This window comes from Streptomyces bugieae, from assembly GCF_036352915.1.
GTDB lineage: Bacteria > Actinomycetota > Actinomycetes > Streptomycetales > Streptomycetaceae > Streptomyces > Streptomyces endophytica.
Genome location: NZ_JAZBJP010000017.1, coordinates 115,344 through 157,506 on the forward strand (window position 1 = coordinate 115,344; position 42,163 = coordinate 157,506).

The 42,163-nt window shown below is 69.0% G+C and carries 37 protein-coding genes and 1 pseudogene; 24 read left to right on the forward strand and 14 right to left on the reverse strand.

Features of this window, described 5'->3' with window-relative positions; all coding sequences use genetic code 11:
• Nucleotides 1-455 precede the first annotated feature (455 nt).
• Together V2J85_RS24285 and V2J85_RS24290 are read right to left on the reverse strand one after the other, a co-directional pair.
• Nucleotides 456-1,484, reverse strand: coding sequence for a cytochrome c oxidase assembly protein (locus tag V2J85_RS24285; RefSeq protein ID WP_261953796.1), 1,029 nt, complete (start codon nucleotides 1,482-1,484; stop codon nucleotides 456-458).
• Between the two features lie 838 nt (nucleotides 1,485-2,322).
• The gene (locus V2J85_RS24290) at nucleotides 2,323-2,967 is read right to left on the reverse strand and encodes a DUF4232 domain-containing protein (RefSeq protein WP_261953795.1); all 645 of its coding nucleotides are present in this window, start codon (nucleotides 2,965-2,967) and stop codon (nucleotides 2,323-2,325) included.
• 288 nt (nucleotides 2,968-3,255) lie between these two features.
• Here V2J85_RS24290 and V2J85_RS24295 point away from each other — a divergent pair, with 288 nt between their 5' ends.
• Together V2J85_RS24295 and V2J85_RS24300 are read left to right on the forward strand one after the other, a co-directional pair.
• Nucleotides 3,256-3,381, forward strand: coding sequence for a hypothetical protein (locus V2J85_RS24295; RefSeq protein WP_261953794.1), 126 nt, complete (start codon nucleotides 3,256-3,258; stop codon nucleotides 3,379-3,381).
• Between the two features lie 284 nt (nucleotides 3,382-3,665).
• Nucleotides 3,666-4,298: a L,D-transpeptidase gene (locus V2J85_RS24300; protein ID WP_261953793.1), complete on the forward strand. Its 633-nt coding sequence runs from the start codon at nucleotides 3,666-3,668 to the stop codon at nucleotides 4,296-4,298.
• Here the strand turns inward: V2J85_RS24300 and V2J85_RS24305 are convergent.
• Nucleotides 4,259-4,702, reverse strand: coding sequence for a MarR family winged helix-turn-helix transcriptional regulator (locus V2J85_RS24305; protein ID WP_261953792.1), 444 nt, complete (start codon nucleotides 4,700-4,702; stop codon nucleotides 4,259-4,261). The genes V2J85_RS24300 and V2J85_RS24305 overlap by 40 nt on opposite strands.
• Nucleotides 4,703-4,801: 99 nt before the next feature.
• Between V2J85_RS24305 and V2J85_RS24310 the strand changes: the two genes are divergently transcribed.
• The 19 genes from V2J85_RS24310 (at nucleotide 4,802) to V2J85_RS24400 (ending at nucleotide 26,697) form a co-directional block, all read left to right on the forward strand.
• Nucleotides 4,802-5,215, forward strand: a complete 414-nt coding sequence (locus tag V2J85_RS24310) for a hypothetical protein (RefSeq protein ID WP_315975416.1) — start codon at nucleotides 4,802-4,804, stop codon at nucleotides 5,213-5,215.
• Between the two features lie 10 nt (nucleotides 5,216-5,225).
• Nucleotides 5,226-5,378: a hypothetical protein gene (locus V2J85_RS24315; protein WP_261953791.1), complete on the forward strand. Its 153-nt coding sequence runs from the start codon at nucleotides 5,226-5,228 to the stop codon at nucleotides 5,376-5,378.
• Between the two features lie 578 nt (nucleotides 5,379-5,956).
• On the forward strand, nucleotides 5,957-6,703 hold the full coding sequence (locus tag V2J85_RS24320; protein WP_330822732.1) for a response regulator transcription factor: 747 nt from the start codon (nucleotides 5,957-5,959) through the stop codon (nucleotides 6,701-6,703).
• Nucleotides 6,704-6,859: 156 nt separating this feature from the next.
• Nucleotides 6,860-8,119: a hydroxymethylcytosylglucuronate/cytosylglucuronate synthase gene (locus tag V2J85_RS24325; RefSeq protein ID WP_330822712.1), complete on the forward strand. Its 1,260-nt coding sequence runs from the start codon at nucleotides 6,860-6,862 to the stop codon at nucleotides 8,117-8,119.
• Nucleotides 8,120-8,164: 45 nt separating this feature from the next.
• Nucleotides 8,165-9,181, forward strand: a complete 1,017-nt coding sequence (blsE, locus tag V2J85_RS24330) for a cytosylglucuronate decarboxylase (RefSeq protein ID WP_261953788.1) — start codon at nucleotides 8,165-8,167, stop codon at nucleotides 9,179-9,181.
• Entirely contained in the window at nucleotides 9,169-10,083 is a 915-nt protein-coding gene (blsF, locus tag V2J85_RS24335) for a CGA synthase-related protein (protein WP_330822713.1), read from the forward strand. Before blsE ends, blsF begins: the two co-directional genes overlap by 13 nt.
• Before the next feature lie 60 nt (nucleotides 10,084-10,143).
• Entirely contained in the window at nucleotides 10,144-11,328 is a 1,185-nt protein-coding gene (gene blsG / locus V2J85_RS24340; RefSeq protein WP_330822714.1) for an arginine 2,3-aminomutase, read from the forward strand.
• Entirely contained in the window at nucleotides 11,325-12,503 is a 1,179-nt protein-coding gene (locus V2J85_RS24345) for a DegT/DnrJ/EryC1/StrS family aminotransferase (protein WP_330822715.1), read from the forward strand. The genes blsG and V2J85_RS24345 overlap by 4 nt, the downstream gene beginning before the upstream one ends.
• Nucleotides 12,500-13,732, forward strand: a complete 1,233-nt coding sequence (locus V2J85_RS24350) for an ATP-grasp domain-containing protein (RefSeq protein ID WP_330822716.1) — start codon at nucleotides 12,500-12,502, stop codon at nucleotides 13,730-13,732. Before V2J85_RS24345 ends, V2J85_RS24350 begins: the two co-directional genes overlap by 4 nt.
• 169 nt (nucleotides 13,733-13,901) lie before the next feature.
• On the forward strand, nucleotides 13,902-15,071 hold the full coding sequence (locus V2J85_RS24355; protein ID WP_261953783.1) for an MFS transporter: 1,170 nt from the start codon (nucleotides 13,902-13,904) through the stop codon (nucleotides 15,069-15,071).
• Between the two features lie 78 nt (nucleotides 15,072-15,149).
• On the forward strand, nucleotides 15,150-17,021 hold the full coding sequence (locus tag V2J85_RS24360) for a hypothetical protein (RefSeq protein WP_261953782.1): 1,872 nt from the start codon (nucleotides 15,150-15,152) through the stop codon (nucleotides 17,019-17,021).
• Nucleotides 17,022-17,057: 36 nt separating this feature from the next.
• Nucleotides 17,058-17,723, forward strand: a complete 666-nt coding sequence (locus V2J85_RS24365; protein WP_261953781.1) for a class I SAM-dependent methyltransferase — start codon at nucleotides 17,058-17,060, stop codon at nucleotides 17,721-17,723.
• 88 nt (nucleotides 17,724-17,811) lie between these two features.
• Nucleotides 17,812-18,336 (forward strand): nucleoside 2-deoxyribosyltransferase domain-containing protein, encoded by a 525-nt coding sequence (locus V2J85_RS24370; RefSeq protein WP_261953780.1) that lies wholly within the window; start codon nucleotides 17,812-17,814, stop codon nucleotides 18,334-18,336.
• 273 nt (nucleotides 18,337-18,609) lie between these two features.
• A complete protein-coding gene (locus V2J85_RS24375) occupies nucleotides 18,610-20,514 on the forward strand; it encodes a glycoside hydrolase family 5 protein (protein WP_330822717.1) in 1,905 nt (634 codons plus the stop codon).
• Nucleotides 20,515-21,104: 590 nt separating this feature from the next.
• Complete coding sequence (locus V2J85_RS24380; RefSeq protein WP_330822718.1) at nucleotides 21,105-22,802, forward strand: glycoside hydrolase family 27 protein; 1,698 nt, start codon at nucleotides 21,105-21,107, stop codon at nucleotides 22,800-22,802.
• Nucleotides 22,803-23,120: 318 nt separating this feature from the next.
• A complete protein-coding gene (locus tag V2J85_RS24385) occupies nucleotides 23,121-24,851 on the forward strand; it encodes a serine/threonine-protein kinase (RefSeq protein ID WP_330822719.1) in 1,731 nt (576 codons plus the stop codon).
• Nucleotides 24,852-24,975: 124 nt separating this feature from the next.
• Complete coding sequence (locus tag V2J85_RS24390; RefSeq protein ID WP_330822720.1) at nucleotides 24,976-25,467, forward strand: MarR family transcriptional regulator; 492 nt, start codon at nucleotides 24,976-24,978, stop codon at nucleotides 25,465-25,467.
• Nucleotides 25,468-25,636: 169 nt separating this feature from the next.
• Nucleotides 25,637-25,984 carry a PadR family transcriptional regulator gene (locus tag V2J85_RS24395; protein WP_261953775.1) on the forward strand — a complete coding sequence of 116 codons (348 nt, stop codon included), beginning with the start codon at nucleotides 25,637-25,639 and terminating at the stop codon, nucleotides 25,982-25,984.
• Nucleotides 25,981-26,697, forward strand: coding sequence for a hypothetical protein (locus V2J85_RS24400; protein WP_330822721.1), 717 nt, complete (start codon nucleotides 25,981-25,983; stop codon nucleotides 26,695-26,697). The genes V2J85_RS24395 and V2J85_RS24400 overlap by 4 nt, the downstream gene beginning before the upstream one ends.
• Nucleotides 26,698-27,199: 502 nt before the next feature.
• On the opposite strand, the gene V2J85_RS24405 is transcribed toward V2J85_RS24400, so the two are convergent.
• The 6 genes from V2J85_RS24405 to V2J85_RS24430 form a co-directional block, all read right to left on the reverse strand.
• Entirely contained in the window at nucleotides 27,200-27,871 is a 672-nt protein-coding gene (locus tag V2J85_RS24405; RefSeq protein WP_261953772.1) for a response regulator transcription factor, read from the reverse strand.
• The gene (locus tag V2J85_RS24410; protein WP_330822722.1) at nucleotides 27,868-29,079 is read right to left on the reverse strand and encodes a sensor histidine kinase; all 1,212 of its coding nucleotides are present in this window, start codon (nucleotides 29,077-29,079) and stop codon (nucleotides 27,868-27,870) included. The genes V2J85_RS24405 and V2J85_RS24410 overlap by 4 nt, the downstream gene beginning before the upstream one ends.
• Nucleotides 29,080-29,200: 121 nt before the next feature.
• A complete protein-coding gene (locus V2J85_RS24415) occupies nucleotides 29,201-30,373 on the reverse strand; it encodes an NAD(P)/FAD-dependent oxidoreductase (protein ID WP_330822733.1) in 1,173 nt (390 codons plus the stop codon).
• Nucleotides 30,374-30,381: 8 nt separating this feature from the next.
• A complete protein-coding gene (locus V2J85_RS24420) occupies nucleotides 30,382-30,576 on the reverse strand; it encodes a ferredoxin (RefSeq protein ID WP_261953770.1) in 195 nt (64 codons plus the stop codon).
• Nucleotides 30,577-30,619: 43 nt separating this feature from the next.
• On the reverse strand, nucleotides 30,620-31,822 hold the full coding sequence (locus V2J85_RS24425) for a cytochrome P450 (RefSeq protein ID WP_330822723.1): 1,203 nt from the start codon (nucleotides 31,820-31,822) through the stop codon (nucleotides 30,620-30,622).
• Nucleotides 31,819-32,502: a DUF3159 domain-containing protein gene (locus V2J85_RS24430; protein WP_330822724.1), complete on the reverse strand. Its 684-nt coding sequence runs from the start codon at nucleotides 32,500-32,502 to the stop codon at nucleotides 31,819-31,821. The genes V2J85_RS24425 and V2J85_RS24430 overlap by 4 nt, the downstream gene beginning before the upstream one ends.
• A 592-nt stretch (nucleotides 32,503-33,094) precedes the next feature.
• On the opposite strand from V2J85_RS24430, the gene V2J85_RS24435 reads away from it, so the two are divergent.
• Complete coding sequence (locus V2J85_RS24435) at nucleotides 33,095-34,591, forward strand: IMP dehydrogenase (protein ID WP_330822725.1); 1,497 nt, start codon at nucleotides 33,095-33,097, stop codon at nucleotides 34,589-34,591.
• A gap of 25 nt (nucleotides 34,592-34,616) precedes the next feature.
• On the opposite strand, the gene V2J85_RS24440 is transcribed toward V2J85_RS24435, so the two are convergent.
• Nucleotides 34,617-35,459 (reverse strand): phytanoyl-CoA dioxygenase family protein, encoded by an 843-nt coding sequence (locus V2J85_RS24440; protein WP_330822726.1) that lies wholly within the window; start codon nucleotides 35,457-35,459, stop codon nucleotides 34,617-34,619.
• A gap of 346 nt (nucleotides 35,460-35,805) precedes the next feature.
• Between V2J85_RS24440 and V2J85_RS24445 the strand changes: the two genes are divergently transcribed.
• Complete coding sequence (locus tag V2J85_RS24445) at nucleotides 35,806-36,585, forward strand: SDR family NAD(P)-dependent oxidoreductase (RefSeq protein ID WP_261953765.1); 780 nt, start codon at nucleotides 35,806-35,808, stop codon at nucleotides 36,583-36,585.
• Nucleotides 36,586-36,747: 162 nt separating this feature from the next.
• On the opposite strand, the gene V2J85_RS24450 is transcribed toward V2J85_RS24445, so the two are convergent.
• Nucleotides 36,748-37,983, reverse strand: a complete 1,236-nt coding sequence (locus V2J85_RS24450; RefSeq protein ID WP_330822727.1) for an MFS transporter — start codon at nucleotides 37,981-37,983, stop codon at nucleotides 36,748-36,750.
• A 486-nt stretch (nucleotides 37,984-38,469) separates the two neighbouring features.
• Between V2J85_RS24450 and V2J85_RS24455 the strand changes: the two genes are divergently transcribed.
• Nucleotides 38,470-39,471 carry a DUF1259 domain-containing protein gene (locus V2J85_RS24455; RefSeq protein WP_261953763.1) on the forward strand — a complete coding sequence of 334 codons (1,002 nt, stop codon included), beginning with the start codon at nucleotides 38,470-38,472 and terminating at the stop codon, nucleotides 39,469-39,471.
• A gap of 265 nt (nucleotides 39,472-39,736) precedes the next feature.
• Here the strand turns inward: V2J85_RS24455 and V2J85_RS24460 are convergent, their stop codons facing one another.
• The 3 genes and pseudogenes from V2J85_RS24460 to V2J85_RS24470 form a co-directional block, all read right to left on the reverse strand.
• On the reverse strand, nucleotides 39,737-41,125 hold the full coding sequence (locus V2J85_RS24460) for a PA14 domain-containing protein (RefSeq protein ID WP_261953762.1): 1,389 nt from the start codon (nucleotides 41,123-41,125) through the stop codon (nucleotides 39,737-39,739).
• A 384-nt stretch (nucleotides 41,126-41,509) separates the two neighbouring features.
• Nucleotides 41,510-41,980 (reverse strand): annotated as a pseudogene (locus tag V2J85_RS24465) (alpha/beta hydrolase); the annotation flags it as partial.
• Nucleotides 41,976-42,163: integrase core domain-containing protein (locus V2J85_RS24470; protein ID WP_330822728.1), on the reverse strand; the 188-nt coding region annotated here is incomplete at its 5' end. The gene V2J85_RS24470 and the pseudogene V2J85_RS24465, both read right to left, overlap by 5 nt.

The window sequence follows — 42,163 nt, forward strand, 5'->3', positions numbered from 1 at the left end:
TGCGCCCGAGGGTCTGTACGTGACCGTGCACATCGCCGACTGGCAGCCCGGCCGCGCGGTATTCGACCAGTGCTATACGGCGCGATTCAAGTGCCGGTTTCCGTCACGGTGACATCCGGCTGCCCGGCCGCCCCCGCCCCGCCCCGTCCCACCCTGCTGTACAGCGCGCTCGCGGGGTTCGACTGCGGCACGTACTCCGAGCGGCCTGCAGCGAGCGGCTGACCGCTCTCGCCTCCTGGACGACGCAGACGGACGGCTCCGCTCGCAATCAGCGACGGATCTCGGCTGTCTGCTGCGAACCGCTGTGGAGGTCGAAGATCGCGTCGGCCAAATCGGGAAGGTCGGTCAGGTCGCTGTCCGCAAGAGCGCCCGGCCCGGGTCTCGCAGAGGCCAAAGCCGGCGGAAGGCCATAGGGGCGACGAGGCTGCTCCCGCAACGCTGGAGGCCGGCGCAGGTCAGGTATCCCGGTGCTGGCGTCGGATCCTGGCAGCGACCTCGTTCTCTTCGGTTTCCCACCAGGGACGTACCCGTTCGGAAGACGGTGCCTGGCCACGGTCCGAAACCGAGGCGGTGGGCTTGGCTGTGGCGAGGGCGAGTTCCGCGTCGAGGTGCTGGTCCAGGGCCACGGTCTGGACCCGCTCCGTGCGCGCCCACTGGAACAGGAGCGCGAGCAGGAACGGAAGGGCGACGAGTTCGGCGATGCTGAGCATGGCGCCGCCGCCGATCTGCTGGTCGTGCTGTACGTCCGGGGACCAGGTCGGCGCGTGGTGCAGATACCAGGCGCCCGCGATCAGCGTGCCGTGCGTCATGACGACGATGCCGGGGACCGCGTCGACGATGCCGTCCAGGAACACCAGCCCCGCCCGCACCGGATGCTTGCACCAGGTGGGCAGCGCTTCCTCGTGGGTCAGCACGGGGATGACGAACAGGGAGCCGGCCGCGAGCAGGTGCAGATACATCAGCTCGTGCAGCCAGCCCACGCGCAGAGCGGTCTCGAAGTACGGCGTGAAGTACACCGTCAGCTCAGTGGCCAGCACCAGGGCCGTACTGACCAGGGGGAACGTCAGCACCCGCACCAGACGGCTCGCCATGGCCCGGCGGACCCGCCCGGCGGCGCCCTCCGGCAGTGCCTCGACCGCGAGCCGCAGCGGGTCGCCGAGGGCCAGCCCCAGGGGTGCGACGAGATCGAGGAGGACGTTCTGCACGGCGGCCGGCCAGAACAGCACGTGGTCGTAGACGGCGAGGGCAGACATCGTGGCCACCACCAGTGCCCCGAGGCCGAGCAGCGCGAAGGCGGCCACACGGGCGGGCGGCCAGGTCTCACCGCGCTGCCGGAGCCGCACAATGCCGTAGCCGTAGAGCGCGCCCAGGGCGACGACCAGCAGCAGCGCGGGGACGTCCAGCTGCCACGTGGACAGTAGGCGTCCTGTGGTCAGCTCCGGGAGCTGACCGCCCGACATGTGGGTCACCACGTGACCGTCCATGCAGATCGTCCTCCTTCGGCTCCGTGCGGAAGAGCCGACTCGGGTCCACAGCAGGACGCTAGTCCTCGGCGGCAGCAAGCCGGGCTTCGGGGGGCCGCAAGCCGGGGTGAAATGCCGGGAGCAGGCAGGACCGAACCAGCCGAGGATCGTCTGGACGGGCAGATGAACCGACCCGACAGCGGACTGGACTCGATGTGCCGGACGCTTCAGCCGCGCACGGCCAGGCCGTCATCAAGACGCCGTCGACGAGGAGGGCATCGCGGGGTGCGGAGCCCAGGCCCTTGCCGAGCCGGTCGGTGAGGCGGGCGAGACGAATCTCTGACTCAGGTCACCAGATCGGTATCGCCCGGCTCAAGTCACGTGCAGCGCACGACGCGTTGTGCACGACGCAGTCGATGCCAATCCTGCCCGAGCCCTGCGGCCCAAGGAGCCCATGCGATGGTTGTCACCGGACGGCGCGCCGGCAGTCACCAGCAGCATCCAACGCAGGATCGTTGCCACCGGCTCCGGCACTCCGCCAATCGCCTCAGCCGCCCAGCAGCCCCCGCGGACAAAGCTGTGTCTGAGCCGTGCGCCGGGCCATGACGGACGCTTCGACCAGTCACAGACCGGCGACGTCCCTGGCCCCCTTCAGCACCGAGTCGAGCGCGTCCACCACGGCGTTGCGCCGCCTCGCGCCCGCCGCCCGATCCGCCTGCTCCCACTCAGCGTCGGGAGGCTCGGCGTCCCCTCCCACATCCAGCCGGACACTATCGCTGGCACATCGAAGCCGTGCCGACGGAGTTCGGGACGCGGGACAGGGCCGGACCGAACTGACGCGTCACTGTCCGACGGGCCGTCAGAAGTCGTACGGCTTCTTGGTGCTCCAGTTCAGCGCGTCGGCCTCGTTCCAGCTGAACTGCGGCTTCTCGCCCTTGATGGCGACGGAGTAGAAGGGGCCGACGTGACCGTCCGCGCCTCGCAGCGCGATGGCGAAGGACTGCGCCGTGTGGTTCTTCGAGCCGTAGTCGAAGAGGTTCACCGCGCTGTATGCCTTGCCGCCGGGCTGGAGCGTGATGTGCGTGTTGCCGCCGGGGTTGTCCTTCTTCGAGTGCGGCAGTGCGGTGCCACGGCCGTCGAGCTTCACGGCCGGGTACGAGGTGACCCAGCATGGCTTGGTGCCCTTGTTCGACGCGGTGACCAGCAGGTGGTCACCCTGCTGCCCGGCGAACCGGTGCACCGCGGTGAGCAGCATCTCGTCGCCGCGGCACTGCTGGGCTCCGGTCGATGTGCCCTTGCTCGCCACCTCGCCCGGAGCGGTCTTCGAGCGCGCGCCCTCGTTGCCGCCCCCGTTGGACGCGGACCGGCTCTGCGCGGTACCGGCGGCGTTGTCGCCGTCCGCCGCCTTCGAGCTGCCGTCGGCGCCGCCGCAGGCGGTCAGGCCCAGCGCCAGCGCGGCGGTGACGCCGGCCAGGGTGGCGGTACGAATCCGGGAAGTACGCATGATCGGGTTCCCCCTGTTTCGTGCGGGAGTTTTTGGCCGTTCCCGCGGTGTGGACACCACTTTTCCCGGGGCCACTGACGTTCCGGTAACGTCTCACTCACGTCCGGCAATCACGCCGCGCGAACGGGTGGCCCGGAGTCGCGGGCGCCTGGAGTTCCTCACCGTGGATCTGGCGCCGCACGCGGTCCCGAACAGCCTACGAAGCACTCCCACACCGATCAGCCGCCGTGCTCGTCACACCGCTGCTGTACCGACGCTGATCGGCAAGGCGCAGAGGGAGGTCGCGGCGTGGTGCAGGGGGCGGCGGAACTGCTGTTCTCCTCCGTCAGCCTCTACAACCACCCAACGCTCTTCGCTGCGGTGGTCGGCGCCATGCGCGTGCTGGCCAACCACCAACGAGCGGGCCTCTTCTGACTGGCCGCCTGCCCCCCCTGGCGGCGCTGCCGCTCGCCATTGGGGGCGCGGATCCGCCGGTCATCCGGTTCTCCTGCCCCACCACCGAAGAATTTGCGATCCGAAGCAACCCGGCGCCGAGCCCGTGCGTATAGGAGGCTAACCGCACCTCACACGTGGGGAGACTTATGCACTTGGACCGTTCGGCCGGTCGGACCGCCGGCCCTCTCGGCGCCGCCGGCACGGCCTGTACCGCTCGGCTTTCGGCCGTGGGCTGCTCGACGGACGCGGGTGCCGGCGTTCGGGTGGCCGCCAGTACACCGGAGGCCCGGGCCTCCGCCTCGACGGCCGCGACGGCCGCGCCCCACCCGCCCCCGGCGCCCGTCCAGCAGGTGACGGTCGACCTGGACGACCACACACTGACCATCGAGGGCAGGAGCTTCCCCATCAGCGCGCCGCAGAAAGACTGCCCGATCGGCGAGACGACGGTCACGGTCACCGCCAAGTACCCCACGCTTACCTTGCGCCCCCTCGCGATCACCAAGTACGCGGACATCAGGCAGTGGGCGGTCACCTTCACCGACCACCGTCACGACCAGCGGCTGCTGATGTGGGCGCTGGACCCCGCCGCCGGTCTCGCCAGCATCGGCCACGACGCCCCCGCCGGCTCCATCGCCCTCGCGCCCGCAGACGGGAAGCAGGTGTACGACCTCATCAGGCCCGGGGCTCGCGTGGAGATCAAGGGCCGGCAGGCCGCGAGTACGGCCTCCCACTCCGCATGCTTCGACCGACAGCCGATCAACCGCGACCACTTATACCGAAACCGCTCGCAGGCCGACCGGAAAGAAGGATCGCTCACGCGCGAGACGGCCGCGCTGAGGGGCAGCTCCGTCCGCTGTCAGGCGAACGGGCCGTCGAACGTGAAACGGCGCAGGTAGCGGGCGAATGCCTCGACCTCGCCCGGTGGCCACGAGGACAGACTCGCCATGATGTGGTTGGCCAGCCGTGCCCGCAGCTCGGCGACGGTGAGCTGGCCCTGCTCGGTGAGGACGAGCAGATACGCGCGCCGGTCTGCGGGGTCCGGTTCGCGCCGGATGAGGCCGGCATCCTCCAGCCGGGAAGCCCGGCGCGTGACGCCGGAGCGGTCGAGTCCCACCTCCGGCGCGAGGTCGGCCGCACTGCAGGGGCCGGTTCGGGCGAGCCCGCTGAGGACGGGATAGGTCAGCTCGTCCAACGCCGGGCCCATGCCTTCGGTCAACTTCCTGTGCAGCTTCGTGCGGGTGGTGCGCCGCAACAGGATGCCCAGCGCGTCCGCGATCCCGTGCCCTGCTTCGTTGTCCACCCCCACAGGATAGCGTGCGCCGCGCACGCATTTGGTGCTACAGTCCAGGAGATACGTGTTCGCTGCACGTATCCAGGGTGCTGTTGGAGAGGAAATACCATGACCCCCACTGGTATCGAGGCCGCCCTGACCGACCTGGTCTTCAACGGGGATCTCACCCCGCAGGAGGCAGCCGACGGCAGCAGGTACGCCGACCGGCACACCGCCCGCCTCGCGAACCTGCACACCGCCCACCTCGCGAAGAAGGACGGCGCGAGCGTGCACACGGAGTGGTACGTATGCGCCGACCTGGCAGCTGACGGCCGGTTCAGCCGCATCGGGGAAACCGCCCTGATGCTCCAGGGCTCCAGCTCGGACCGCAATATCGGCAGCGCCCACCAGCCAGGTGTGATGCATCGGGACGTTGGCTCCACGACGTCCTCCACGGTCAGCTGCTGCGGGAAGGTGCCGAGCGGTTCCGGCGGCTGGACGAACAGTTCACGAACCTACGAACAAGCTGCAACTCGACGCTGAGGAGCACCCCATGACCGGGCACCTGACCGATCACCGCGACAGGCAGCGTGTGGGCGCGACCTTCCCACCGCGCTCAGCAAAGGTGACTGGGACGCAATCCGCTCCCGCCCGCATGACGACCCATCTGTCCGATGTCGACGGCATGCACGCCTTCTTCGTCTGATCGGGCTTCGCCGATCGGGTTCCGTCCCTCCACCCGCCCTGGACACCGTTTCATCAGCCGACGACCTTCGACCAGCCCTTGAGATGTGCTCGGTGAGGCGCTCAGAGCCCTGATGCCGGCATGGCGGGCGAGGCGGCCACGCTCACCTTCGTCGAGAGCTCACCGAGCCCAACCACCTTGGCTCGCCCGCTTCAACGGCCGGCGGTGCACCTCCGAACCGAGACCGACGCCCCGGGCTTCCTCCACGGCCGAGGCCGGGCACAGGTACGGGAGCGCGCCACGCAATCAGTTTCCCGACCCACCCAGCACCACGTCCCCCATATCCCCCACCCCCCATCCCCCGCATCTCCCGCGGACCAGCACCCCGTCGCCGTCGTGGGCACCGCCTGCACACGGCACCGGCGATCGTCGTGGAATTACCGATGTTCTGACCCTGGTCAGCGACGCGCGCATCCTGCGCCGGCGTCGCTACCCGCGCGTCAACCACAACAGCATCACCCATGGAGAGAAACAGGCCGATGAGCCACACGGCTCACGAACCCCCCAATGACGAGCCCACGCAGAAGGAACAGAACTCCATGCACCTGACTTCCCATGAGAAGTGCTCTCCGGTCAGTGGCGATCGGCAAGCGGTCTTAATCGTCCTCGCCCCGGCGGCAACATGCGAAGTGGTGTTGGAGAGTCTGCAGCTGGCGGGGTATCAGGCCATCCGGGCCAGCACCAGAGCCGGGGCGCTGGCGCTGCTGGCCGCCCAGCCGTTCGACCTGGTGATCCTCGACACCCTGATGCCCGACGCGCACGGCCTGGCGGGATATCGGTGCCTGGCCGATGGCAGCGCCCCGGTGCTGTTCCTGACCGAGCCCACGTCATTGGACAGCCTGCGCCCACGGCTCAGTCTCGGCACCGCCGACTACGTCCTCAAACCGCTGCGCGTGCCGGAAATCGTGGCGAGAACACGGGTGTTGCTGCACGACCGGGATGCCGGACGGCCGGAACACGCGCCGCACCATTCCGACCTCATCATGGGCGACCTCGTCCTGAACGACGCAACGTGCCAGGTGTGGCGCGGACCGCGAGAGCTCGGCCTGTCACCCTCGGAGTACCGGCTGCTGCGCTGCCTCTTGGTCCACCCGGGGCAGGTCCTGTCCAAGGAGCAGATCAGTCGGCATGTGTGGGGTGAGGAACGGGCCCGCACCGACAACACCATCGAGTCGCTCATCTCCCGCCTCCGGCGCAAGGTCGACCGGGAGGCTCCCCCCTTGATCCACACCCGTAAGGGATTCGGCTACTGGCTCGGCCCCGTGGATGGGGTCGGGAGCCAGTAGAGCGCGACAGCCGCCCCACCGTGTGACCTGCATCACATCAGGCCGGTATCAGGTGCCTGCCAGGCAGTTGCCAGGTTCGCGTGATGAGTTGTGCTCGTCAAGATCTTCAGTCCCGTCCCGGATCTCCGCCGCGACGGACCCCACCTGAGGAGACCCATGACCGATGTATTCACAGCGGAGAATTCTCCCGGCGGACCATCGAATTCAGGACTGACGATCGCCGTCGCCGGGGCCGAATTCGGGTGGGGAAGCACCGGAAAACTGTGTGCGGTGATGGCCGAGCTCCGTCGATCCGCGCCCGTGCCCCTGCGTTTCATCGGGCTTGCTTCCCGGCTCAGCCGTACCTTGCTCGCCGCACACGGGGTCGACCAGTGGTACGACGTGGCAACCGACGACCGCGAGGCCGTCGCGGAGGTCGCGCGCCACGAGAATGTTGCCGCCGGTCTCGTGGTCCTGGAGGGTCCGGCGGCCTCGTCGCTGGAAGCGGTCGGCGTCCCGACGGTGTTCGTGGACAGCCTGCCGTTCCTGTGGACTCGAAGCGATCTCCCCTCGCTTCCGCTCGATGCCTCCGTCTACTGCGCTCAGCGCTGCATCGAACTGGAGCCGCACAGCCGGGACCTCCTCGCCGCCGTCAGCAATCTGCAATGGGTGGAAGCCGTCGTCCTGGAGAACACCGGAACGCAGGGCGCGGAAACCAGCAATTCGTCGCCCACCGCAGCCCCTTTTCAGCGGGCACTGGTCAGCTTCGGCGGACTGCGGTCTCCGACGCTCACGGACTGGACCAGCTATCCACGCGTCGTCCTTCCCGCGACGCTGAACGCTCTGGAAAGGGCAGGATTCAGCGCGGTCCATGTGGCCGGCAATCTTCCGCGGGAATTTCCCTGGGAGTCGGTGCGTGCATCGCATCCGATGGACGGGGCGTCCATGAAGGTCACCTACGGGCCACTGCCCCACGCGGAATTCCTCCGCCATGTGTCGGAAGCGGACGTGCTGCTCGCCTCGCCCGGTCTCACCACACTCCTGGAGGCGGGCGCACGGTCCACACCGGTGGTGTGTCTGCCGCCCCAGAACCTGAGCCAGATCTTCAACGGCCGCTTCCACAGCAGAGCCGTCGGGGCCGACACCAGGGTCCGCTGGCCGGACGACGTCTTCTCCGAGGAGACGGTGCTGCGGGACCGCACCTCCTCCGAGGACGCGGTGCTGCGCCTGATCTACGGCGGTATCTCCGCCGCGGCCAAGAGCCCGGACCGAGCGGAGACCGCGGTAGGGGCCGGGGTGCTGGCGGCCCTGGAGCGGGCACAGGCCGGCGCCGACTGGTCGGGCCTGGCCCGCGGCGTCGGCGGAGGCGGAGCCCGCCAGGTCGCCGGCCATGTGCTGGCGCTCGCGCTGCCGACATCTGGTGCGGTCTCCGGCTGATCATCACCCGCAGTGCCCAACTACTCGTCACAGAAAGGCTTGCGCATGGCTGGACCGACAGGTGCGGGGCCCCGCACGAGCGCACGTCAGAAGTATCTGTTCATCCGCATCCTCGAAGCCTGCAACGCCGACTGCTTCATGTGTGAGTTCGCGCTGTCCCGCGACACCTACCGGTTCCCGCTGGACGACTTCGACGAGTTGCTGCCGCGGGCAGCCGAGGCAGGAGTGGGCTACGTCCGGTTCACCGGCGGCGAACCGCTGATGCACCCGGACGTCGCCGAGTTGGTGCGCCGGGGCGCCGGCGCCGGGATGCGGATGTCACTCATCACCAACGGGATGATGCTGCCCCGGCGCATCGAGGAGCTCGCCGACGCGGGGCTCGCCCAGGTCATCGTGAGTCTCGACGGCGGCTCGGCGAAGACACACGATGTCTACCGCCGCTCCCCCGGCATGTTCGACAACGGGCTGACCGGCCTGCGCAGAGCGGCCGAACTCGGGGTGCTCCCGCGGGTGAACACCGTGGTGGGACCGCACAACTACACCGAGATGCCGCAGCTCCAGAAGACCCTCACGGAAGCGGGCGTGCGCCAGTGGGAGCTGTCCGCCATCAAGCTGGACCGCAGCATCCGCTACCCGGACCCGGAGCATGTACGGTCCGTCTGCGATCCGGTCTACGAGGCCGACCCGCACACCCACCTGGTCCCGCTCGGCAAGCGCTTCTACGGCGACACGCCCGAGGAGCAGGACCGCTACTTCACCGACTCGACCACACCCCGGGCGAGCGAGCCGCTGTGCCATGTCGTGGACGACGTGATCTACCTGGACGGCAAGTACGAGCGGGCCTATGCGTGCAGTTGCCTGCCGCACCGCGAAAGTTCGGACCCCAACGGCGCGTCCTGGCGTCAGGACGGGGTGATCCGGCTCGACACACCGGCCTTCCGGTCCCAGGTGGACTTCTTCCGTGAGCAGGGACCACGGATCTGCAACGGCTGTTCCACCACAGCCGCCGGGTACAGCGACGATGTGGCCCGGCTGGGGAGCGTACCGCCATGGCAGTACTGAACCGGTGTACCGAGGACCCGGGCACCCCGGCCCGGGGGCATGTCCTGCTGGTGGACGAGCCGCGACTGCTCGACGCATCGACCGCACGGCGCCGCATCGCCGGCCATCTGACGGAACTGGACGTGTCGTACCCGACGGCCCCGTCCACTCCTGACGTGGCGCTCGTCTGTGACGCGCCGGAGGCCGCGGCGCGGCTCTCCGAACAAGGCGTACCGGTGGTGTATCTGCACTGTCGCCACCGGGCGACGGAGATTCCGGCCGTGTCCGCCGTCACCCGCCTTGTGCAACGACCCGATTGGCTCTCGGAGGCGCCGCCGGCGGGTCAGGGCCCCCTGGCTCCCGTGCAGTTGTTGGCACCCCGTCGGCTGACGCGCAACCGCTCGCGTTCCGGGTGCCTGATGCTCGTCTCGGCGTATGGGGTCGACGACGCGGAACGTGCCGATTTCACCGACACCTTCCTGCGGCCGGCCGCAGCGGAGGCGGTGCGCCGCGCCGGCCATTGCGACGTGGTGTGCGACACCGGGTTCACGGCCGTACGGAAGACACTCGGCCCGGTCGCCGGCGTTCGCGTGCACCGGGCCGCAGACGTGGATTTCGACGCACTGCACGCCGCCGCGGAGACGTTCCTCGCCTCCCCGACACTGACCGCCGTATCGCTGGCATGGGCCCGCAACGCCCCCCTGACCCTGTTGCCGCCGCTCGGCCCGGACCAGCGCGATCTGGCCGACCGGCTGCGACGGCTGGTGCCGATCGAGGTGGCGGAGGACGCCCGGCGACCCGCCGTGTGGACTCCGCACCCGGGCCCCTGGTCGTCCCTGGGGGGCGATGACGACGCGCGGCGCGAAGCACAGCGCATTGCCCGTCGCATCCGCCAACTCGCCCTCGTACCCACGGTGTTCTGACGTAACAAGCGCTTCCCCTATCGACACGACCCCGGTTTTCCGCCAGATGGGAGATGTCTGATGCCCGCCATACCCTCAGAGCCCCAACCCGCCCCCCTTCCCCTCACCACTGCCGCCGACTTCCCCGAGGACCAGTGGAACGACTGGCGGTGGCATATGCGCAAGCGCATCAACACCGTCGAGAAGGCACAGCAGTGGATCCGCACGACTCCCGCCGAGGAGAAGGCGATCGCCGAATCGGCCGGCAAGTACCGCTGGTCATTGACGCCTTACTACGCCTCGCTGATGGATCCCGACGATCCGGAGTGCCCGGTCCGGCAGCAGGCGGTGCCGTCGCTCGGTGAGCTGATGGAGTTCCACGGTACGGACGTCGATCCGGTGGGCGACATGTTCTTCCGGAAGACCAACCGCGTGGTGCACAAGTACCCGGACCGGGTGATCATGCTCATCACCGAGGCATGCCCGGTCTACTGCCGGCACTGCACGCGCAAGTTCCACACCACCGACGTGGACGGAACCTACTTCGAGAAGAACGAGGGCGAGGACTTCACCGAAGATCTCCAGTACATCGCCGACCACCCCGAGATCCGCGATGTACTGCTGACCGGCGGCGACCCGCTCTCCTACCGGGACGGCAAGCTGGAAGAGATCATCTCCGGCCTGCGCGCGATACCGAGCGTGGAGATCATCCGCATCGGCAGCCGGTTCCCGGTGCTGCTGCCGCAGCGCATCACCACGGAGCTGTGCGAGATGCTCGCCCGCTACCACCCGGTGTGGCTGAACACCCATTTCAACCACCCCAAGGAAATCACCCCGGAGTCCGAGCGGGCCGTCGACCTGCTGCTGCGCCACGGGATCCCGGTGGGCAACCAGACAGTGCTGCTGCGCGGCGTCAACGACGAGGTGCACACCATGCGCAAGCTCATGACGGAGCTTCTGCGCATTCGCGTACGCCCGTACTACCTCTACCACTGCGACAACGTGACCGGCGTCGCGCACTTCATGACCTCCGTCGAGAAGGGCTGGGAGATCATGGACGGCCTGCAGGGGTACATCACCGGCTTCGGCGTACCGCAGTACGTGCTCACCACCCGGCTCGGCAAGATCCCCATGGCCAGGCCCGCCTACGAGCAGGTTCCCGAAGGCCTGCTGCTGCGTAACTACAAGGGCCAGGAAATGGTCGTGGACCAGGACGTGTATCCGGTCACGGAGCCGTCGGCGGACAACGGGGACGGCGGCCGATGACCCTCCAGAAACGACTGGGCCAGCGTTTTCTGCCCTACGGCGCCAACTACCTCAACTGGTCCGACATGCACGAGTTGCGGCAGGTCATCGAGCAGAGCGTGCTGTTCCGCTATCAGACCGAGTCGGAGAGCATGGCGAGCCGGCTGGAGCGCACGGTGGGTGAGCGGCTGGGCGCCGAGCACGTGCTCGCGGTCCACAACTGCACCGAGGCGCTGCGCCTCGCCCTGGTCTCCACCCGGCCGACAGTGGGTGACGTCGTGTACATCCCCGCGGTCACCTTCGTCGCGGTGGCCGGGGCCGTGCTGTCCACGGGACTGGTCCCGGTGCCGGTCGACGTCGACGAGACGCTGGCCCTGGACACCTCGCTGCTGCCCTCCGACGCGCGCCGGGTGATCGTCGCCCACATGGAGGGCGCCGTCGCACCTCTGCCGACCACGGTGCCCTTCGTCATCGAGGACGCCGCCCAGGCGCTGGGGGCGTCCTTCCCGGACGGCGGCCGCGTCGGCACCCGCGGGTACGCGGGCGCCTTCAGCTTCCACCACAACAAGGTCCTCACCTCCGGCGAGGGCGGGCTGCTGGTCACCAACGACCGGGCGGCGTGGGAGGAGATGCGCTGCTACCACGATCACGGCTCGGCCCGTAAGCCCGGCCGCTACCCCACCTGGAACGAGGACGCCTACTACGGCGAGAACCTGGTCACCAGCGAAGAGGTCGCCGCCATCCAGCTCCAGCAGTTCCGCCACCTCGACGAGGTCCTCGCGGGCCTGGAGCGGCACTACCGGATCGCGTCGCAGGAGGTGCCCGACCGGCCCGGCATCGAGCTGGTTCCGCGGTCGCCCGGCGATGTCAAGATCAGTCTGCGGCTGCGCCTCGCGAGCCGGGAACTACGCGACACCGCGGTCGACCGGCTCACCGAGCAGGGCATCGCCAACTGGACGCTCGGCAAGTACTTCCTGCCCGAGCACCCGGTCCTCGTGGGGCGGCGCTCGCTGTACGCGGACGGCTTCCCCTGGAACCTCGCCGACAGCGTGCCCCGCGCCCTCACCCGCGATGGCTTCGCCCGCACCCGCTCCCTCCTGGACCGCACCCTGTGCGTTCCGCTGTCTCCGGAGCTGAGCGAGCAGGAGCAGGCCACGGCGGCCAAGCTGCTGCGCCGGACCCTGGAGACGATGTGAGCGGCTTGCTGCTGGTGGACGACAGGCCCAACTCGTTCACCAGGTACGCGGTGCGGCACCGGGCCGAGGAGTTGGTCCTGCTGCGTTTCGAGGAGGCGCGCGACGACCTGCCGGCAGGGCATCTGCGTGACACGGCTCAGCTGCCCGCGTTCTGGGTCCGCAGCGATGTGCCGCTCACCGAGGAGGCGCGCCGCTACCGCGACTGGATCGCGCGACAGCCGGTGCGGCCGGTGCACTTCTGCAACCCCTCCGAGCCCCGTCAGCACATCGCCCAGCGCTTCGCGGGCCTGGTGGGACTGCCGCATCTGACGACCGAGCAGGTGCGGTGGGTGCGGGACAAAGCGGCGATGAAGGACAAGTTCCGCGCACTGGGCCTGCGTACGGCCGCGTACCGGAGGGTCTCCGTCGCCGAGGACGTCACGGACTTCGCCGCGGAACACGGCTGGCCGGTCGTCCTCAAGCCGGTCGACTCCTTCGCCTGCCTCGACACCTATCTGCTGCGCGGACCCGCGGATCTGCGGCAGGTGGACCTCGCCGCGCGCCACTTCATGGTGGAGGAGCATCTGGGCGGCACGGAGTGGGAGGCATGCGCCCTGATCCACCGGGGCGAGGTGCTGGACGTCTGGCCGAGCGCCATGCCCTGCCGGCCGCTGGACATCGTCGAGGGCGCGATGAACGCCAACATCAGCGTCGGCTCGGGGCCGGGACCGCGCTGTGACGTGGCCGGCCTGGTGCGGCAGGTGGTGACCGGGATGGACATCGACCACGGCTATCTGCACATGGAGTTCTTCGAGACCGACGACGCCGTCTACGCGGGCGAGGTCGGTGTCCGGCTGGCGGGCTGCGAGATCACCGCGAACCATGGACACGCCTACGGCTTCGACGTCTTCGGCGCCACGCTCGATGTCTACACCGGCCGCCGGCCCCGGCTGGACTACGGCGTCCGGCGGTGCGTGGGCGATCTGCTGCTGCCGCTGCCGGACTCCGGCCGGGTGCTCGCGATCACCTCGCCCGAGGAACTGCTGCGCATGCCGGGGGTCATCGAAGCCGTCGTACGGATGGCGCCCGGAGACCGGGTCACGGCCCGACGCGCCTCGCACAACGCGTCCGGATTCGTGCACGTCGAAGGCGCCACGGTGGCGGAGGTCGAGGAACGTATGCGGAACGTACTGGAGCACTTCCGCATCGACATCGCAGCGGTGCCCGAGCCCTCGACGGCCTCTCCGTGACCCTGTCCACGGCACGGCAGCACACCCGAGTCGCAGGGCAAGCACAGGAAAGAACGGAGAGCCAGGTTCGATGGTCGCTACGGTCAGGCAGTTCCTTCGCCTTCTCCAACAGCCGTACGTGGCCGGGGCCGCCGGCTGGAGCGTGGTATGCCGGTTACCCGTCTACCTCATGTCGCTGGCCCTGGTGCTGGTGGTGCGGGAGCAGGGCGGCAGCTACCCCCAGGCGGGGCTGGTCTCGGCGCTCTACGCCGTGGGCATGGCGGTGGGCGGTCCGTTCGTCGCCCGCCGGATGGACCGCACCAACCCGCGCGACGCACTGCTGCTCACGGGTCTGGTGTATCCGTCGGCGCTCACCGCGCTGGTGTGGTGGACGGAACCGGCCACACCCGGGCAGCTCGTTCTGGCACTGATGGCGGGTGTCGCCCTGCCTCCGGGCAATGCGTGCATGCGCTCCCTGTGGGCCCGGATCCCGCTGGCGGAGGAGGAGCGGGAGACGGCCTACCTGTGGGAGGCACTGCTCGCCGAACTGCTCATCACGGGCGCACCGTTGATATTCGCCGTGCTGATGGTCACCGGATCGGCGAGTACGGCGCTCACCGCGGTGGCGGTCGTGGGCGGCGTCGGAGCCGTGGGCCTGGGGACGGCACGGCTGCTGCGGCCCCGGACAGCCGACGACAGCGCAACCTCGCCGGGCACGGCGGAGGACGGTACCCCGCCGGAGAACACCGGGAACCAGGGCGCACGCGGTGTCCTGGGGCCGATCCGCAACAGCGGCATGCCGGCCCTCCTCCTGGTGATGGCCGCCGCCTCCGTCCCGATCGGGCTGATGACACTGGCCATTCCGGCCTTCGTCGACGAGCAGGGCTCTCCCGGACACACCGGGGTGGTGTACGCCTGCTGGGGCGTCGGCAGCGCCGTAGGTGCCCTCCTGCTGGGGCGATCCCAGTCGGAGCGGCCGGTGCACCGTCGCTTCCCCTGGCTTCTGCTCGCCTACGCGGGCGGGACCGCGCTGCCGCTGCTGGCCGTCTCCGAGGTCACACTCGCCGTGACCCTGGCCGTGGGAAGCGTCCCGATCGCACTCGTGTCGGCCAGTGAGATGTCCTTGGTGAGCAGGCTGGCCGACAGCGACAAGGCGGCGGAGGCGTTCACCTGGGCATCCTTGGCCACGGTCATCGGTGACGCCCTGGGTCAGCAGATCGGCGGCCTGTTGGTCGAACCGCTGGCGGCGCGCGGGGTGTTCGCGGTCGCGGTTGGCGTGTCGCTCGCCGCCTCGGCCGGGGCGTTCGCCTTCCGCGGGCTGTTCGCCGGTGCGCCCAGGCAGGCAACTGCTCCGGCCTGACCCGCTCTCCGCGTATCCCACGGCCCGCGCAACGACCGCTCCGGGCACAGCACTGAAGAAGGAACACGAGGTCATCTCATGCAGTCCACCCACTCGCAAGGGCACGCCGGGCCCCCTCGACGGCCCCAGGCTCCGTTCCGCCCGGTCGCCCACGAGGAGCTCCCCGCGGCGGTCAAGGATTTCCTGGGCAGCCCCCTGGAGGGCGGCATTCCGGTGGTCGTGGAGGGCCGCCCCGACCTGGCCGACAGCGTCGAGCTGGCCGCCACGCTGTATTCCGGCACGACACTGCCCACACCGTTGGATCACGGCGTGCTGCTCGACGATCCCGACGAACTGCCCGCCGGACTGGCAGAGTTGGCCCGGCCACTGGCCAGGACCTGGCTGACCGCGGACTCCCTCGACCGGCTGCGCCAGGAGGGGCACGGGACCCTGCTCGTGCTGAGCACCTACGACCGCCTCCGCCTCGATCCGGTCAGAGAGCTGCTGAACAGCACCTATCGGACCCAGGGATTCCGGGTGACGTTCCTCAGCGGTCGCGACTCCCGCTCACTCCTGTGGAACGTGGCCAAGCAGTACGCCCGGCCGTACGAATCCCTGGACGAGCTCGGACTGTTCACCGACACCGACCGGCCGACGCCCCACGACACCGTCCGGGTCTATGACGACCGTGACTTCGAACGCATCGACATCCAGGCCGAGATCCTTGGCAAACGCTGGCGGAAGGTCGTCTTCCAGGGGCACGGCAAGGACGACAGCATCAACCTGGGCGAGTTCACCATCTGCGGACTCAACCCGGTGGTCCCGCGCCACGAGGAACTCCTCGGCCCGCGCTGCGCCTATGGCTTTGCCTGCTACAAGCCCGAGGACAAACTCGTCCCGCTGAACCGGGTCGCGGCGGCCGAAGTGGTCCTCAGCGCCTGCAACAGCGGACCGCTCGCCGACCTCGTCCTCTACGACCCCCGCTACCAGATCCTCCTCAATGCGCTCGACGGCCCGGCCCGTACCGTCGTGTCGGCCGTCTCCGTGCACGACTCGGACCGGCCGGAGAACGCCGCCTGGATGCGCGCGGCGACCGCCGACGCGGATTCGGTGGACGTGCTCAACGCGAGCCTGGCGGGATCGCACCCCTACCCCGCCTTCATGCGGTTCGGACTGCCTGCCGGTCCCGCCGACGCGGTACCCGAACCGTCCGACCACAGCCCCGACGACCTTCTCCTGACCGTCGGCACCCGCCTCACCGCGCTCCTCACCGGTGAACTGCTGCCCCACAACAACCCCTTGCGGCCCCGGCTGGCCAAACTCGCCCGCAAGGTGGACCAGTGGGTGGCACGGCCCACGCACCTGGCCGAGCAGTCCCCCGAGGAGCTCCACACCTCGCTCACGGCGGACCTTCAGTCACTCGACCACGTGCTGGCCCAGGAGATCGGCAAGAACCCCGAAACCGAGGTGATGAACTACCCCGCCCACTTCGGCGACCGCAGCCGGCTGGACCCGCACGTCGAGGAAGTGATCTGCCACTGCGGCCGCCCGGCCCAGCGATTCATCCGCCGAGGGCTGCTGCCCCACGTCCTGGACACCGTCTGCGTGGTGTGTCTGCGCTGTGGTGACGTCACCTTCCAGGTACCGGACGCGCCGCAGCTGCTGGCGTACGCACCGGACGAGGTGCCGGTGGGCGGGGTCCTGGAGATCCGGGCACGCCTGACCGCCGCCCGGCCGGGGCCGGTGCGTCTGGGGCTGTTCGTGCCCGCCTATATGCGCGAGGACACCCTCGTGGAGCCGTCCACCACCAAGGTCAGGGGTTCCGGCAGGCACGCCCAGGACGTGTCCTTCCGCGTGCACGTCGCCGACAACACCCCTCCGCAGGCTTACTACTTCACCGTTTTCGCGGTCCAGGACCTCGCGGTGTCCACCGCCAGACGGCACTTCGGAGTAGTACCCCGTCGGGGCTGACCCCCCTCCGCCCCACTCCCCCCAGGAAGGATGACCATGACCAGTTCCCTGCACCCCGGCAAGGACAACGACGAGCGAACGGCCGCAGAAGGAGCGAAGACCCCCGAGATCGAGCTGATCGAGACCGACGGCGAGGTCACGCTGAGCATCGGCGGCGAACAGGCCATGCAGGCATGGGAGCGCGACCTGATGTGGGCCAGCGCCGATCTGCTGTGCCAACACGGTAAGGACTTCTACGAGGTCGGCCTGGGACTCGGCCTCTCCGCGCTGCGGATCGCCGCCAACCCGGCGACCCGCAGCCACACCGTCCTCGAAGTCTTCGACGAGGTCGAGGAGTTGTTCCGGGCCAGGCACCCCGAGCTGCCGCCCACGCTCTCCATCGAGCGAGGGGACTTCTTCCAGCGGATCCGGGAACTTCCCTCCGAGAGCATCGACGGCATGTTCTTCGATCCGGCCCTGGACATGGATGTCTGGAAGGACGCCGATCTGTGGTCCGCGTCCATGACCGAGGTGGTACGGGTACTGCGGCCCGGGGGCGTGTTCATCCCCTTCTTCAGCACCAGGCCGGAGCTGCGCTGGCAGTACGTCGACCACTTCCGCAGGATCCACGTCGAGCGGCACACCTACCAGGCGTACGACACCACCGAGTACGCCTACGGCACGACCGGCAACGCCTACATCCAGTGCTTCTTCAAGGACTGAGGGCCCGGCGCCGGAACGCCGCACCACTCCCCGACCGCAGTTCACCGCTCCTGTCCCTCTCGTCCCGCTCCCTCCAGGAGGTCATGCCATGACTACAACTGCTCCTCGCGGCGGCACCCCCGACTCCGCCTGCTACGACGTGTCGAGTGTGTTCCTCGGCGGGCCCTTCATGGGGCTCGTCGACTCCGAGTCCGGCCGGATGTCGGACCGCGACTGTCTGCCGTTCGCGGTGCTGATCGAGCACTTCGAGCGACAGGGCCTGCACGTCTACAACGCCCACCGCCGGGAAGCCTGGGGCGCGGAGGTGATGCCGCCGGACGAGTGCACGGCGCTCGACCAGAAGGAGATCGAGAAGGCGGATGTGTTCGTCGCGATTCCCGGCATCCCACCGTCACCCGGCACCCACATCGAAATGGGCTGGGCCAGCGCGTTCGGCAAACCGATAGTCCTGCTGCTGGAAGAGGGCAAGGACGAGGAGTACGGGTTCCTCGTGCGGGGCCTGCGCGCGGTCGCGACCGTCGAATACGTCCGCTGCACGGACATCGCCGCCGCGCTGCCGGAGGTCGACGCGGCCATCCGCCGAGCGGTGGAACGGCTGCGAACAGCCGCCTGATGTGCTTCTGACGGGCACGGCCGGTTGCGGGAACGATCCGCAGCCGGCCGTCCTCGACCGTGCCCGTGTCCGAGCCGGTGTCGGAGACGGGGAAGCACTGTTGAATCACTCTGTGTGGCGGCTGATCCACGGCCCTCAAGGGCTGGCGGACTTCACGCGGTACGGAAACCATGGGCGGATGCCCCATGTCCAAGACCGATCCGTGCTCCTCAGTCCCGCGGCGTTCGGCGAGTCCGTGCCCGCGCTCCGGCCCACGAACCTCGGAGGGACCCTATGAGAAGACCCCTGCTGCCGGCGATGCTCGTCGGGGCGCTGTTACTCGGAGCGCTCGGCGCGCCCGGAGCAGCCGCGTCGACGGCCCCGCACCCCGCACCCCCGGCGGTCGGCGAGCCGAAAGCCCTCATCGATTCGTGGCGTCCGCCGCTCAGCACCCGGGGCCGCTACATCGTGGACGCTGACGGCAATCGCTTCAAGCTCAAGTCGGCCAACTGGCAGGGTGCCCAGGGCTCCTGGAACGGATCCGGAGACATCACCGACCCGGCGAACCACCACGACGGCGAGAAGTCCGACCAGATGCCGCTCGGCCTGGACCGCGCTCCGATACCGAAGATCCTCGCCGGATTCCACGAACTCGGCATCAACAGCATCCGGCTGCCGTTCTCGAACGAGATGCTGCACGACAAGCGCCCGGTCCCGGACTCATCGGTCGCCGCCAACCCGCAACTGCGCGGCAAGACCCCGCTCCAGGTCCTCGACGCGGTGGTCGCCGCCACCACCTCGGAAGGCTTCGCGGTGGTGCTCAACAACCACACCAACACGTCGCGTTTCTGCTGCGGTCTGGACGGCAACGAACGGTGGAACACCAGTCAGTCCACCACTCAGTGGGAGGACGACTGGATCTCGCTCGCCCGCCGCTACAAGGACAACAAGCGCGTCGTCGGAGCCGACCTCTACAACGAGGTCCGCCGGACCGTCACGGACGACGCCAACTGGAACTGGGGCGACAGCCACGACTGGTGGGCCGCCTCCCAGCACCTCGGCGACCGTCTGCTCACGGAGGCCAATCCCGATCTGCTGGTGGTCGTCGAGGGCATCAACTGGCAAGGGATCCCGGCGGACGGGCTGTTCCACTGGCGGCCGACGCTCGAACCGGTACGCACTCTGTCGCACACTCTCGTCGCCTCGAACAAGCTGGTGTACTCGGCGCATTTCTACGGCTACACCGGACCGAACCACACGGGCGCGACCGGAATGGGCGAGACCCACGATCCGCGCTACCAGGAACTCTCCCGCGAGGATCTGTTCGCGACCCTGCGGCGCCAGGCGTTCTACGTCACCGAGGCCGGACGCCACTACACCGCGCCTCTGTGGATCAGCGAGTTCGGCATCGGCAGGGATGAGACGAAGCCGCAGGCGCGAGCCTGGTTCGGCAATTTCGTGGACTATCTGATCGACCAGGACACCGACTTCGCCTTCTGGCCCCTGGTCGGATGGGCCGGCCACGGCACCTGGTCAATGATCGACTTCGACACCGCCGGACGGCGTTCCGGCATCCTGGACGGCGGTGACTGGCGCGCGGCCGACTGGAAGCATCTGGTGGCCGCGCCGCAGAAGACGGGGCAGATCGCCGTCTCCGACGCCTGGGACATGCTGAACCTCGACCACACCGACGCGGTCCAGTCGGCGCGGGTACGGACGCGAGGGGACTGGGACCCGGGAGCACGCAAGGGGGTCTGCCCCGACGGGCAGCGCCTCATCGGCCTGGCACACCGCGACGGGCGTGGCCTGTGCACCGACGCCGGAGCCGCCGGGCTCGCCGGGACCGACCCGGTGCTGAGCGTCGTGCACGACGAACGCCATGTCCAGCAGGGCGACTGGGCGGGTGGCTACACCAAGTACCAGTGCGGGCTCGGCCAGTTCATGATCGGCTACAGCGTGCGCGGCCAGGCGGTCTCGGGCGTACTGTGCGCCGAGTCGAGCAGGGCACTCAGCACGGACGGCCGTACGGTCTGGTTCGACCGAGGCGACGACCGCCCGGCCGGGGGCCCGGGCGGGGAGTTCGCGCAGGGCACCTATAAGGGCCAGTGCCGAACCGACGAGTTCGCGGCTGGAATCGCCTTCACCCACGCGTGGGCCAAGGGCGGGACCCCGGACGCCCTGCTGTGCCGCAAGCTCTGACCGACGCCGCCCGAGGGCGATCCGGTCACCTCGGACCCGCTTCACCCGGAGGACGGAGCACCGCATGGGCTCCGGTCACCGGCGTGGGGCGGGTCGAGGACCTCGTGGGCTCCATGGGCTCCGGGCGTCTCGTGGTGGCGTTCGGTGCTCTCGCCTTCGGCACGGTGCGGCTGAACCCGGCGCCGCAGCACAGAGGTTGAGAATTGTTTCAACGTGTGCGACCTGGCCGAATCAGCGTTTCGATTACCCGCGGGCATTGACTGTTTATGTTGTTTTTGGTTCGCTTACCCGCGCACCGCATCAGATATCGGATCCGCCGTCACCGCCTAGTCCACCGACGAACGCACCTGGGCCGAAGTGGACACGGCCACCCCGCCGAAGGTGACGGACACTCAGGACATGAGCGTGTTCATCAGCCCTCACAGCACGGGAACCCGTGGTGAAGCCAACCGCATCGGCTTCGCACAGAGCTGAGGTCGGCTGCGGAGCGGATCTCTTGGCCGTGCTGCTCCCGCCGCTCGCACGCACCCGGGTCCCCCGGCTCACCGGACGGAATCCACCCGGATCCTCGACTCCCCGCTGGAGCCCCCATGCGTGTGCTCTCCCGCCTGCTGTTCGCCGTATCCCTCATACTCCCTCTGCTCGGCGTCCCCCTGCTCACCGCGGGCCCCGCCCAGGCCCTGGACGATCAGCTGGCCCTGACCCCACCGATGGGCTGGAACAGCTGGAACACCTTCGGCTGCAACGCAACCGAGCAAATCGTCATGGACACTGCCGACTTCATGGCATCCAGCGGCATGCGCGACGCCGGCTACCAGTACCTCACCATCGATGACTGCTGGATGGAACGGTCCCGCGACTCCGGAGGCCGTCTCGTCCCTGATGCGCAGAAGTACCCCCACGGCCTGGCGGAACTCGCCACCTATGTTCATGGCAAGGGCCTCAAGTTCGGCGTCTACGAGAGCCCGACTTACCACACGTGCCAGGGCTTCCCCGGAAGTCTTGGCCATGAGCAGCAGGACGCGGACACCTTCGCCTCGTGGGGCGTGGACTTCCTCAAGTACGACAACTGCACGGCCAGCGATCCTTCCCAGCGGCCCGGCGACGAAAGGCTGCCGCTGGAGACCCGGGACTCCCTCATGCGCGACGCCCTCAAGCGAACCGGCCGGCCGATCGTCTTCAGCCTCTCGCTCCAGCCCGCGGCCCAGGGCGAGTCTCCCTGGGAGTGGGGCAAGAGCGTGGCCGACATGTGGCGCATCGACGGGGATCGGGACGCCTCCTTCGACGGCCTCAAACGACTCATCCACACCGACTTGGACAAGGCGAAGTGGGCCGGTCCCGGCGGATGGAACGACATCGACATGCTGGGGACCGGCAACTACGCCTTTGCGGCGGGTTCCAACGACCCCAACAAGCGCCTGACGTATGACCAGGAGAAGTCCGAGCTGTCGGTCGCCGCAGTGCTCGCGGCCCCACTGATCTCGGGTGCCGACCTGCGTACGCCCGCGGCCGCCGGCAGTTCCGGCTTCCCCATCAGCGACCAGGACCTGAGCGTCTACCTCAACAAGGACGTCATCGCCGTCAATCAGGACAGCCGTGGCGAGCAGGGCACGGCGGTCACCACCGCGAACGGCCTGAACGTGCTCCGTCGCTCCCTGGTCAACGGCGACGTCGCCGTGGCCCTGTTCAACGAGACGTCCTCCCAGGCCGTCATCTCCACCACCGCGGCGGCCGCCGGCCTCCCGGCGAACAGCGCCGGTTACAACCTCAACGACTTGTGGGCACACACCAGCCACGTCAGCACCGACGGCACCATCAGCGCCACCGTTCCGGCCGGCGGCACCGTGCTCTACCGGGTGAGCCCGCGGCCCCACGTCACGGGGCCGGCGAATGAGCTCGTCTCCCTGTCGTCCGGTCGCTGCCTGGACGCCTGGAACAATCAGACCTCCCCCGGTACCAAGATCGAGATCTGGTCCTGCAATGGCGGCGGCAACCAGCGGTGGTCCTTCACCTCCAACGACGACCTGCGTGCCTACGACGGCACCCAGTGCCTGGGCGCCATGAACGGCAGTCTGTCCTCAGGCACTTTGGTGGTGATCCAGCCCTGCGACGGCAGCGCAGGCCAGAAGTGGCGGCTCAACCCCGACGACACCATCACGGCGGTGTCGCAGGGCGGCCTGTGCCTCGCTGTGACGGGAGACAACCTTCCGCAAGACAACCAGGACGGCACCACCGTCGAGGTCCACAACTGCAACGGCACTGCGAACCAACGCTGGACCACACGGTGATTCCCTCGGCAGCGGCGGACGCGCGCAGTGGAGGCGACGTCGTTCTCCGCCACCTGACCGGCCAACGGGTCGACACCACGACACGCTGACACCTGGCCCCCGCCGCCGTCACCCGCCGCCCTGCGGGCGTATGACCTGCGTCGGCGGGACCACCCTCCGGAACAGAGTCCATCACCGCTCCGGAACCAGCCACGCCGTCGCGCTGGGCCGCCGGCCCGCCGCAGGATCCGTCCTGCACGGCTCAACGAACGATCACGCCATGACACACCACGTCCAGGACCGGGGGACTTGGGCGCCCGCCGGTTTCCTGCAACCATCATGGCGCGGGCCGGCGTGATCGCTCTCGTACGCGCGGTGGGTCCGCAGGGCGGTGCCGCGGGTACGGGGTGGGCCGGTCCACCAGGCCGCAGGGCGCGGGAGAAGGGGCGTACCGAGGTGGAATCGGGTGCGGTGGTCAGTGGGCGGTACCGGTTGGACCGGCGCCTGGGACGCGGGGGCATGGGCGAGGTGTGGGCCGCCGAGGACAGCGCTCTGGGACGCTCGGTCGCGATCAAGATCGTGCTCGCCGACCTGGCAGCCGACCCGGGCCTGATCGTCCGGCTGCGGCGCGAGGCTCGCACCGCCGCCGCACTCCAGCACCCGGGCATCACCGTGGTGCACGACATCGGCGAGCACGACGGCCGCCCCTATTTCGTGATGGAACTGCTCGACGGCCAGGACTTCAACGCCCTGCTGACCGAGCACCCCGACGGTGTGCCCCTCGCCCTCGCGGTGGACCTGATGGCCCAGGTCGCCGAGGCGCTCGACCATGCGCACAGCCGTGGTGTGGTGCACCGCGACATGAAGCCCGCCAACCTGATGCGCCTGCCTGGCGGCGGCGTGAAGATCTGCGACTTCGGCATCGCGCGCTACGCCGAGGCCACCACCCACCTCACCGCGACGGGCAGCGTGCTCGGCACCCCCGCGTTCATGGCCCCCGAACAGTGGCTCGGCGAGCAGCTCACCGCGGCCACCGACCTGTACGCGTTCGGCGTCACCCTGCACACCCTCCTGACCGGTTCGCCGCCCTTTCCCGGGCCGACCGCCGCCGCACTGCTGCACCAGCACCTCAACAGCGCCCCGTCCCACGTGCGCGACGTACGCCCGGACGTTCCCTCCGAACTCGACGATCTGCTCCAGCAGTTGCTGGCCAAGACGCCCGCCGAACGGCCTGCCACGGCGGCCCGGGCACGGGAGGTCCTGCAGGCCGTCGCCGACCATTCTGCCCGGGCGTCGTTGCCCGCCTCCGTCACCGTCCCGCAGGCGAACTCCCCGGTCGCGCCGACGCTGGAACTGGAGGAGGAGCGGGAACACGAGCCGGAGCGGCCGTCGCGACGGGACGGGATCCCGAGGCCGGGGGATGGGGAGAAGCGGGAGGACAAGGAACGGCGGAAGGAGTGGGAGCTGGATGCGGCGTCGCCCACAGTTCCGTCCGGCGGCGGTACGACGATCACCAACAGCAGGTGGTCCCGGACCAAGACCGCAGGGGGAACCGGTGCTCAGATCCTCTCCGTGGCTTTCATCGTGCTCGGCGTGCTCTTCGCGGTGACCGGCAACGCGGACCAGATCATCTCGGGTGTCCCGGGGAGCGAGACCACGGGCGGGAAGATCATGGCGGTCGCCGTGATCGGAGCCCTCATGGGCGGGTTTTTCGGCGGCCTGATCGGCTCCCTCGGCACCCCCGACAGCATCACGGTGGACGGCGAGAAGCTCGTCATCACCCGCGACAAGGGCAACCAGGTCACGGTCCGCTGGGACACCCTCGAAGGGATTGCGGTGGAGGAGGACGGCAGTAAGGCCGCGCTCGTCGCCCGGTTCCGCTCCTCGCGTAGGCCCGCCGCGAAGTGGCGGACCGCGAACGACGTCGAGCTACGGGCGGACGGCAGCCACGTCATCTACGGCCCCACGAAGGGAAATTCGCAGGAGGTGGACCCGACACGGCTCCGTGCGGCACTGGAGCGGTACGCCGGGGGGCTGTACGACAACCCGGACGACGTACCGGATCCGTGAACCCCGACCGGTCCGCGTTGTTCTGTCCGGTCACGTGCGTGTCGCCGAACCGGACCTTGACCTCAACTCAACTTGAGCTCTTACGGTCCAGTCACCAGCGAACACTCACGAGAAGGGACCGCACGTGACCAGCCCGCAGACGCAGCAGTCGCCGCAGACCCAGCACCTCACCGACACCGAACTCGCCGCCCAGCCGGCCGCCTACTGGACTCGACTGGCGTACGAGACCACCCTCGCGTACACCCGTGCCCGGATACGCGAACTCGGTTACTCCCAGCCCCAGTTGTGGCTGCTGCGCAACCTGTCGGAGAACGACCTCTCGCCCGACGGCCGCGGTATGACCATCCCCGAACTCCGGCAAGCCATGCGCACGTACATCAGACCCGAGGACGACTTGGAGGCCGAGGCGGCGGACCTCTTGGAACGCGGCTGGCTCACCCACGACGATGAGGGACGGCTGCGGATCACCGAGCAGGGAGAAGAGACCCGCGCCGCATTCCGGCAGCACGTCCCGGCGATCCGCGACGGCATCCACCAGGGCATTGACGACGCCGACTACGTGACCACCCTGAGGGTGCTCCAACAGATGATCCGGAACACAGATGGCACCCTCTGAAGCCGCGGCCCCGGCCGGCCTTGCCGGCCTTACGCCTCAGGGGCGATAGCGGAGGCTGTTGCTGGCCGTGACGTGGGAAGGGCCGCACTTGCACCGCATTACCTTGCACGGCTTACCTTGCACGGCACTAGCTTGTATTGCATGACTCATGCTGTGTAAGGTACTGGCCATGGAGGAGACATCCACCCCACGCGCCCAGTGGCTACGCGGGGTGCTGGATATGTGTCTGCTGGCCCTGATGGCCGAAACCCCGGTCTACGGATACGAGATGACCGTCCGGCTTGCCAAGGCCGGGCTCGACGTCGCGGACGGGTCGATCTATCCGGCGCTTGCGCGCTTGCGTAAGCGCCAGCTGGTGGAGACCGAACGCCGCAGCGGGGGCGGAGGCCCTGCCCGGACCTACTACAGGCCCAGCGAAGCAGGCATGCAGATGCTCCGGTCGTGGAGCCGCGACTGGAGCCAATTCGCCACGAGCGTCGGCTCGATCATCACCCAGACCGCGCGGGAAGAATCATGACGTTGACTGTCGAGAACGCGATACACCAGGCCGTAGAGACATGGAACCGCCTCGAGGTGGACGAGGACACGGCCGAGGAGATGACTGAGGAACTGGCCGCGGACCTGACCGCCGCCGCTGCCGATGGCCGGTCGGTCACCGACTACCTCGGCGGGGACGTCGAGGCTCTGGCCACCTCATGGGAAGTCGAGCGCGGTCTGCTGCCGGTGCACCAGCGTCTGAAGGAGACCGCCTTCGCGGCGGCCACGGGCGCCGCGATACCCGCCTTCGCCGCGCTCCTCTTCTGGTGGATATCCGCATCCCACCTCCTCGACCCCAGCAGCGAATCCTTGACCACCACGCTCGACGGGCATGCGCTTCGGGAGGTGCGCAGGTTCCCCGATCCCGGCGTTCCCCTGATGTGGCTGGGCTGGGTCGCATGCCTGCTCACCGCCTTCTTCTTCGTCCGACGCGCCGTGGACGAGAGCCTCCAGCGTCCGCGCGACCCCGCACGCGACGCGACCATGCGGGCCCTGACCAAGGCCCTCCCGCTCATCCTCCTGGCCGCCGCCCTGGTGGCCTGCGCGATCGGCGTCTTCGGGGCATACGTGATCGGGTACTACCAGCTCCTCTTCATCGCCCCGGTCGCGCCGGCCGGGATGATCGGCACGGTGGCAGCCGGTGCCGCCTGGGTACGACACCGCACCTGCCCGCCCGTGACCGCCGCTCTCTGAAGCCCGGACCGCAGACCGGTCGCCCACACTGTGGGGTCCTGGGGCAGGTGGGGTCCTGGGGCAGCTGGGTTTCTGGGGCAGAGCCGATGGGATGCGACACCGCCTTTGGCGAAGGTCCTCGTCCGGCCGCTGTGAGCCGGGGTGGGAGACGCCGTGTTCGGCCCGGGCGCCGTCAGTCGACGGGCACCCGGCGCTGGGCCATGTGGGCGAGCAGTCGCCGTACCGCCTGGTCCTGAGCCCAGCGGGGCTCCTCCGCCGCGACGCGCTGCGCGGCGTAGAGGCGCATCATCTCCGACCGTGCGTAGTGTCCCTGGGCATGTTCTTCGAGGAGGTGGGCGTCGCACAGCTCGGCGAGGTACCGGCGGGTGGCCTCGCCGTCTCCGGGCCCAGCCTGCAGATCCGGCCGGGAGACTGAATGGCTCGTCGGTTCGCTGCACGGCTCGTCGGTTCGCTCCGTTGCGCCGAAGTCGTCGTGCTCGTGGCAGCGCGGTGTCCCTGCTTGTCATATGGGTTCGGGGCGGGCCAGTCCGGTCTGGTAGGCGATGACGACGAGTTGGGCCCGGTCGCGGGCGCCGAGTTTGGTCATCGCTCGGTTGGCGTGGGTTTTGGCGGTGACGGGGGTGACGAAGAGCCGCTGGGCGATCTCGTCGTTCGAGAGGCCGGCTGCGACCAGGGTGACCACCTCGTGCTCCCGCGGGGTGAGGGTGGCCAGTTGCGGCGGGGGGTTCCGGCCGGGCGGGGCGGGTTGGGCCAGGAAGCGGGCGATCAGGGCCTTGGTGGCGACCGGGGACAGCAGGGAGTCCCCCGCGGCCACCACCCGGATCGCGTTGAGCAGTTCGTCGGGGTTGATGCCCTTGCCGAGGAAGCCGCTGGCGCCGGCGCGGAGCGCCTCGGCCACGTATTCGTCGTTCTCGAAGGTGGTCAGGATGAGGATCTTCACGCCGGCGAGGTCCTCGTCGTCGCTGATGCGTTGGGTTGCGGCGAGGCCGTCGAGGTCGGGCATGCGGATGTCCATCAGCACCAGGTCGACGTGGTGACTGCGGACCAGTGCGACGGCCTCGCGTCCCGTTGCGGCTTCGGCGACGACTTCCATGTCGGGGGTGGAGTCGATGAGCATGCGGAAGGTACCGCGCAGGAGGGCCTGGTCATCGGCGAGCAGGACGCGGATCGTCATGAGGCCAGGGCCTTCCGGTCGGAGCGCAGCGGCAGTTCGGTGTGGATGCGGAAGCCTCCGGTGGGGCCGGGGCCGACGGTGAGCGTGCCGCCTGCGGCCTTGGCCCGCTCGCGCATCCCGATCATGCCGTGGCCCGTGCCTGACCCCGGGCCGGCAGCGTCGTCATTGCCGAATTCCGGTGCGCAGGGGCCGTCGTCCTCGACGGTGATCCGCAGGACATCGGGCCGTTGGTCGAGATGGACACGCACCGGAACGGGGCCGGCGTGCTTGCGGGTGTTGGTCAGCGCTTCCTGGATGATCCGGTAGGCGGCGAGGTCGGTGAGGGGCGACAGCGGCAACCCGGTGTGCCGGCCGGCCCGTTCGAGGGTGATGTCGAGGCCGCTGTGGCGGAAGGAGTCAAGCAGCTTGCCGAGGCCGGCGAGGCCGGGCGCGGGCTCGCGCGGCGCGGTCCGGTCGTCGCTGTGGCGCAGGACTCCCACCGTGGCGCGCAGCTCGTCCAGTGCCGCCCGGCTGGTGTCACGGATGCGTTCGAGGGCCTGGTAGGCGTGGTCGGGGTCGGTGCGCATCAGGTGGTGGGCGACGCCTGCCTGGGCGTTGACCAGGGTGATGTGGTGGGCGACGACGTCATGGAGTTCCCGGGCGATGCGCAGGCGTTCTTCGGTGACGCGTCGGCGGGCTTCCTCCTCCCGGGTGTGTTCGGCCCGTTCGGCTCGTTCCAGGGCGCCGGCGAGGAGCTGGCGGCGGCTGCGGGCGGCGTCGCCGCTGGCCACTGCCAGGCACATCCCGGCGATCACGGCCAGATGCTGCCAGAGGCTTTCCAGTCCCGGCTCGCGGATCAGCGACGCGGCCACGAGCACCGTCGCCACGCAAGCGGCGACGCGTCGGGCGAAGCGCCGGGCGGACCGCATGGCCACGGCATGGACCGCGACCGCTGTGGGGATCGGCGAGGCCCCGGGGAAGGAGATGAGGAGGATCTGGGCGATGTTGACGGCTACGGTCGCCGCGACCACCTGGACCGGCCGGCGGGTGCGGGCGACCAGCGGCACGCAGGCGAGCGCCAGGCCGCCGATGGACCACGCGATCGGGCTCTGGTGCCGGTAGGCGGTGCCCGCCGCCACCGGGGCGGACAGGGCGAAGCAGCTGAGGGTGACTGTCAGGTCGGCCACTCGCGGCCAGGCGCGCAGCCACCCGATGGGCCGGTCGATCATGTGCACTCCTTCAGCGTACGCAGCCCGCCGGTGTCCGGGATCTGCGCACCGAGGGCTCCGCACCCGGATAGAGGCTGGGTGCGGAGCCTGGCGGTGCGGCGCTTGGGGCCGGAGGCGGGAATCAGGCGGCGGTGGGCTCGGGGAGGCGGGCGCGGTACCGGAGCAGGGCGCGGGGGCTGTTCCAGCCGAGCGCGCCGACGACCCGGCCGTCTGCGTGGTAGAGGGCGACGAACCTGCGCGAGCGCAGGTCGCCGTCGACGACCTCGATGTGGGCGTCGGGCGGGCACCAGCCATGGATCTGGATCTTGGTGTCGTAATGGTCGGTCCAGCCGAACGGGACCGGGGCGTAGGGCAGTGCGCGGTTCGGGCCGGCCAGGAGGTTCGTGGCGGCGGTGATGGCTTGTTGGGTGGCGTTGGTGCGTTGTTCCAGTCGGATGCGGCCGCCGGCGGTGGGGTGCGGCCAGTTGGCGACGTCCCCGGCCGCGTACACGCCGGATACGACGTGGCAGGTGGGATCGCACAGCACCCCGTCGCCCAGTGGGATCCCGGAGTCGGAAAGCCAGTCGGTGGCCGGTACCGAGCCGATGGCGACGACGACCACATCGGCGGGTATCCGGGTGCCGTCATCGAGGTCCACCGCGGTGACCCGGCCGTTGCGGCTGCTCATGCCGGCGACCTGGCGGCGCAGGCGCATGCTCACCCCGTGGTCGCGGTGCAGCTGCGCCACCAACTCCCCTACTTCAGAGCCCACTTGCCGGAACAACGGGGTGGGCTCGATGTCGACGAGGGTGACGTCCAGGTCGAGGCCACGTGCGGTGGCGGCGATCTCACTGCCGAGGAATCCGGCGCCGATCACCACCACCCGGGGCCCGGCCAGCAGCTGGGCGCGCAGGGTCAGCGTGTCGTCGAGGGTGCGCAGCACATGCACCCCGGCCAGATCGTGACCGAAGGGCAGACGGCGGGGGCGTAGCCCGGTGGAGATGATCAAGCCGTCGTAGTCCGCCGTGTCCCCGTCGTCCAAGGTCACGGTGCGAGCCACCGGGTCCACCCCGGTCGCCCGGCGGCCCAACTTCAGGTGCAGCCCCAGGGGTTGGAGGGCCTCCTCCGGGCGCAAGGTGGCCTTGTGGGGTTCCCAGTCGCCGGCCAGGATCTGCTTGGACAGCGGTGGCCGGTCGTAGGGGGGCCGCAGTTCCTCACCGACCATGGTGAGCGTGCCGGTGAAGCCCTGGCGGCGCAGGGTCTCGGCCGCGGTCAGGCCCGCGGCCGACGCGCCCACCACGACGATGCGGTCCATGGTGGGCACTACTTCTCCACTTCGATGGCCAGCGCGGGGCAGCGGGCGGCGGCGTCCTCGACCTGGGCCCACAGCTCCTGCGGCGGCGCGGGGGCGAGCAGGACGACGATGCCGTCCTCATCGCGCTGGTCGAAGACCTCGCCGGCGGCCAGCACGCACTGCCCGGCCCCCACGCACTTGTCCTCGTCAATGGTGATCTTCATGGGAATTCTTCCTCTGCGGTGTCGTTCGCCGACTCGGCGGGGCCTACCAGGTCACGGGCAGTTCGTGGACGCCGTAGACGATCATGTTGTCGCGCATCGGCACCTGCTCCACCGGCACGGCGAGTCGCAGCGTGGGGAACCGCTCGATCAGGGCGGTCAGGGCGGCCTTCATCTCCACCCGAGCCAGTTGCTGCCCCAGGCACTGGTGGATGCCGTGGCCGAACGCCAGGTGCGGGCTGTAGGGCCGGTGCACGTCCAACTGCTCGGGGTCGCCGCTGAAGTGCTCCGTGTCGCGGTTCCCCGAGGGCAGACAGGCCACGACCGTGGAGCCTGCCTGGATCCGGTGGCCACCCAACTCCACGTCCTCCAGCGCGGTGCGGCGCACGCCGTACTGGATGACGCTGAGGTAGCGCAGCAGCTCCTCGACGGCGCCGTCCATCAGGGACGGATCAGCGCGCAACGCCTCCCACTGACCGGGGTTCTGCAGCAGGCACATGGTGGCCAACGCGATCATGTTGGCCGTTGTCTCGTGCCCCGCCAGCAGCAACAGCACTCCGACACCGGCCAGTTCCTCGTCAGTCAGTTCGCCCGACCGCACCAGACCGCTGAGGATGTCATCACCTGGTTCGGTCCGCTTGGCGAGCGCGAGTTGGCCGATGAACTGGTTCAGCGCCTGCTGGGCCTGCTGGAGTTCCTCGGGGGTCGCGTCGATCCTGATGAGCGTGGCGGAGTTGCGTTGGAACTCCACACGATCGGCGTAGGGTACGCCGAGCAGTTCGCAGATCACCAGCGAGGGGATCGGCAGCGCGAAGGCCTGGAGGAGGTCGACCGGGCGGCCTTCGGTGGCGGCCAGCGCGTCCAAGTGCTCGGCGACGATCTTCTCCACCGCGGGGGTCAGCTGCCGCATCCGGCGCACGGTGAACTGACCGGTGAGCAGCCGGCGGAGGCGGGTGTGTTCCGGCGGGTCCATCAGGATGAACATCCCCGGGGCGGGCGGCGGCACCGGAGCGTCGCCCGCGGGAGCGCCACCGGTCCGCAGCCCGCGACGGCGGGAACTGAACCGCGGATCGGCGAGCACCGCCCTCGCCTCCTCGTACCCGGTGATCAGCCAACCCCGCAGACCATCGGGCAAGGTCACCTCCGCAACCGGGCTCTGCTCCCGTAGCGTGCGGTACTCCGACGGGGGATCGAACGGACAGGTCCGCGCCATCGGCTGCGTCGTGGTGACAGGCTGTGCTTCGGTCATGACTGGGAGATCCTTTCCAAACAGGGAGAACGGTGGGATACCTCGATGCCCAAGGGGCCGGGGGCCTCGCAGCGGTGCGTTCCGACACAGCGGCGGTAGACACGCCACCCCAGCAGTACGCCGAGTGCGAGAACGGGTGGGCCGAAGACGTCGACCGAACCAAGGGCGACCACCTGACCGGAGAGGAACAGCGGAAGCTGGACCGCCAACATCGCCAGATGCCCGACGAGCACCACCAGGTTGCCCTTGACGAAGGCCCGCCGGCGCACCGCACACCGCCGCCACTTGGTCCGCTCCCCCGTGATCAGCCCGACCACCAGTCCCATCGGCGGCCAACCGAGCAGCAACAGCACCGGCGTCACCACAGCCATCGCGCAGTGCACCACCAGGCAGGGGAGGAAGAAATCCGTGGCCTGACCGCTGCGGGCGGCCAGCCCTCCTCCGACGCAGATCAGGCCAAGGGCGGCCAGAGCGCGCCGTACGGCTTCCCTACGCACCAACCGGTAGACGCAGACCCCCAGGCCGGCCCCGATGGCCAGCGCAAGGGCGACGACGACCCGGTGCGTGACGGCGAAGCCCATGGTGAAGCCGAAGACAGGCGCGACATCGATCACCGTGTCGCGCAGCCGACGACGGATCACGTCCCCGGTGACGTCCTCATGGTCTGAGCCAGGATCCATGACTGCTCCAACCCGTCGACATGCGGCGTGCGTTCGGCCGCTTGGGCACTCCCTACGGTGCCGTGCTGCGGCACGGCTGTCGTCGCCCGTCCGCAGACTCTTGACCTGCTGCGAACGCAGTAGACGACTGCCGGACCTGCTGCGAACGCAGACATCGGCGGAAGCCGGAGCCAGGCGAGCGGGAAACCTGGGCCGGCAGGTCGTCCGGTGGTGTGAGCTGCGGCAGGACGAACCGTCGCAGACAAAGCTCAAAGGAGAACGAGCGCTTCGGAGTTGCCGGCGAGCTCGATCCCGGCTCGCACCGCGCGCAACGTGGCGCGAGCCTCCCTCGCCGCCCGGGTCTGAGGACTTGAAGCAACCGCCGGGGTGGTGGCTGCCGGTGACGGCCACGATTCGTGCAGCGGCTGAGTTAATCGATAAGGTGCCAGGCCACGACCGCACCCCGTTCGCTCCACGGGCCGGTCAGGGCTCTGCCGCAGTTGGTGGCACCTCCACGGCTGCCGTGCTGATCTCTGCCTGCCCGGGCCCTGGGATACGGGGGCGATCCTCACGGCGGGGCAGTCGGGCCCCGGCGACGGGTCAGGAGGAACGAGTGGCACAGATCATCGCCGAAGTCTCACGGACGTTCAACGAGTTCCTGCTCTTGCCGAACCGCACTCGGACCGACTGCTCGGCTGCGACGGTTGACTTGCGCACGCCCCTGGTGCGGCACGTCGTGGGCGAGGCGTCGGCGATCGAGCTGCAGTCCCCGTTCACGTCCGCGATCATGCAGGCCGTCAGCACACCCGCTCTCGCGATCGCGCTCGCGCGAAACGGTGGTTTCAGCTTCCTGCACCACAATCAGCCGATCCAGGACCAGGCTGCAGCGGTCCGCCAGGTGAAGAATTTCAAGGCGGGGTTCGTCACCAGCGATACCAACATCCGCCCCGACGACAGCCTGAGCCTCCTCGTCGACCTCATGCGCCGCACCGGTCACAGCACCGCCGCGGTCACCCACGACGGGACCGCTACCGGCCGCCTGCTCGGCCTGGTGACCTCCCGGGACTTCCATCCCCAGCGTCATGATCTGGACGGACCGGTCAGTGGCCGGATGACCGCTATCTCCGACCTGGCCCATGCCGGGCCCGACATCACGCTTTCCGAAGCCAACGCGCGGCTGTGGGACGAACGGCTGGACTGCCTCCCGGTGCTGGATACCGAGGGTCACCTGCAGCATCTGGTGTTCCGTTCCGACTATGCGGACCACAAGCGCTTCCCGAACCAGGTCGTGGACGCCGCCAAGCGTCTGCGTGTGGGCGCAGGTATCAACACCCACGACTATCAGGAGCGCGTCCCGGCCCTGCTGGAGGCAGGTGTGGACGCGTTGTGCTTCGACTCCTCCGACGGCTACAGCGACTGGCAGGCGCAGGCTGTGTCCTGGGTGAAGAAGCACTATCCGGAGATCCCGGTCGGCGGCGGCAACGTGGTCGACGGGGAGGCGTTCACCTTTCTCGCCGAGGCGGGAGCGGACTTCGTCAAGGTCGGGGTGGGCGGCGGCTCCATCTGCATCACTCGGGACCAGAAGGGCATCGGCCGCGGCCAGGCCAGCGCGGTGCTGGACGTCGCGGCGGCCCGGGATGCCTTCCGCGAACGCACCGGCGAGTACGTGCCGATCTGCTCCGATGGCGGGCTGGTGCACGACTACCACGTGGCCCTGGCGCTGGCGATGGGGGCCGACTTCGTCATGATGGGGCGTTACTTCGCACGCTTCGACCAGGCGTCCGGCGCGAAGCTGCCCACCCGTGACGGCTTCGTGAAGGAGTACTGGGGTGAGGGCTCGAACCGGGCTCGCAACTGGCAGCGCTACGGCCAGGGAGGCCAGGGGCTGATCTTCGAGGAAGGCGTGGACGGCTACGTCCCCTACGCAGGCGACCTCAACGAAGGGCTCGCCCTGACCATCGCCAAGCTCAAGACCACGATGGTCTCCTGCGGCTCCACTACCCTGCCGGAGTTCCAGTCCACGGCCCGGCTGACCCTCGTATCAGACCAGAGCTTCCAGGAGAGCCACGCCAACGTCACCCTGCGGGACGCCCCGGCGACGGTCTCCTGACAAGCTGCTGAGTCCTGCGCCATGTCTACCCGGCACTGCAGTCGGCGCCGTCGCCGTCCAGATCGTCGCCGCCCGGACCGTCGCCGTCCGGACCGGGGGTGTCCTGCCCCAGGCCCCGACGGATCGCGATCTCCACGGGTGAGTACGCGCCGTCGGGCCGCTCCAGTTCGTACGGCGCGGCCGCCATCAGCGGCGGCTGGGCCATGAAGCGCGGCCGCACCCCATGGTGCGGTTGCGCCGCGTGCACCAGGAACGGATGGCACAGGAAGACGTCGCCCGGGGACCCGGTGGCGAGGGCGAGTGGCCGGTGGTCGGACGCCGCCACCAAATCGGGCGCAAGGGCCAGCCCGCTCGCCCCCTCCTCCCCGTACTTCTCCAGCACCTTCGGCACGTCGAGGTGTGAGCCGACCCGGATCCGGGTCGGGGCGTCCTCCTCGCCGACCTCACTGAACAGGAACAGCATCAGCAGCGCCCGGCCCCGGGAGCGCAGATTGGTGAAGTACCAGCTCTCGCCCTCCGGCAGATAGCTCCCCTCGATGTGCCAGCCCGCGTCGTCCGGCTCCTCCTCGTGCGGGAAGCGCAGCGGGAACGTGCCCAGCGAGTAGCGCGGCTCCCAGCGTCCCGCGCCGACGAGCAGGTCGTACGCGCGCTGCAGGGACGGGGAGTTGGGTGCGGCGGCGAACGGCCCCTGCGCCATGCCGGCCACCCAGTGCACGGGCTGCGTCCACGTAGCCGGATCGTCCGGGTCGCAGCCCGTCTCTCGCCACAGCAACCGCGCGCAGTCCGCGGCCACACGCGGCGCAACGGCACCCTCGAACTTCACGAAGCCGTCGCGGAGGAAGCGGGATACCAAGGTTGTGTCATCCATGCCCCCATCGTGCGGCAGCACTGCTCCCGCTCACCCGACATTCTCCGCACCACCTTTGTCGGGTTTCCACCGAGCCCTTCTTGCCAGGCGCCGTCGCGTGCGTACCGGACAAACCGCACGAGCACCTCGCCGTACGAGCACCTCAAGAATGGATGGAGCACTGGGCCGTACGCCTCGGAGCGGACTCGGCGTGGATGCATGAGCGGCTCTCTCCGTTCCCACTCATCGTCGGCGCCGACCAGGAGCACGCGGTCCTCCGGTGGAAGGCCCCAGGGCCGGCCCTTGCCGCGTCGCGTGCCTGTTCGGCCCGCGCCCCGATAGGCGGGACAGCCTTTAGGGTGCGGGCATGATCTCGCGAAGCTACCTCTCCGAACTGTTCTCACTGGAAGGCCGGGTCGCCGTGGTGACGGGCGGCAGTTCCGGCATCGGCCGAGCCATCGCCGGGGCCCTCGCGCGAGCGGGGTCGAGCGTGGTGATCGTGGCCCGCAACGAGTCGGAACTGGCCGCCACCGCCGACGAGTTGGCGGCGGACGGCTGCCGGGCGGCCTGGGTGAGCGCCGACCTGGGCAGCCGCGCGGGGGTGCGCGCGGCGGCGGAGCGGGCAGCCGAGGTGTTCGGCGAGCCCGACATTCTCGTCAACAGCGCCGGGATCAACCTGCGGCCGCCCATGGGCGAGCTGGGCGAGGAGGTGTGGGACGCCACGATGGCGGTGAACCTGGAGGCGCCCTACTTGCTGGGCCAGCGGTTCGGGCCTGGCATGGCCGAGCGGGGCTTCGGGCGGATCATCCACATCACCTCCCAACAGGCGCACCGAGCGTTCGTCCAGAGCGGCGCCTACGGGGTCTCCAAAGGGGCGCTGGAGTCGCTGACCCGTTCTCAAGCCGAGGCGTGGTCACCACACGGCGTCACCTGCAACACGCTGGTGCCCGGCTTCGTCATGACCCCACTCAATGAGCGGTTGTCCTCCGATCCGGAGAAGGTTGCAGCGCTGGCCGCGCGCACGATGGTCGGGCGCAACGGGCTGGTCGAGGACTTCGCCGGAGCAGCGGTGTTCCTGGCCAGCCGCGCCTCCAGCTACGTCACCGGACAGGCGATCTTCGTCGACGGCGGGCTCTCCGTTCACTGAGCCCAACACCGCATAGCCAACTGGCCTGACCAGGAGTGCCGCAGATTGATTGAGATGTCGGTGCCCGAGTCATCTCAATCAATCCGGGGCAACGGTGAGAGATCACGCCGAAGAATGCGAGATTGATGCCGTCGAGGCCGGAGGGGGACAGTGGGGGGTAGGTCAGGCGGCGGCTGCGTTTTCGGCTGCTTGGAGGTGTGGCTGCCGAGCGTTCCGTTGGTTTTGTGCCCAGCGGACGGCGAGTGGTGCCGCCAGGCCCGTCAGCGCGAAAACGGCCCCCACGACATACCACCCGGGGCGGCCCCAGGTGATGCAGAGCGAGATGAGCAGTCCTGGCCCAACGGCCTCGGCCAGTCCGGCGCCGAGGCCGAACACGCCTAGGTACTGGCCCGTCGCGTGCCGCGGAGCAAGGGCGAAGGACACCTCAAAGCCAGCAGCGGAGTGCCATAGCTCGCCGGCCGTGTGGATCACCACTCCGGCGATGAGCAGCGTTGCGGCAGCCCACGCCGGTATCCCCGCGGACAGTGAGATCATCGAGCACGAGACGAGAAAGGCGAAGCCTGCCCGGCGGTAGGCGTTCCCGCCGGCTGCGGGGGAAACGACGTTGCGGCTGGCCCGTACCTGGAATGCGATGACGATGACGGTGCCAGTCAGCATGGTGCCCGAGATGAGCCAGTGCGGGGCGGTGGTGGCACCGACCAGCCAGAGCGGGATAGCCACCGTGAGCACCTTGAATTGGATGGCCATGATGCCGTCGAGTGTGGTGAGCAGTAGGTAGGGGCGGTCTCGCAGGGCGACCCAGCGAGGGCCGCCGCTGGCGGGGACGGGCATGACCCGCGGGAGGAAGACCAGGAGCGCCGCGGAGACCACGAAGGCGATCGCGTTGCCGATGACCATGAGCCGGTAGGCGGTGGAGGTGCCCACTTGAACGACCCATCCCGCTCCCACGGCACCGAGGGAGACGCCGACGTTGGTCACCGCGCGGAGATAGGCCCGGAACTCCTGCGGCCGGTCCCCTCCGTAGTGCCTGATGAGGGGGCTGCGGGCGGCTATTCCGGCCGCCTTCGCCCCAGCGGCCGCGCAGACCACGAATAGGAACGGCCAGAAGCTGTCCGCCAGGACGAAGCCGGCCGTGGCCAGCGCCTGGACCACAAGGGTGGCCGCATAGACACCGCGCGCTCCGTATCTATCCGCCAAGTGGCCGACCGCAACGCCCAGGGCCAGCGCGACAAGACCGGCGATGCCGAGCCCGAGCCCCACCTGGTCTGCCGGGAGGTGAACCGCCTGGGTGAAATACAGCACCCCGGCAGTCAGATAGAGGCCGCTGCCAACGGTGTAGACGAAGTTCGAGGCCGCAAGGACACGCTGTGGTCCGGCATTTGGCAATAGGCAAGGCATGACTGGCTCCGCATCCAGGGCAGGCAGTACGGACCGGACCAGCTTGTTGCATATTGATTGCAATAACAAATCAATTGCAGCTTGGGCTGCAGCGAGAGCATGCGCCCCCCGCCGACTGGCACCAAGCCGCCGTACGTACACCCCCCTCGCGCCCGCACTGTCGCACCGAGACCAGAGGCGGATCCCGACGCCGCGAATTCCCAACACGCAACTGCATGCCTAACTCCGGCGGGTTGAACACGGCGTTCAGGAATCCCCCACTCATGGCGTGAGACGCGTCAGACGCAGCTGATGGGTTCTTCAGGCGCCGGCTGGTACAGGTGCCAGATCACGAAGAGCAGCAGGGCGATCAGGCCGTTCGCAGGGGCGCTGAGACACGGGGGCGACCGGAGAGGGGGGATTCTTAGTCCGTTTGGCGCCAAGCCATGACGGTGACGGCATCTGCTCCGCACCGGCGTGCTTCCATGCCGTCACGGAGGTGTTCACATGGTGGCCGAAGACCGACAACAAGACAGCTACCCGCACGAGGGTGCGCCGCGGCGGAGTGTGCTTGCCGCAGCCGCCCTGGCTCCGGTGCTGGCCGGCGCCCCGTCCCCTGCTCGTGCCCTGTCCACCGGGGCGGCCGAGGTGGACAGCCGCGGCCGGATGGAGCCGGTTTCCACTGGCCTTTCGCACTGGAAAAGCGTGGCCAAGACGTTGGGCCGGGCAGGGGACATGAAACGCAAGATCATGTACCACACCGCCTTCCCGCGCCATGATCTGCGGGTGAAGTCGCGTCACGTCGTCGTCAAACCGGCGCTGGCCCTCGGCTCGCACGTGTCCTTCGTCCGTTACGCCGACAAGAGCACGATGGTGATGGGTGATGTGGTGGTCACCGAGCGTGAACTGCAGCCATTCACCGATGCATTGTACGAGCACCAGATCGGGCTCACCGCGATCCACAAGCATCTTCTTTCTCAGAGTCCCCATATCTGGTGGATCCATGTTCATGCGCACAGTCACCACCCACTGGCGCTGGCCCGCGGTCTCCAAGCAGCCTTCAAGCGCACTGATACCCCGCCTCCGCTGCCGTCGACCCGGCGGCAGCGCGTCGACCTTGACACCGCTGGCATCGATGCCGCGCTGGGCGCCAAGGGCTCCATTGACGACGGCATCTACAAGTGCATCTTCGTCCGCCGCGAAACCATCACGGACGGCATTCGGGTACTTCCCCCGGGCCTCGGATCGACCAGTGCGTTCAACTTCCAGCCGCTGGGCGGCGGTCGAGCCGCGATCAGTGGCGACTGCGCCATGATCGCCAAGGAAGTCCAACACGTCTTGGTGGCTCTGCGGCGTGCCGGGGCTGAGCTCGTCGAGCTGCACAACCACGGCCTGACGGACGAACCTCGCTTGTTCTTCGTCCACTTTTGGGCCGTCGGCGATGGCGTCAGGCTCGCCCGGCGCCTACGCGCCGCGGTGGACGCCACCAACGTCGTGCCGGCCGGCTGACCCCGACAGGCAGGATTCGACCCGGCGGACCGTGCCTGGGGCTGTCTGTCGTCGTCTACACGACGGGCGCGATAGCCGTATTGCTGAGCTGTTCGTGGATGCGTCACAGCGATGAGCTCTTTTCCTCGCCGGGTGCCGCAGGTGCCCAGGCGGTGAGCAGCGCTTCGCCCCGCCGGCTGTGCCGACGGGGCGAAGCAACGGGGGCCGAATCAACCAGCAGCGTCCTTCTTGCCTCTGGGCCCCTGTCGCGTGCTCACCAGGACCGTCAGCCGGCAGGCACGGTCATGGCGCGGACCTCGCTGGACGGCGAGTAGTTCCCGGCCGCGTCATAGGTACGGGCCCGGTACTCGTAGGTGCGCCCGTCGGCGGGCAGCGGGTCGCAGACAGTGACGTAGGCCGGGTCGTGGCGCGGGTCATAGCCCTGGTGCGCGGCGACGGACCAGGCATCCGTCCCCACCTCGCGGCGCTCGATCTCGAAGCCGGTGAAGTCCCGGATCGGAGCAGGCGTGTAGTCGTTGGCGGTTGCCCGTATGCCGCCCTGGCAGGAGCCGACGAGGAGTTCGGGGGCATTGGCGGGGGCGATGCCGTCGGGGATGTTGAGCCAGAGCTCGTTGGTCGCGTAGGCGTTGAGGGCGTCGCCGCTGTACGTGGTGGTGCCGCCATCGTTGGTGACGAGGACACGGTAGTGGCGGGCCTCGCCGTCGGCCACGATCGGAGCGGTGGTCCAGGTATTGCCGGTGGTGGTTCCCAACGGGACCCACTTCCAGTAGCCGTCCACCTTGTCGTTGCTCAGGACCGTGTAGTGGTCGAAGTGCGGCTCGGTGTTCTGCGGCCAGTTCAAGGCGACCTTGCCGGACGCCTTGTCGTAGGTCCCGGTCAAAGAGGTGACGATCGGCAGCGGCCGGACGATGGTGTCCGTGCTGCCCGACGAGGTGTTGCCCGCCTTGTCCGTGGCGCGCACCTCGTAGTAGTAGGGCGTGCGGTCGTCGGGGTTCACGAGGGGGTCGGTGTAGCTGCGGGCGGTGGTCGTGCTGACCTTCGTCCAGGTGCTGGAGCCGACCGGTCGCCGGTAGAGGGAGTAACTCGCGAGGTCCATCTCCTTGTTGGCGGACCAGGAGACGGTCGTCTTGCGGGTCGTGGTGTTGTAGGCGGTCGTCACGCCGGTGGGCGCGAGCGGCTTCGTCTGGTCGTACGTGGCCGACGTCCGCGGCGTGTACGTGAACGCGACCTTCGCGGCACCGGACCAGTTCACGTGGTCGACGCGGATGGTGTGCTTGCCGGAGGGAATGGTGAAGCCGAGGAACGTGGAGCGGGCGGTGTCACCGGTGCCGTGCCACATATCGATCTGGCGGACGCCGTCCACGTAGACGCGGACGCCGTCGGTGGCGGAGACGGTGAACATGAAGGGGCCGCCGGAGCCGAAGTCGCGGGTCACCGACCAGCGGACACCGAAGTTGTTCGACGACACGCCGGAGACCGGGCTGCCGGACCAGCTCTGGCTGATGGCGCTGTCGCAGTCGGTCCTCACCGGAGAACCGGAGAACGAGGTGTTGTTGTAGAACGTCCGCTTGTAGACGTTGGTCGAGCAGGTGACATCGGCGGCTGCCGCCTGCGGGGCAGCGAGCAGCAGGCTGCCGAGGACGACGGCGGACATGGCACCACCTGTCCAGACGGCAACGAGTCTCTTCTGGTGCACGGGAACCTTTCAAACTGTGCGGGCAAGACGTACGGCGTGGAGACTCGTGAGCTGGGAAGATGGTTGCACGGCGCGCCCATGGAACGTCATCACCGGCATCCTGCACCGCATCGGATACTCGTGCCGACTGCCCCGAACTCTCCCCTGGGGGGGAGGCCGCACCGCTGGTCTGCTCAGTGCGCAACGGCTGGTTCGAGGCCCACCCGAAGCCCTCGTACGACGCCGGGCGAGCTACATGGCGGAGCTCCAGCTAAGCGGTCCACCATCTGGATACGCAGTCTCAAATGGGGGCCGCGGTTGCGGCGCCGGCGGCGGCTTAGCCGGACGCCGCAACCGCTCACGTCAAGCCACTGGGGTGAGCGTTTCGCCGAAGTGCCGGGCGAAGAACCGCACCGCGCTGTCGGCCTCGAACCGGGGCAGCTGCTTGTGCTTGCCCGAGTTCACGTGCAACGACTTCTCCTTCGAGGCGAAGGCGTCGAACAGCGCGAGACCCTCCTCGCGTGAGATGTGCTCGTCATCCCACTGCAGGTCGAACTCGATCGGGATGGTGATCTGCCTCGCCTGCTCGGCCAGGACATCGGGCCAGTGCTGACCGAAGACCGCGGCCCTGACCCTCGGTTCGACCGCCACGAACGGCACGCCGATCGCGGTGCCCATGTTGAGGCCCCAGAAGCCGACCAGCCCGTCGGTGCCGATCTCGGGGAGTTCCTGAAGGGCGTCCAGGGTCGCCTGGTACTCCGGCACGGCGAGCTGCGCCAGGTGGTCGTTGTAGCGGACGACGATCGGCCCTTCCGGCTCGCCCGCTGCCCTAGCTGTGCTGTCCGGACAGGTTGGTGACGCGGCTGGCTGGGGTGTGGCCGCTGATTCCAGTATGGGGTCGGTGGTAGTTGTACCAGTCCAGCCAGTCGGGAAACGCTGCCTGCCGTTCGGCCTCTGAGGCGTAGGGCCTTTGGTAGGCCCATTCATCGAGCAGGGTGCGGTGGAAGCGTTCGACCT

What these genes read in the sequence shown, in the direction of transcription:
- V2J85_RS24285 (WP_261953796.1), bottom strand. Translation starts at nt 1,484, where the DNA reads ATGGACGGTCACGTGGTGACCCACATGTCGGGCGGTCAGCTCCCGGAG.
- V2J85_RS24290 (WP_261953795.1), bottom strand. Translation starts at nt 2,967, where the DNA reads ATGCGTACTTCCCGGATTCGTACCGCCACCCTGGCCGGCGTCACCGCC.
- V2J85_RS24310 (WP_315975416.1), top strand. Translation starts at nt 4,802, where the DNA reads ATGACCCCCACTGGTATCGAGGCCGCCCTGACCGACCTGGTCTTCAAC.
- V2J85_RS24315 (WP_261953791.1), top strand. Translation starts at nt 5,226, where the DNA reads ATGACCGGGCACCTGACCGATCACCGCGACAGGCAGCGTGTGGGCGCG.
- V2J85_RS24320 (WP_330822732.1), top strand. Translation starts at nt 5,957, where the DNA reads ATGCACCTGACTTCCCATGAGAAGTGCTCTCCGGTCAGTGGCGATCGG.
- V2J85_RS24325 (WP_330822712.1), top strand. Translation starts at nt 6,860, where the DNA reads ATGACCGATGTATTCACAGCGGAGAATTCTCCCGGCGGACCATCGAAT.
- blsE (WP_261953788.1), top strand. Translation starts at nt 8,165, where the DNA reads ATGGCTGGACCGACAGGTGCGGGGCCCCGCACGAGCGCACGTCAGAAG.
- blsF (WP_330822713.1), top strand. Translation starts at nt 9,169, where the DNA reads ATGGCAGTACTGAACCGGTGTACCGAGGACCCGGGCACCCCGGCCCGG.
- blsG (WP_330822714.1), top strand. Translation starts at nt 10,144, where the DNA reads ATGCCCGCCATACCCTCAGAGCCCCAACCCGCCCCCCTTCCCCTCACC.
- V2J85_RS24345 (WP_330822715.1), top strand. Translation starts at nt 11,325, where the DNA reads ATGACCCTCCAGAAACGACTGGGCCAGCGTTTTCTGCCCTACGGCGCC.
- V2J85_RS24355 (WP_261953783.1), top strand. Translation starts at nt 13,902, where the DNA reads ATGTCGCTGGCCCTGGTGCTGGTGGTGCGGGAGCAGGGCGGCAGCTAC.
- V2J85_RS24360 (WP_261953782.1), top strand. Translation starts at nt 15,150, where the DNA reads ATGCAGTCCACCCACTCGCAAGGGCACGCCGGGCCCCCTCGACGGCCC.
- V2J85_RS24365 (WP_261953781.1), top strand. Translation starts at nt 17,058, where the DNA reads ATGACCAGTTCCCTGCACCCCGGCAAGGACAACGACGAGCGAACGGCC.
- V2J85_RS24370 (WP_261953780.1), top strand. Translation starts at nt 17,812, where the DNA reads ATGACTACAACTGCTCCTCGCGGCGGCACCCCCGACTCCGCCTGCTAC.
- V2J85_RS24375 (WP_330822717.1), top strand. Translation starts at nt 18,610, where the DNA reads ATGAGAAGACCCCTGCTGCCGGCGATGCTCGTCGGGGCGCTGTTACTC.
- V2J85_RS24380 (WP_330822718.1), top strand. Translation starts at nt 21,105, where the DNA reads ATGCGTGTGCTCTCCCGCCTGCTGTTCGCCGTATCCCTCATACTCCCT.
- V2J85_RS24385 (WP_330822719.1), top strand. Translation starts at nt 23,121, where the DNA reads ATGGCGCGGGCCGGCGTGATCGCTCTCGTACGCGCGGTGGGTCCGCAG.
- V2J85_RS24395 (WP_261953775.1), top strand. Translation starts at nt 25,637, where the DNA reads ATGGAGGAGACATCCACCCCACGCGCCCAGTGGCTACGCGGGGTGCTG.
- V2J85_RS24400 (WP_330822721.1), top strand. Translation starts at nt 25,981, where the DNA reads ATGACGTTGACTGTCGAGAACGCGATACACCAGGCCGTAGAGACATGG.
- V2J85_RS24405 (WP_261953772.1), bottom strand. Translation starts at nt 27,871, where the DNA reads ATGACGATCCGCGTCCTGCTCGCCGATGACCAGGCCCTCCTGCGCGGT.
- V2J85_RS24410 (WP_330822722.1), bottom strand. Translation starts at nt 29,079, where the DNA reads ATGATCGACCGGCCCATCGGGTGGCTGCGCGCCTGGCCGCGAGTGGCC.
- V2J85_RS24415 (WP_330822733.1), bottom strand. Translation starts at nt 30,373, where the DNA reads ATGGACCGCATCGTCGTGGTGGGCGCGTCGGCCGCGGGCCTGACCGCG.
- V2J85_RS24420 (WP_261953770.1), bottom strand. Translation starts at nt 30,576, where the DNA reads ATGAAGATCACCATTGACGAGGACAAGTGCGTGGGGGCCGGGCAGTGC.
- V2J85_RS24425 (WP_330822723.1), bottom strand. Translation starts at nt 31,822, where the DNA reads ATGACCGAAGCACAGCCTGTCACCACGACGCAGCCGATGGCGCGGACC.
- V2J85_RS24430 (WP_330822724.1), bottom strand. Translation starts at nt 32,502, where the DNA reads ATGGATCCTGGCTCAGACCATGAGGACGTCACCGGGGACGTGATCCGT.
- V2J85_RS24440 (WP_330822726.1), bottom strand. Translation starts at nt 35,459, where the DNA reads ATGGATGACACAACCTTGGTATCCCGCTTCCTCCGCGACGGCTTCGTG.
- V2J85_RS24445 (WP_261953765.1), top strand. Translation starts at nt 35,806, where the DNA reads ATGATCTCGCGAAGCTACCTCTCCGAACTGTTCTCACTGGAAGGCCGG.
- V2J85_RS24450 (WP_330822727.1), bottom strand. Translation starts at nt 37,983, where the DNA reads ATGCCTTGCCTATTGCCAAATGCCGGACCACAGCGTGTCCTTGCGGCC.
- V2J85_RS24455 (WP_261953763.1), top strand. Translation starts at nt 38,470, where the DNA reads ATGGTGGCCGAAGACCGACAACAAGACAGCTACCCGCACGAGGGTGCG.
- V2J85_RS24460 (WP_261953762.1), bottom strand. Translation starts at nt 41,125, where the DNA reads ATGTCCGCCGTCGTCCTCGGCAGCCTGCTGCTCGCTGCCCCGCAGGCG.